Here is a 56,070-nt window from a genome sequence, read left to right on the forward strand (position 1 = left end):
TCGCCCCCTCCACGCCAGCGCCGGAAATCCGCCATGCCGCTCGACCGCCTCGTCCTCCGCCGCCCCGACGACTGGCACGTCCATCTGCGCGACGGGGCCATGCTGAAGGCGGTCCTGCCCTTCACCGCCCGCCAGTTCGGCCGCGCCATCGTCATGCCGAACCTGAAGCCGCCGGTCACCCACGCCGCCGACGCCGTCGCCTACCGCGACCGCATCCTGGCGGCGCTGCCGGACGGCGTGGCCTTCACCCCGCTGATGACCGCCTACCTGACCGACGGCACCGACGCCGAGGATCTGGCGCGCGGCTTCGAGGAGGGGGTGTTCGCCGCCGCCAAGCTCTACCCGGCCAACGCCACCACCAACAGCGCCCATGGAGTCACCGACATCGCCCGCATCGCCCCGGTGCTGGAGCGCATGGCGGAGATCGGCATGCCGATCCTGATCCACGGCGAGGTGACCGACCAGAGCGTCGACATCTTCGACCGCGAGGCGGTGTTCATCGACACCATCCTGTCGCCGCTGATGGAGCGTCATCCGACCCTGCGCGTCGTGCTGGAGCATGTGACGACCGCCGACGCGGTAGCCTTCGTCCGCGCCCACGCCGCCAGCGGGCGGATCGGCGCCACCATCACCGCGCACCATCTGCTGATCAACCGCAGCCACATCTTCCAGGGCGGCATCCGCCCGCACCTCTACTGCCTGCCCATCGCCAAGCGCGAGACGCACCGCGTCGCGCTGGTCGAGGCGGCGACCTCCGGCGAGGCGCCCTTCTTCCTCGGCACCGACACCGCGCCGCACACCGTGACGGCGAAGGAGGCGGCCTGCGGCTGCGCCGGCTGCTTCACCGCCGCCAACGCGCTGGAGCTGTACGCCGAGGCGTTCGACGATGCCGGGGCGCTGGACAAGCTGGAAGCCTTCGCCAGCCTGAACGGCCCGCGCTTTTACGGTCTGCCGGCCAATGAGGAGCGGGTGGTGCTGGAGCGCCGTCCGTCGGTGACGCCGGACGTGATCCTGGTCAGCGAGGGCGACGCGGTGCTGCCCTTCCGCAGCGGCGAAACGCTGCGCTGGAGCTTCGCCGGGGTGGTGTGATCCGCGACGCACGCGCCCCCCGACCCTCCCCCGCTGGGCGGGGGAGGGTCGGGGGGCTACCGTCTCCGCCCAAACAGAACTCCGTCAGAACAGGCTCCCCTGCACCGGAACCGGCCGTGGCTTGCGCACCGCCTCCGCCTTCCTCTCCGGCTTCGGCTCGCCGCCGTCCACCGTCGCCGCGACGCGGCCCTCTTCCCCGAACACCAGCGTCACCGGCAGACCCGGCACCGCCTGCTCGGCCCGCGTGATCGGCTGGCCCTCGCGGTCCTGCACCAGGGCGAAGCCGCGCGCCAACACGCCCTTGTAGCTGTAGCTCTCCAGCAACTGTCCGACCGCCGCCAGCTTGGCCCCGCGCTCCTCGACGCTCTTGCCGTAGGCGCGTTCCAGGCGTGGCGTCAGGTCGGCCAGCCGCCGCTCCACCTCGCCGAGCTTCACCCGCGCCGGGGTCAGTGACAACCGACCGGCCACCCGCTCGAAGCGGCCTTCCGCCATCGCCACCGCGTGGCGCAGGGCGCCGTCCAGCGCGCGGGCCTCCGAGGTCAGGCGCTGGCCGGCCTGGGCCAGCTTCTCGCGCGGGTGGCGCAGCTTGGCCGACAGCTCGCCGACCCGCGTCCGCCGCCGCTCGACCAGCGCCGCCGCCGCGAGGTTCAGGCGCTCCGCCCGGTCGTCGAGCCGCTGGGCGTGCCCCTCCAGCAGCGCGCGCGGGTCGCCGAGGCCGCGCGCCAGCCCCTCGACGCGGTTGCGGCGGTCCGCCACCGCGCGGCTGGCGCAGGCCAGCAGCCGGCGCTCGTCGTCGAGGATCTGGGCCAGCAGTTCGGTCCGCACCGGCACCGCCATCTCGGCGGCGGCGGTCGGGGTCGGCGCCCGCAGGTCCGACGCGAAGTCGATCAGCGTCGTGTCGGTCTCGTGCCCGACCGCCGAGATCAGCGGGATGGCGCTGGCCGCCGCGGCGCGGACGACGCTCTCCTCGTTGAAGGCCATCAGGTCCTCCAGCGAGCCGCCGCCGCGCGCGACGATCAGCAGGTCGGGGCGCGGCACCGGCCCGCCCGGCGCGATGCGGTTGAAGCCCTGGATCGCCGCCGTCACCTCGGCCGCCGCGCGCTCGCCCTGGACGGCGACCGGCCACAGCAGGACGTGGCGCGGGAAGCGGTCGTTCAGCCGGTGCAGGATGTCGCGGATGACCGCGCCGGTGGGGGAGGTGACGACGCCGATCACGTCGGGCAGGAAGGGGATCGGCGTCTTGCGCGACGGATCGAACAGGCCTTCCGCTGCGAGGCGGCGCTTGCGCTCCTCCAGCATCTTCAGGAGCGCGCCCTCGCCGGCCAGCTCCATCGATTCGATGATCAGCTGGTACTGCGAGCGGCCGGGGTAGGTGGTCATGCGGCCGTTGACGATGACCTCCAGCCCCTCCTCCGGCTTGACCGCCAGCTTGGCGACGGTGCCGCGCCAGCACACCGCCTCGATGACGGCGGTGTCGTCCTTCAGCCGCATGTAGCAGTGGCCGGAGCTGTGCTTCTTGGGCTGCGAGATCTCGCCGCGCACGCGCACAAAGCCGAACTCGTCCTCGATGCTGCGCTTCAGGCGGCGGGCGAGATCGCCGACGGTGAATTCCGGCAGGTTGGAACCGGGGCGCGGTTCCGGGGCGATCAGCGGGAGGGCGTCGAGGTCGTTGGTCATGGTGCTCTTGAGTTGGGGCGCGGCCATGATACAAGGCGCGATGTCGGCAACAAGCCTTGAAGGGGCGCGTACCATGAAAGTCCTCGTCGTCGGATCCGGCGGCCGCGAGCATGCCCTGTGCCGGGCCATCGCCAACTCCCCGCTGTGCGACGCGCTCTATTGCGCGCCCGGAAACGCCGGCATCGCCGACGTGGCGACGCTGGTGCCGGTCGGTTCGGAGGATGTCGAGGGGCTGGTCCGCTTCGTCCAGGACAACGCCATCGACTTCGTGGTCGTCGGGCCGGAAGGCCCGCTGGTGCTGGGGCTGGTCGACCGGCTGACGGCGCTCGGCGTCAAGGCCTTCGGGCCGAGCGCGGCTGCGGCGGAGCTTGAGGGCTCCAAGGGCTTCATGAAGGACATCCTGGCGAAGTACGGCGTGCCGACCGCCTTCTACGGCCGCTTCACCGACGCCGACGCCGCGAAGGAGTATGTGCGCACGCACGGCGCGCCCATCGTGGTGAAGGCCGATGGGCTGGCCGCCGGCAAGGGCGTCACCGTCGCCCGCACCGAGGCCGAGGCCTTCGCCGCCATCGACGAGGCGCTGGTCGACGGCCGTTTCGGCGCCGCCGGCGCGGAGGTGGTGGTGGAAGAGTTCCTCGACGGCGAGGAGGTCAGCTTCTTCGCGCTGTGCGACGGCGAGAACGCGCTGCCGCTGGCCTCGGCGCAGGATCACAAGGCGGTCGGCGATGGCGACACCGGCCCCAACACCGGCGGCATGGGCGCCTACTCCCCGGCGCCGGTGCTGACGCCGGAACTCCAGGCCCGCGTCATGCGCGAGATCATCGAGCCGACCGTCAAGGGCATGGCGGCGGAGGGCCGTCCCTTCAAGGGCGTTCTGTTCGCCGGCCTGATGATCATGAACACGCCTGACGGCCCGGTGCCGAAGACGCTGGAGTTCAACGTCCGCTTCGGCGACCCGGAATGCCAGACGCTGATGACGCGGCTGAAGTCCGACGCGCTGGCCGCGCTGGTCGCGGCGGCCGACGGGGTGCTCGACGGCATCGACCTGCGCTGGCACGACGGCACCGCGCTGTGCGTGGTGATGGCGGCCGAGGGCTACCCCGGCGATTACAGGAAGAACACGGAAATCCGGGGCCTGGACGCCGCCAACGCGGTGGACTCGGTGACGGTCTACCACGCCGGCACCAAGCGCGCCGAGGACGGCCGGGTACTGTCGGTCGGCGGCCGGGTGCTGGGCGTGACCGCCCTGGCCCCGACGGTGGCCGAGGCGCAGGCGGCGGCCTACCGTGGCGTCGACGCGCTCGACTGGCCTGAAGGCTTCTGCCGCCGCGACATCGGCTGGCGGGCGGTCGGTCGCTGACGCCCCCCAATCACACTGGTTGCCGGCGTTGGGTGCTTACACCTACCGCCGGCTCTTGAAGAAGTCCCGCAGCAGCGCGCCCGCCCGCGTCTCGCCGATGCCGCCATAGACCTCCGGGGCGTGGTGACAGGTCGGCTGCCGGTAGAAGCGCGGGCCGTGGTCGACCGCGCCGCCCTTGGGGTCGTAGGCGCCGAAATAGACGCGGCGCAGGCGGGCAAAGCTGAGCGCCGCCGCGCACAGCGCGCAGGGCTCCAGCGTCACGTACAGGTCGCAGCCGGGCAGGCGGGGCGAGCCGCGCGCGGCGCAGGCCTGGCGCAGGGCCAGAATCTCGGCGTGGGCGGTGGGGTCTGCCAGCTCCTCGGTGCGGTTGCCGGCGCGGCCCAGGATGGCGCCGGTCGCCGGATCGACGACCACCGCGCCGACCGGCACCTCGCCGCGCGCGGCGGCGGCCTCGGCCTCCTGGAAGGCGATGTCCATCGGGGAAGGGCGGAGGCTGCTCATCGGAGGCACCCTGCCCGGCGTCCCGCGTCCGCGTCAAGGCACCGATGGCCGGGCCGCGCTGTTGACGTCGGACGGGCGGGAACCGCCGCCCGACGCCCCGGGAGGACACCATGAAGAACCATGTCTACAAGAAGGTCGAGATCGTCGGCACCGCGGACTCGTCCGTCGACGAGGCCATCCGCAACGGTCTGGAGCGCGCCTGCAAGACCCTGAAGCATGTGGACTGGTTCGAGGTCGGCGAGATTCGCGGCAACGTGCAAGGCGGCGAGATCGCCCAAATCCAGGTGGTCATGAAGGTCGGCTTCCGGCTGGACGACTGATCCCGCCCGAAAGCCCGCACAAAAGGTGACATCCGGGCGCCTGGACATGGTGCGGGCGGTTGCGGGCGGCGCGTTCTGGCCCTATGGTCCGCCGCATGGACACATCCGACACCGACCTGACTTCCGCCGCCGCCCCGGACGGCGGTGAACGCATCGCCAAGCGGCTGGCGCGCGCCGGGCTCTGCTCGCGCCGCGACGCCGAGCGCTGGATCGCCGAGGGCCGCGTCGCGGTCAACGGGCAGACGCTGGAAACCCCGGCCTGCGTCGTGCGCCCTGGCGACGTCGTTCAGGTCGATGGCAAGGTCATTCCCGAACCGGAGCCGGCGCGGCTGTGGCGCTACCACAAGCCCTCGGGGCTGGTGACCTCGGCGCGCGACGAGAAGGGGCGGGCGACGGTCTTCGACCGGCTGCCGCCGGAACTGCCGCGCGTGGTGTCCATCGGCCGCCTCGACCTGACGACCGAGGGGTTGCTGCTGCTGACCAACGACGGCGAACTCGCGCGCTTCCTGGAACTGCCGGCCACCGGCTGGACCCGCCGCTACCGCGTGCGCGTGTTCGGCGAGGTGGACGAGGTACAGCTGGCGGCGCTGGCCAAGGGGCCGACCATCGAGGGCGTCAAGTACGGGCCCATCGAGGCGGTGCTCGACCGCATCCAGGGCCGCAACGCCTGGCTCACGGTCAGCCTGAAGGAAGGCAAGAACCGCGAGATCCGCAAGGTGATGGAAGCGCTGGGGCTCCAGGTCAACCGGCTGATCCGCGTCGCCTACGGCCCGTTCCAGCTCGGCAAGCTGGAGGAAGGCGCCGTCGAGGAGGTGCCGAAGCGCGTCGTCCGCGAGCAGGTCGCCAATTTCTTCGGCGCCGGGGCCGCTCCGGCGGAAACGGCGGAATCGAACACCAAGCTGCGTGCCAAGGCCCGCGCCGAGGCCGCTTCGACTTCGGCGGCCAAGCCGGCGCTTCGCGCCGAAGCCGCTCCGGCGGGTGCCGGCGCGGCCGTCCGCCGCGCGCCGCGCTCCGCGACCAAGCGGATCGAGGCGCAGGCGGCCTGGGGCAAGGAGGACGCCAAGCCGTCGCGCGCCCGTGGCGGCGACGGCGCCAAGCCCGTCCGTGGCAAGACCGACGCGGCCGGACCCGCCGGCGAGCGTCCGGCGCGCGCGCGCAAGACCCTGTCCCTGGGGGATGCGGCGCCCAAGCCGGCGCGTGGCGGCGGCAAGCCGTCGGGCCGCGATCCGCAGGCTGCCAAGGGGCTGTCCAAGCCGGCCGCTGCCTCTTCCAAGCCGGCGAAGGCCCCGCCTCCGTCCCAGCCCAAGCCCAAGCCTGCGTCCGCCGAGGCCCCCGCCGGCCCCAAGAAGCGGGATGGACGGACCGACCGCCAGCGTGTCGATCGCCCGCGCAAGGAGCGTCCCAGCAAGGATCGTCCCGGTGCGGATCGTCGGCGGTAGGCACCGGGGCCGCCGGCTGGTCGCTCCGGACGGCCGCGACACGCGGCCGACCACCGACCGCACGCGCGAGTCGCTGTTCAACATCCTGACCCACGCCGACTGGGCGCCCGATATTGAGGGAGCCGTCGTGCTGGATGCCTTCTGCGGCACCGGCGCGCTCGGGCTGGAGGCACTGTCGCGCGGGGCGGCCCGTTGCAGTTTTCTCGACAGCGGCCGCGCCGCGCTCGATGCGGTGCGCGCGAATGTGGCGGCGCTGGGCGAGGCCGAAGTCGCCACCGTCCTGCGCGCCGACGCCACCCGCCCGCCCGCCGGGCAGCCCTGCGCCCTGGCTTTTCTCGATCCGCCCTACGCCAAGGGGCTGGCGCCGGTCGCGCTCGCCGCCCTGTCGCGGGCCGGCTGGTTGGCCAATGGCGCGCTCGCCGTCGTCGAGGTGGGGGAGGGCGACCCGATGCCCGCCCCGGACGGCTTCACCCTGCTGGACGAGCGGCGCTACGGCGACACCCGCATCCTGTTCCTGACCCACGCCGTGCGGGGCTGACGGGCGTTCCTGCTCGGCCCGCCGGCGAAACCCGCCAGTTCCATTTTTCGATGCGAGAGTCCGCGTCCGGCCCGCCGGCATGACGATGCGGCCCGTCATATGCATCAACGGCATGCCCGATGTTTTTCCATCATGCGGAAAGCCGAATCCAATAGTTGAGTTCCAAAACAATCAGCGGCAAACATTGTGTGTCGCCGAGGTGGTTCAAACACTGTCGCGGCGGCTTCATTCTATCTCCTTTGAATGCACACCCTCGACTGAGGGGGCCGTGCAGGTACCGGCACGGCTTCTTTTTCAAGAATGTGCGTCAAGGCAGGGATGAGGAACGGATGAATAGTCCGGACCGAACCCCGTCGGGATGTGGGTGAAGACGGATTACTTCAAGGTTCGTTGGTTGCATTCCGTTACCCTGGCTTTAGGGCGTCTTTTTCGGCCTTTTTCTGGTATACCAGATTTTATACTCGGTATTCAGAATAACCAGCGTACGGACGGCCCGATGCTGCCGAAGAACTTCAGACAACCGACGGAACGGAATCGTCAGCAAGAACGCATCCGTCCCGCCAACGCAACCGCGACCGGCCGGCAGCGAGCCCCCAAGACGGGGCGGCACCCGGACCGGCAATGGATCAGTTTCGGGAGGTACGATGGCTCATACGTCAACCCCATCGGCGGCAGAACCGGGGGCGCCGATTTCCGACAGCGTTCGTTGGACCCAGATCGTCATCGGCATCGTCTGCATGGTGGCGGCGGCCAACATCCAGTATGCCTGGACGCTCTTCGTTCCGGAAATCCAGGCGACGCATGGCTGGACGCGCGCGTCGATCCAGACCGCTTTCACCATCTTCGTCGTCGTGCAGACCTGGCTGACGCCGATCGAGGGCTACTTCATCGACCGCTACGGCCCCCGGGTCATCGTCGCCGCCGGCGGCTTCTTCACCGGCCTCTCCTGGATCGTCGACAGCTACGCCAGCACCCTGGCGCTTCTCTACATCGGCTCGGCCATCGGCGGCATCGGCGTCGGCTGCGTCTACGCGACCTGCGTGAACAACGCGCTGAAGTGGTTCCCGGAAAAGCGCGGTCTGGCCGTCGGCCTGACGGCGGGCGGCTACGGTGCCGGCTCGGCGCTGACCATCCTGCCGATCTCCGCGATGATCCACAGCAGCGGCTATCAGTCGGCCTTCTTCTGGTTCGGCCTGCTCCAGGGCGCGATCATCATCGCCGCCGCCTTCTTCCTGCGCATGCCGCAGAAGGAACAGGTCAAGGCCTCGACCAAGGTCGCCCAGACCCGCCGCGACTACACGCTGGGCGAGGCGCTGCGCACCCCGGTCTTCTGGGTGATGTGGGCGATGTTCATCGGCACCGTCACCGGCGGCCTGATGGCGGTGGCCCAGCTGGGCGTCATCGCCCACGACCTGGGCGTCAAGGAGGCTCCGGTCAGCGTGTTCGGCCTGACCATGGCGGCTCTGCCCTTCGCCCTGATGCTCGACCGCGTCATGAACGGCATCTCCCGTCCGCTGTTCGGCTTCATCTCCGACCACATCGGCCGCGAGGCGACCATGTTCGTCGCCTTCACGCTGGAAGGCGTCGGCATCATCATGCTCAGCCGCTACGGCCATGACCCGATGATGTTCCTGATCCTCAGCGGCATGGTCTTCCTGGCCTGGGGCGAAGTCTACAGCCTGTTCAGCGCGACCTCGGCCGACACCTTCGGCACCAAGCACGCCGGCAAGATCTACGGCGTCCTCTACTGCGCCAAGGGCGTCGCCGCCCTGCTGGTCCCGCTCGGCAACCTGCTGATGGAGGCGACCGGCACCTGGGCCACGGTGCTGTACGTCACCGCGACCATGGACCTGACGGCGGCGGCCTGCGCGCTCCTCGTGCTGAAGCCGATGCTCGCCAAGCACCACGCCCGCAACGCCGAGGCGGCCCGCATCGCCGAGGCCCAGGGTGTGCCGCTGTCCGCCGCGCAGCCGGCCGGGAATTACAACGGGTAAGGCAAGCGCCCGGAACCCCGGCAAACCCGATTGCTAACCTTCGTGCCCCCTCCCTCCCGTTCCCCGCCATCCGCGGGGGATGGGCAGGCGGGGGCAGAAGCTATGAAAGGGGCCCTCGTGTCGCTCCGGTTCCGTCCTGTCCGGTCTCATTCGATCCAGAAGGGACGCTCCTCGCCCTTGGCGCTCTGCTGGAAGCGGTCGGAGGAAAAGGCGATGCCCGGCTCCTCCTCGGTCTCGTCCTTCACCGGGGGAATGACGTGGAAGGACGCCTTGCCGCTGGCCAGATAGACGGCGTGGCCGATCATTCCGGTGAGGGCGAGAAAAAGAAACGCCTGCGTCTCGATCATGACCGGTCTCCGTTCGTGCCGTCGTTTATGCTGTGGTGCAACATAGGTGTCTGGTGCACCAAAGGCAAAGATTTTTGTATACCAAGTACAAGGGGCCAGCCATGCGCGAAAGAGGGGGCTGAGGCTCGGCCGTGACGCTTCGCCGCCGCCGTTGTTGATAGGCCGCTGGTGATGGCGGAACACGGATGCCGAGGCGGTCATGATCGGGGATCTCTGGTACAAGAACGCGGTCATCTACAACCTGTCGCTGGCGACCTTCATGGATGCCAACGGCGACGGGATCGGCGATTTCCAGGGGTTGCAGCGGCGGCTGGACTACCTGCACGGGCTGGGCATCACCTGCCTGTGGCTGGGGCCGTTCCAACCCTCGCCGATGAAGGACGACGGCTACGACGTCGCTGATTATTACAGCGTCGATCCCCGCTACGGCACGCTGGGCGATTTCGTCGAGTTCACCCATGGCTGCAAGCAGCGCGGCATCCGCGTGATCATCGACCTCGTGATCAACCACACCTCCGACCAGCATCCCTGGTTCCAGCAGGCGCGCAAGGATCCCGCCAGCCCCTTTCGCGACTGGTACGTCTGGTCCGACAGGAAGCCGGAGAACGCCGACCAGGGCATGGTCTTCCCCGGTGTCCAGAAGACGACCTGGACCCACGACCGCGAGGCGCGCGCCTGGTATTTCCACCGCTTCTACAAGTTCCAGCCCGACCTGAACACCGCCAACCCGCGGGTGCAGGCCGAACTGCTGAAGATCATGGGCTTCTGGATCCAGCTCGGCGTCTCGGGCTTCCGCATGGATGCGGTGCCGTTCATCATCGCCACGAAGGGGGCCGACGTCACCAAGCCGGTCGAGCAGTTCGACATGCTGCGGACCTTCCGCGAATTCGTGCAATGGCGCCGGGGCGACGCCCTGTTGCTGGCCGAGGCGAACATCCTGCCGGAGGACGATCTGGAGTATTTCGGCCATGACGGCGACCGCTGCCACATGATGTTCAATTTCCAGGTCAACCAGCATCTCTTCTACGCGCTGGCCAGCGGCGACGGGGGGCCGCTGATCGACGCGATGCTGGCGACCAAGCCGCGTCCCCACTCCGGCCAATGGGGCAGCTTCCTGCGCAACCACGACGAGCTCGACCTCGGGCGGCTGACCGAGGCGCAGCGCCAGACCGTGTTCGACGCCTTCGGGCCGGACAAGCACATGCAGCTCTACGACCGCGGCATCCGGCGGCGGCTTGCGCCGATGCTGCACGGCGACCGCCGCCGGCTGGAACTGGCCTACAGCCTGATGTTCACGCTGCCCGGCACGCCGGTGATCCGCTACGGCGACGAGATCGGCATGGGCGACGACCTGTCCCTGCCGGAGCGCAACTGCGCCCGCACGCCGATGCAATGGTCGGACGAGCCGCAGGCCGGCTTCACCAAGTCCGACAGGCCGATCATGCCGGTGATCAGCGGCGGCGTCTTCGGCTACGAGCGGGTGAACGCGGCGATGCAGCGGCGCGACCCGGAATCGATGCTGAATTGGACCGAGCGCATTATTCGCATGCGAAAGGAATGCCCGGAAATCGGCTGGGGCGACTTCCGGATCCTGAAGACCGGCCGTCGGGAGGTTCTGGCGCTGCGCTACGACTGGCGCAACAACGGGGTGGTCGTCGTCCACAACCTGTCCGACAAGCCGTGCGAGATCCTGTTGGACGTGGACGGCGAGGGCGAGCGCTCGCGGCTGGTCAACCTGCTGTCGGAGGAGCACAGCCTGCCGGACGACAAGGGCCGTCATCCGATGGTGCTGGAGGCCTACGGCTATCGCTGGTTCCGGGTCGGCGGGCTGGATTACCTGATGAAACGCAGCGAGGGGTAGGGCGCGGTGCCGGCGCCCTCAGGCCGAGACCGGCTTCCCTTCGGCGTCGCTCGCCTCGCTGTTCGGGATTGACGGTTTCGGACGGTGCGCCGAGGCGGAGGCGAGCACGCTGCCGATCACGAAGGCGATGGCGGCGCATTCGATCACGGTCGGCAGACGCTGCTCCCAGAGGAAACCGTAGAGCAAGGCGAACAGGGTTTCGAACAGGATCATCTGGCCGACGAGGGTGAGCGGCAGCAGGCGGCTCATCCTGTTCCACAAGGCGTTGCCGACGATCGAGGCGAGGATCGCCACGCCCGAGGCCACCGCGACGAAGTGCAGCCACTCGCCGCCGTCGTGGCTGTCCCCGCCCATCAGAAGGGGGCCGGCCACGAAGGCCGGAATCGCGAGCAGCAGTGCTTGCGCCCCCGTCACCAAGCCGGTCAGCAGGCTCCAGTCATGCGCGGAGACATGGTGGAGCCGGGCGAGCCAGCGGCTGTTGCTCACGGCGTAGGTGGTCCAGGAGATCAACGCGCCGACCGCGCAGAGCAGTCCCGTTACCTCGGCGACCCGCAACCCGGTTCCGCCGCCGCCCAGCGATTGCCACCCGATGCACAGGATGCCGGCGGCCCCGAGCAGCAGCGACGGGAGAAGCTTGCGGAACGGGACCGCGTCGTGGTCCCGGCTGCCGATGATGGTGACGGCGACCGGCAGGAAGCCGATCACCAGCGAGGTCATCGCCATCCCGCCCAACTGCACGGCGCTGGCGAGAAGGACGTAATAGAGGATGTTGCCGAGCAGGCTCAGCCACGCCAGCGCCCACCATTCCCGCCCGCCGATGGTCCCGGACAGCGTCCGCCAGCGCGGGACGACGAGCAGGGCGGCGAAGAGGCCGTAGGCCAGATAGCGCCCCGCGGCGAGTTGCAGCGGCGTGAATTCCCGCGCCAGTTCCGGAGCGAGGAAGACCAGCCCCCAGAAAGCTCCAGCGGCGACGCCGCACCCGATACCAAGCCAGGTCTTGTTCATTCCAGCCACACAGCCCACTCACACGGCATCGCCTCATTTGCGGAGCGAGGATGCCATGGGACGCGGACGCGGTCTTGTCCCGGACTATCGATTTTTGTGCCTGGACTCCCGGCGCTGGCGCCGGTAGGCCGCCGGGGTCAACCCGGTCGACTGGCGCATCGCCCGCGTCAGCGCGCTTTGGTCGGCGTACCCGGCGCGGTAGGCGATCTCGGCGATCGGATGGTCGGACAGGGCGAGCCATTCGCAGACCCGCTTCAGGCGAAGCGCGGCGAGCCACGCGCGCGGTGTGGTGTCGAGTTCGGCGCGGAAGAGCGCATGCAGGCGGCTGACGCTGACGCCGGCGCGCTCGGCCATCATGCCCGTCGTCCAGTCCAGCCCGGGCTCGGGCTCGATCACGGCGAGCAGCGGCGCCAGTCGGGACGGTGGACGGGCTGGGTCCCGCACAAGGGAATCGAGCAGCAGAGGCAGCCAGAGACGCAGGTTGTCCGCCGACACAGCGCCACCATCGACCAGCAGCCCCATGTAATCGACCAGTTTGCCCGCCGCCGGGGGTAGCGGTACGAAGGGCTGCCGGATCAGCCGGTCGCCGACTTCGGGTTCCAGGATGATGGGATCGAGATCGACGATGAGCGAGCGGTTCGGCTTGTCGCTCATCTGTGAATGAGGCGAGCCGGCTTCGACGAACGCCATCCGGGACGGCCCGAGGCGGTCGCCCTTGCCGGCGATGTCCATCTCCAGGGTTCCGCTCAGGGGCAGGACGAGCTGGGCAAAATCGTGACGGTCGGCGCCTTGATCCGCGCCATAGCTGCGAACATCGATGGAGAGGCGCGGCGTCGTGACCATGCCATGCGTATAACCGATATGGAGCCGGCAAGGCACCCGGTATTGCGGTGATGAGCCCTTCGCCGGGCCGGTTTGGGATTGGCCGTGGAAATCAAGATTCTGGCGGATGGGGTGGGATTCGAACCCACGGTAGGCTTGCGCCTACGCCAGTTTTCAAGACTGGAGCCTTAAACCGCTCGGCCACCCATCCGGTGCGCGTTGAGCCGCAACGCGGAGGACCGAAGTAGCGAATGCGTGGCCTCGGGTCAAGCGTCGCGCGTCCTCACGCTTCACTGGCGGATTGGACGACCCAGAGTGCGCAGCCGCTTCACGGGCCTGGGCGGAGAGGGACTGTCGGAAAAATCGGGCAGGGCAGGGGCTCGGTTGATCGTTTTGCGGATCATCTCCGAGGTCGCCTCCAGATCCTCAAGGACCATTGGAAGCACCCGCCCTTCATACTGCGGGCGGCCCAGCCTCTCGCGGGTCTGGTCGATCACCCGCAACTCCGGCTCGAACAACTCGCGGGCGCCGATGGGAAGCACCTGGTCCTCGCGCATGCTGGCGAAATACCCGCGCGTCGCCCGCGCCATCATGCCCATCAGCAGCAGATCCATCCGCTCGAACTCGGACCGCAGGTCGGACAGCCTGGCGCCGTTGATGCCGCCCAGCCGCTCCTCGGTCAGGGTCAGAAGGGCACGGACCTCCTCCACCTTCCTGCGGAAATCGAGGAAGGACGAGAAACGGTCGTGACCGATGTCGCGCTGCGCGCGGTCGGCGAGACGGACGGCCTCCGCCGCCTGCCGCTCGATCGCCGACAGCAGCTCCTGAATCTCGCTCCGGCTGTAACCGCGTCTCCAGACCATGGCCGTCTTGCCGTTTCCGTGGAAGCGCGTCCGGCGCCGGGGGAAACCGGCAACCGGACGGCCTCATCCTATCCACGGAAACTTTAACGAAATGCCGCGCTGCGGATGATTGCGACACCAATCAGGCGTCGCGCAGTTCCAGCACCACCGGCGTGTGGTCGGACGCCTTCTCGCCGCCGCGCGGGCGGCGGTCGATGATGCAGCCGGCCAGGCGGTCGGCCGCCTGCGGCGAGAGCAGGAAATGGTCGATGCGCAAACCCTGGTCGCGCGGCCAGCAGCCGGCCTGGTAATCCCAGAATGTGTAGGCCCGGTCGTCGTCGTGCAAGGCCCGGTAGGCCTCCGTCAGGCCGAGGTTGATCAGGGCACGGAACTTGGCGCGGGTCTCCGGCTGGAACAGGGCGTCGCCGGCGAAGGCGGCCGGGCTGAAGACGTCGCGCGGCTCGGGGATGACGTTGTAGTCACCGCCCAGGACGAAGGGGATCTCGCGTGCCAGCAGCTCTCGGGCGTGGGCGTTCAGCCGGTCCATCCAGCGCAGTTTGTAGGCGAACTTCTCGCCCGGCACCGGGTTGCCGTTGGGCAGGTAGAGCGAGGCGATGCGCAGCCCGGCCACGGTGGCCTCGACGTAGCGGGCCTGCTCGTCCTCCGGCTCGCCGGGCAGGCGGGTCAGCACATCCTCGGCCGGGGTCTTCGACAGCAGGGCGACGCCGTTGTAGGCCTTCTGCCCGACCGCCTCGACGTGGTAGCCGAGTTCCTCGAAGGCCGCGCGGGGGAAGGCGGCGGTCTCGCATTTGATTTCCTGGAAGAGCACGACGTCCGGGGACGCCGCGCGCAGCCAGTCGGTGATCAGCGGAAGGCGGGCCTTCGCCGAGTTGACGTTCCAGGTGGCGATCTTCACGAAAATTCCGTCCGGTAGGCGGCGCCGGTCAGGCGGCGAAGGAGTTGCCGCAGCCGCAGGACGCGGTGGCGTTGGGGTTCTTGATCTGGAAGGCGGCGCCCATCAGGTCCTCGACGTAATCCAGCGTCGATCCGGCCAGCAGATCGAGCGAGGCGTCGTCGGTGACGACCTTCGTCCCGTCCTTCTCGAAGATGAAATCATCCTCGTTGGCGGTGTCGTCGAAGCCGAAGCCGTACTGGAAGCCGGAGCAGCCGCCGCCCGACACGGTCAGGCGCAGCATCAGGGCCGGGTTGCCCTCGTTGGCGACCAGGAAGGCGACGCGCTTGGCGGCGCTCTCGCTGACGGTCAGGACGCGGTCGCCGGTCTGTGGGGCGGTCTCGACGGGAATCGCGGTGTCGGGCATGGCGGTCGCCTCTGGTGCGATGCGGGAAGTTCCCAGGAATGTAGGGTGAATCCGGGGCCGCGTCAAAGTTCGGCCCCATCCGGTCACGTCATAGCACGCCTTCGCCGTTGCACCCGCGCCCCCCCATGGGTAGTGTCCGCCCCATGATGGCGGACTTTTCCCAGGAACGGCCGGCGCCCTACGCCTGCGACCCGGCGGACACGCGCGGACGGCTGGTGGCCGAGCCGGAAAGCCCGACGCGCTCGTGCTTCCAGCGCGACCGCGACCGCATCGTCCATTCCGGCGGCTTCCGGAAACTGAAATACAAGACGCAGGTCTTCGTCTACCACGAGGGCGACTATTACCGGACCCGGCTGACCCACAGCCTGGAGGTCGCGCAGATCGCCCGTTCCATCAGCCGCACGCTGGGCCTCAACGAGGATCTGGCGGAGGCGGTGGCGCTCGCCCACGACCTCGGCCACACGCCCTTCGGGCATGCCGGGGAGGAGGCGCTGAACGCCTGCATGGAGCCGCACGGCGGCTTCGCCCACAACGACCAGACCCTGCGCATCCTGACCCGGCTGGAGCGCCGCTACGCCGAGTTCGACGGGCTGAACCTGACCTGGGAGACGCTGGAGGGCGTGGTCAAGCACAACGGCCCGCTGCTGCCCATGCTGCCCGGCCGCCGCCTGCCGACCACCATCGCCGATTTCGGCGAGACGTGGGATCTGGAGCTGCACACCAACCCCGGTGCCGAGGCGCAGGTCGCGGCGCTGGCCGACGACATCGCCTACAACAACCATGACATCGACGACGGCCTGCGCGCCGGCCTGTTCACCGTGGACGAGGTGGCGGAACTGCCGCTGGTCGGCCCGGTGATCCGGCAGGTCTGCCAGCAGTACCCGAACCTGGAGCGCTCCCGCCTGATCCACGAGACGGTGCGGCGCATGATCAACGCCATGGTCGGCGATCTGCTGGCCGAGACCCGCCGCCGCCTCGCCGAGCACCGGCCGGGCAGCGCCGCCGAACTGCGCGCCCTGCCGCTGCCGATGGTCAGCTTCAGCCCGGCCATGTGGGAGGCGCATGGACCGGTCCGCGCCTTCCTGCGCCAGCGCATGTACCGCCACTTCCGCGTCAACCGCGAGATGAGCAAGTGCAAGCGGGTGGTGAAGGCGCTGTTCGACCTGTTCATGGCCGAACCCAACACCCTGCCGCCGGAATGGCAGCGCGACATCGCGCGGCACGGCGGCGACGCCGACCTTGCGGTGCGGGCGCGCCATGTGGCCGACTACATCGCCGGCATGACCGACCGCTTCGCGCTGGCCGAGTATGGCCGACTTTTCGACATGGATGCCAAGACCTAAGACGATGAATATTTTCAAGGCTTTCGAGAACGATATTCGCACGCTGCTGGATGAGCTGGCCGCCGAGGGCGCGATCCCCGCCGGTCTGGACAGCGGCCGTCTGACGGTGGAGCCGCCGCGCGAGGCGGCCCATGGCGACCTGTCGACCAACGCCGCCATGATCCTCGCCAAGCCGGCGAGGATGGCGCCGCGCGCGCTCGCCGAACTGCTGGTCGCCAAGCTGAGGGCGCGGCCCGACGTCGCCTCGGTCGAGATCGCCGGGCCGGGCTTCGTCAATCTGCGGCTGACTCCGGACGTCTGGCGCGACCGCGTCCGCGACGTGCTCAACGCCGGCACCGCTTACGGCGACAGCACGCTCGGCAAGGGCGAGCCGGTGAATGTCGAGTATGTCTCGGCCAACCCGACCGGCCCGCTGCACGCGGCGCACGGGCGCGGCGCCGTGTTCGGCGACGCGCTGGCGGCGCTGTTGGAGAAGGCCGGCTACGCGGTCACCCGCGAATATTACATCAACGACGCCGGCGCCCAGGTCGACGTGCTGGGCCGCTCGACCTACCTGCGCTACCGCGAGGCGCTGGGCGAGGACATCGGCACCATCCCGGCCGGCCTCTACCCCGGCGAATATCTGAAGGAGGTCGGCGCCGGTCTGGCCGACCGCGACGGCAACAAATGGGTCGGCAAGGACGAGTCCGAATGGCTGCCGGCCTGCCGCGACTTCGCCATCGGGATGATCATGGGCTGGATCCGCGAGGATCTCGGCGTGCTCGGCGTCACCATGGACGTCTACAGCAGCGAGCGCGCGCTGGTGAACGCCGGCGCGGTGGACATCGCGCTGAAGGCGCTGGAGGAGCGTGGCCTGATCTACACCGGCGTGCTGGAGCCGCCGAAGGGCAAGAAGCCCGACGATTGGGAGCCGCGCCCGCAGACCCTGTTCAAGTCCACCGACTTCGGCGACGACGTCGACCGGCCGCTGAAGAAGTCGGACGGATCCTTCACCTACTTCTCGAACGACATCGCCTATCATTTCGACAAGTACCGCCGGGGTGCGGCGAACCTGATCGACGTCTGGGGCGCCGACCATGGCGGCTACGTCAAGCGCATGCAGTCGGCGACCACCGCGGTGACCGAGGGCAAGGCCTCGCTCGACGTCAAACTCTGCCAGCTCGTCCACCTGATGCAGAACGGCGAGCCGGTGAAGATGTCGAAGCGGGCCGGCACCTTCGTCACGCTGCGCGACGTGATCGAACAGGTCGGCAGGGACGTCGTCCGCTTCATCATGCTGACCCGGCGCAACGACCAGACGCTGGATTTCGACTTCGCCAAGGTGACCGAGCAGTCCAAGGACAACCCGGTTTTCTACGTGCAGTACGCCCACGCGCGCTGCCGCTCGGTGCTGCGCCATGCGGCGACCGCGCTGCCGCATGTCGACCAGAACCCGGCGGCGCTCGCCGCCGCCGCCAATCTCGCCCGGCTCGACGCCGAGGAGGAGATGATTCTGGCCAAGCGGATGGCGACTTGGCCGCGCCTGGTCGAATCCGCCGCCGAGGCGCACGAGCCGCACCGCATCGCCTTCTATCTCTACGACCTCGCCAGCGAGTTCCACGCGCTGTGGAACCGCGGCCGCGACGACGCCTCGCTGCGCTTCCTGATCGAGGGCGACGAGGAGGTCACGGTGGCCCGGCTGGCGCTGATCGCCGCCGTGTCGACGGTGATCGCGTCGGGCCTGAAGGTGATGGGCGTCGAGCCGGTGGAGGAACTGCGTTCATGAGGGCCGGTTCATGAGGTATGAGGGCGACGTGAACTACGCCTCCAACCCCTACGGCGCCCCGCCGCCGCGTCAGGGTCCGGGCAAGCGCGGCCTGTTCGCGCTGGGCTTCGCCGTGGTCGGCATCGTCGCCTTCGCCGGCACCATCATCGTGAGCTACCGGGGCGGCGACCACGCGTCGTCGGACGGTCCACCGCTGTTGACCGCCGACGCGACGCCCGCCAAGTCGCGGCCCGAGCAGCCGGGCGGCATGGAGGTGCCGCACCAGGACAAGCTGGTCTATGAACGGCTGCACGACCGCGCCAGCGGCAATCATCCCACCGTCGAACGGCTGCTGCCGCCGCCCGAGGTGCCGTTGCCGCGCCCGGTGGTGACACCGGCGATGCCGGCGCCGGCGCCCCTGCCGAACGCCCCGACGGTGGCGCAGGTGCCGCCCCCGCCGCCGGGCGCGACCTCGACGGTTCCGCGCGACGCGATGGACGCGACGGCCATGTCGGCTGCGCCGGTCCAGGCTCCGGCGGCGCCGGCCGCCGCGTCAACCGCGAGGCAGGCCCCACCGTCGGTCGCGAAGCCGCCGGCCGCTCAGCCGGCCGTTGCCCAGCCTGTCGCTCCGCCCGCCGCCAAGCCGGCCAATCCGGTTCCGCAGACGGCGGCCCTGCCGCCGCCCAAGGCGGCGACACCGCCGGCTCCGATCAACGCGGCCAAGCCGGCGCCGGCTTCAGTCCCTGCCGCCGCCCAACCGCCGGCCCAGCCCGCGAAACCGGCGCCCGCCGTTGCCGGCGGCTCCGGATCCTGGCGGATCCAGCTCGCCTCGGTGCGCAGCGAGGCCGAGGCGGCGGCGGAGTGGAAGCGAATCTCCGGGCGGTACGCCGAAGCGCTCGGCGGGTTGTCCATGCAGGTCGCCAAGGTCGATCTCGGCGAGAAGGGCATCTTCTACCGTGTCCAGGGAGCGGGCGCCGACGAGGCCCGCGCGAAATCCATCTGCGCCCAGCTTCGCGCGCAAAACACGGGGTGTGTGGTTGTCCGTCCCTGATTCCACCGCCGCGACGAGCGGGGCGGCGACGCCCCACCCGCCGCGCGCGGTCGTCTTCGGCTGCGCCGGGCCGCTGCTCGCCCCCGCCGAGGCCGCCTTCTTTCGCGACGCCGACCCGCTCGGCTTCATCCTGTTCCGCCGCAACTGCGAGACTCCCGAACAGGTCGCCGCGCTGGTCGCCGACCTGCGGGCCAGTGTCGGCCGTCCCGACGCTCCGGTGCTGATCGACCAGGAGGGCGGGCGGGTTGCCCGCATGCGCCCGCCGCATTGGGCCGCCCACCCGCCGATGGGGGTGTTCGGGGCGCTCGCCGACCGTGACCGGGTCGCCGGCCGCGAGGCGGCCTGGATCAACGGCCGGCTGCTCGCCCACATGCTGGCCGAGGTCGGGGTGACGGTGGATTGCGCGCCGGTCTGCGACGTTCCGGTCGAGGGGGCCCACGACATCATCGGCGACCGCGCCTTCTCCCGCGACCCGGCGCTGGTGTCGGAGCTGGCGCGGGCAACGGCGGACGGGCTGCTGGCCGGCGGGGTGCTGCCGGTCATCAAGCACATCCCTGGCCACGGCCGGGCCTTCGCCGACAGCCACGCCGAGCTTCCGGTCGTCGACGCCCCGCGCGCGGCGCTGGAGGCGACCGATTTCGCACCCTTCCGCGCGCTCGCCGACCTGCCGCTGGGCATGGTCGCCCATGTCGTGCTGAAGGCGATCGACCCGGACGCCCCGGCCAGCACCTCGGCCAAGGTGGTGCGCGAGGTGGTGCGCGGCCCGTCGATCGGCTTCGACGGTCTGCTGTTCAGCGACGATCTGTCGATGAACGCGCTCGACGGCGGTGTCGCGGAGCGCGCCCGCTCGGTGCTGGCGGCCGGCATGGACATCGTGCTCCATTGCAACGGCGATCTGGCGGAGATGCGGGCGGTGGCCGCCGCCGTCCCGCCGATGAACGACGCGGCGCTGGAGCGCTGGGCGCGGGCGCGGGCAATGGCCGGCCGGCCGCAGCCAGCCGACCCGCGGGAATTGGCGGCGCGGCTGGCCGCGCTGCTCGGCCCGCTGGCGGCCTGACGAGAGGGAACGGCGATGGAGGAATGGATCTTCCGCGTGACGGCCGTGGCCCTTCCGGCCATCATCGCCATTACGCTGCACGAGGCGGCGCATGGATTCGTCGCATGGCGGCTCGGCGACGACACGGCCTACCGGCTGGGGCGCGTCACCTTCAACCCGCTGCGCCACATCGACCCGTTCGGGACGGTGCTGCTGCCGGCGCTGATGTACTTCACCACCGGATTCGTCTTCGGCTGGGCCAAGCCGGTGCCGGTCAATTTCGGCCGGCTCCATCACCCGCGCCGCGACATGGTGTGGGTGGCGCTCGCCGGGCCGGGCACCAACTTCCTGCTGGCGGTCGTCTCGGCGGTGCTGTGGGGGCTGGTCGATCCGCAGAACGGCATCGTCGAGGCGTGGCTGCGCGCGGCGTCCGAGGTGTCGATCCTCGTCAACGTCATCCTGATGGTGTTCAACCTGATCCCGCTGCCGCCGCTCGACGGCGGCCGGGTCGCGGTCGGCGTGCTGCCCAACGCGCTCGCCTTTCCGCTGGCCCGGCTGGAGCGGTTCGGCATGCTGATCCTGCTCGGCGCCTTCTTCCTGCTGCCGATGCTGGGACGCGAGTTCGGCTACGACCTCAACGTGATGACCTGGGTGCTCGGTCCGCCGGTGGACGCGGTGATCGAGTTCATCCAGATTCTGACCGGCAACGGATAGGGCGGGGCGCATGGTCACCGACCGTGGGGCGGCGGAGGCGGCGGATCCCATCGCCGCCTCCGACCAGCTCATGCTGGTCCTCGATGGCTTCGAGGGGCCGCTCGACATGCTGCTGGCGCTGGGGCGCGAGCAGAAGGTCGACCTCACCCGCATCTCGATCCTGGAGCTGGCCGACCAGTATCTGGCCTTCGTCGCCGAGGCTCGGAAGGTCCGGCTGGAGCTGGCCGCCGACTATCTGGTGATGGCGGCGTGGCTGGCCTACCTGAAATCCCGCCTGCTGCTGCCGGCGCTGGAGGACGAGGAGCCGTCCGGTGAGGACATGGCGGCGGCGCTCGCCTTCCAGCTCCAGCGGCTGGAGGCGATGAAGGAGGTTGCCGCCACGCTGTTCGCCCGCCACCGCCTGGGCCGCGACGTCTTCGCCCGCGGCGCTCCGGAGGACATCGACATCCGCCGCAAGTCGGTCTACGAGGTCACGCTCTACGACCTGCTGCGCGCCTATGGCGAGCACCGCAAGCGGCAGGAGGGCGGGGTCCTGCACATCGCCCCGATCCGCCTCTACTCGATGGAGGACGCCGTCCGCCGGCTCTCCGGCCTGCTCGGCCACATGCCGGACTGGGCCACCCTGGCGAGCTTCCTGCCCGGTGAGGAGGGCGGCCCGCTGCTGACCCGTTCCGCCATGGCGGCGCATTTCGCGGCGACCCTGGAGCTTGCCAAGGCCGGCCGGGTCGAGTTGCGGCAGGACGGCGCCTTCACCCCCCTCTATGTCCGCAGCGCCCGCCACGACCGTGATGGCGACGCCGGCGGCGAATGACCTGAGACGATGATCAAGGAAGTTACCAACCCCGAGGAGGTCGAGGCCCGCATCGGCAAGCTTCGCCTGCTCGAAGCCCTGCTCTTCGCCTCCGCCGATCCGCTCGACGAGGAGACGCTGGCGGCCCGCGTCGGTCCCGACGTGCCCGCCCTGCTGGAGGAGTTGCGCGCCCATTACGCGCCGCGCGGCGTCAACCTCGCGCGCACCGGGGCCGGTTGGTCCTTCCGGACCGCGGCCGATCTGGCGCCCCTGCTGCGCCAGGAGGAGGAGGTCTCCAAGAAGCTGTCCCGCGCCGCCATCGAGACGCTGGCCATCGTCGCCTACCACCAGCCGGTGACCCGCGCCGAGATCGAGGCGATCCGCGGCGTCACGACCAGCAAGGGCACGCTCGACATCCTGATGGAGCACGGCTGGATCCGCCCCGGCCGCCGCCGCGAGACGCCGGGCCGCCCGCTGACCTGGGTGACGACCGACCATTTCCTCGACCATTTCGGACTGGAGACGCTGCGCGACCTGCCGAGCGTCGAGGATCTGCGCGCCGCTGGCCTGCTCGATTCGCGGCCGGTGCTGCTGGGCCTGGGCGGGTTGGCCGACGACGCTCCGGCCGCGCCCGCGCCGGCCGACGAGGATTGACGCGCGTCCGTTCCGGTGAAGCCTTCGTAATCAAAAGGTTCCGCCGGCCGGCAGGCGTTGCGACGGAATGTCCTTTCTGCCATAGTGCCGGCCCGTCGCATGTTCGACCAATCGGGATACCGCGTCATGGGCAGTTTCAGCATCTGGCATTGGGTCATCGTTCTTCTCATCGTGCTGCTCCTGTTCGGCGCGGGGAAGCTTCCCAAGGTGATGGGCGATCTCGCCAAGGGCGTGAAGTCGTTCAAGGCCGGCCTGAAGGAGGAGGACGAGGCGTCCGATCCCGCCGCGACCGCCAAGGTCATCCCGAACCAGCCGGCCAACACGGTCGACCACGCGGCCAAGAAGGACGAGGCGGTTCGCGGCTGAGCGGGGGTGCCGACCGGCACCTCCCGGCCCCTATCGTCTCGGTGAAGCCGGAATACCATGTTCGATATTGCCTGGTCCGAACTGCTGCTGATCGCGGTCGTGGCTCTCATCTTCATCGGGCCGAAGGATTTGCCGAAGGCGATCTACACCTTCGGCAAATGGGTGCGGAAGGCGCGCGGTGTGGCGCGCGAGTTCCAGACCCACATCGACGACATGATGCGCGAGACCGAGTTGGACGAGCTTCGCCGCGAAGCTCTGAAGACCCGCGACATGAACATCAAGAAGATGATGGAGGACACCATCGACCCCAAGGGCGAGGTGTCCAAGGCCTTCGACGTCGGCTTGGCCGGCCATCCGGGCAGCCCGCCCGAAGCGGAGGCCAAGCCGGACCCCGGCGTAGCCTCCGCCGCCGATCCGGCGCCCCCGGCCGAACCGGCCGCCGCGCCGCCAGCCCCGGTCCCGGCAATCGAGACGGGCGCCCAGCCGACGCTCGAACCATCCGACAAGCCGGCGTCCGCGCCGGTTCCCGTTCCGGCGGCTTCCCACCCGACGGACAAGCAGGCGTAAAGACGATCCCATGACCGGCGACACGCAGGACGACCTCGAAGACAGCAAGATGCCGCTGATCGATCACCTGATCGAGCTGCGCAACCGGTTGATGTGGGCCATCGGCGCGATCCTGATCGCGTTCCTGCTGTGCTACGCCGTCTCCGACAGGATCTACAATTTCCTGGTCCAGCCGCTGGCCGACATCCTGGCCGGGCAGGGCCGGCGGATGATCTACACCGGCCTGACCGAGGCCTTCTTCACCTATGTGAAGGTGGCCTTCTGGGCCGGCTGCTTCATCTCCTTCCCGATCGTCGCCAGCCAGATCTGGATGTTCGTCGCCCCCGGCCTCTACAAGCACGAGCGCCGGGCCTTCCTGCCCTTCCTCGCCGCCACCCCGGTGCTGTTCCTGACCGGCGCGGCGATGGTCTATTACTTCATCTTCCCGATGGCGTGGCGCTTCTTCCTCGGCTTCGAGTTCCACCCGGACGGCGCCGCCGCCGCCCTGCCCATCGAGTTCGAGGCGCGCGTCGGCGAATATCTGCATCTGGTGATGTCGCTGATCTTCGCCTTCGGCATCGCCTTCCAGTTGCCGGTGCTGCTGACCCTGCTGATCCGTGCCGGGCTGATCACGACGGAGATGCTGGCCTCCAAGCGCCGCTACGCCATCGTCTTCGCCTTCGTGATCGCCGCCGTGCTGACCCCGCCGGACGTCATCAGCCAGGTCAGCCTCGCGATTCCGCTGCTGGCGCTCTATGAGATCTCGATCCTCATCGGCCGCCGCATGGAAAAGAAGAAGGCCGCCGCCGAAGCGGAATGATTTGGGGTGGACCGACGGGCGGGCGCTTGACCTTCCGTCCCTCCGGGCAAGAGTCCGTCCCTCTTGTGGACAGCCTTCCAAACTCGCGCTAAAAGCACGGTTCGGCTGGAAGAGCCGCGCCGTGTTTCCGGAGTCCCGACCGTATGCAGACCGCCAACGACATTCGCCGCACGTTCCTGGACTATTTCGCCAAGCAGGGCCATCAGATCGTGGAGTCGTCGCCGCTGGTGCCGCGCAACGATCCGACGCTGATGTTCACCAACGCCGGCATGGTGCAGTTCAAGAACGTCTTCACCGGGGCGGAGCAGCGGCCGTACAAGCGGGCGACCACCTCGCAGAAATGCGTGCGCGCGGGCGGCAAGCACAACGACCTCGACAATGTCGGCTACACGGCGCGCCACCACACCTTCTTCGAGATGTTGGGGAACTTCTCCTTCGGCGATTACTTCAAGGACGACGCCATCGCGTTCGCCTGGAACCTGATCACCAGGGAATACGGGCTTCCCGCCGACAAGCTGCTGGTGACGGTCCACAGCAGCGACGAGGACGCCGCCGCCATCTGGCGCAAGGTCGCCGGCCTGTCGGACGACCGCATCATCCGCATCCCGACCGACGACAATTTCTGGCGCATGGGCGACACCGGCCCCTGCGGCCCCTGTTCCGAGATCTTCTTCGACCATGGCCCGTCGATCGCCGGCGGCCCGCCGGGCAGCGCCGACCAGGACGGCGACCGCTTCATCGAGATCTGGAATCTCGTCTTCATGCAGTACGAGCAGCTCGGGCCGGACAATCTGGTTCCGCTGCCCAAGCCGTCGATCGACACCGGCATGGGGCTGGAGCGTCTGGCCGCCGTCCTGCAAGGCAAGCACGACAATTACGACATCGACCTGATGCGCGCCCTGATCGTCGCGTCGGCCGAGGCGACCAAGACCGACGCCGACGGCGCCCACGCCGTATCGCACCGGGTGATCGCCGACCATCTGCGGTCCTCCTCCTTCCTGATCGCCGACGGCGTGCTGCCGTCCAACGAGGGCCGCGGCTACGTGCTGCGCCGCATCATGCGCCGCGCCATGCGCCACGCCCACATGATCGGCGCGCGCGAGCCGCTGATGCACCGTCTGGTTCCGGCGCTGACCCAGCAGATGGGCGACGCCTATCCCGAGCTGAACCGCGCCCGCGCCCTGATCGTCGAGACCCTCAAGCTGGAGGAGACCCGCTTCAAGCAGACGCTGGAGCGCGGGCTGCGCCTGCTGGAGGACGAGGTCGGCCACCTGGGCGAGGGCCAGCCGCTGGCCGGCGAGGTCGCCTTCAAGCTGTACGACACCTACGGTTTCCCGCTCGACCTGACGCAGGACGTGCTGCGCGGGCAGGGGCGGGCGGTCGACGAGGCCGGATTCAAGGCGTCGATGGACGAGCAGCGCCGCAAGGCGCGCGAATCCTGGGCCGGCTCGGGCGAGGTCGGCACCGAGAAGCTGTGGTACGAGATCAAGGACGAACTGGGCGCCACCGAGTTCTTCGGCTACGACACCGAGGTCGCCGAGGGCAAGGTGACGGCCATCGTCAAGGGCGACGCCCGCGTCGACAGCGCGGCTGCCGGCGACGAGATCCTCGTCGTCGTCAACCAGACGCCCTTCTACGGCGAATCGGGCGGTCAGGCCGGCGACACCGGCGTGATCTTCTCCGCCGAGGGCACCGAGTTCGCCGTCTCCGACACCCAGAAGAAGCTGGGCGCCGTCTGGGCGCACGCCGGCACCGTCACCAAGGGCACGCTCAAGGTCGGTGACGTGGTGGAACTGCGGGTGAATTCGGAGCGCCGCTCGGCGATCCGCGCCAACCATTCGGCCACCCACCTGCTGCACGAGGCGCTGCGCAACCGGCTGGGCGACCACGTCACCCAGAAGGGGTCGCTGGTGGCGCCGGAGCGTCTGCGCTTCGACATCAGCCAGCCGACCGGCCTGAGCGCGGCCGATATCGCGGTGGTCGAGGACGAGGTGAACCGCCGCATTCTCGCCAACAGCGAGGTGATCACCCGCCTGATGTCCCCCGACGAGGCCCGCGCCCAGGGCGCCATGGCGCTGTTCGGCGAGAAGTACGGCGACGAGGTCCGCGTCGTCTCGATGGGCGGCCCGCACGGTGAACTCGACCGCGACTATTCGATCGAGCTGTGCGGCGGCACCCATGTGCGGCGCACCGGCGACATCGGCCTGTTCAAGATCGTCTCGGAAGGCGCCGTCGCCGCCGGTGTCCGCCGCATCGAGGCGCTGACCGGCACCGGCGCCAAGGCGTGGCTGACCGGACGCGACCAGCTGCTGGCGGAAGCGGCTTCGGCCCTCAAGGTCAAGCCCGACGAGGTTCCGGCGCGTGTCGCCGCCCTGGTCGAGGAACGCCGCAAGATGGAGCGCGAGCTGGCCGAACTGCGCCGTCAGGTGGCGATGGGCGGCGGCGCCAAGGCCGAGGGCGGCGGTGAGGCCAAGGACGTTGCCGGCGTCAAGCTGCTCGCCCGCGTGGTCGAGGGCCTGCCGGCCAAGGATCTCAAGCCGATGGCCGACGAGCTGAAGAAGCAGGTCGGCTCTGGCGTCGTCGTGCTGATCGCCGGCAACGAGGGCAAGGCCTCCATCGTCATCGGCGTCACCGAGGATCTTACCGCGAGCCTCAGCGCCGTCGATCTGGTCCGCGCCGGTGCCGAGGCGCTGGGCGGAAAGGGCGGCGGCGGCCGGCCCGACATGGCGCAGGCCGGCGGCCCCGACGTGTCGCTGGCCCCGGCGGCGATCGAGGCGGTCGAGAAAGCCATCGCCGCCAAGAAGGCGTCCTGATCGAACCACGGCCCCCGCGCTGACGCCGGGGGCCGTTTTCACGTCCGGATGCTTCGTGGTCTCAACAATGGACCATCCCGCCTTTCCATTCGCCGTTACCGAATGGAGCGCCGTTTCCGTCACCGAGCGTTTCGGCGAGACCGGCGCCACCCTGTTCATCGTGGATCGAGGACCAAGCACCATGCGCTTCACCGGAACCGACAGCTACGTCGCCACCGAGGATCTGATGGTGGCGGTTAACGCCGCGGTGGCGCTGGAGCGCCCGCTGCTGGTCAAGGGCGAGCCCGGCACCGGCAAGACCGTGCTGGCGGTGGAGATCGCGCGCGCGCTGAACCGGCCGCTGCTCTCCTGGCACGTCAAGTCGACGACCAAGGCGCAGCAGGGGCTCTACGAATACGACGCGGTCAGCCGCCTGCGCGACAGCCAGCTCGGCGAGGCCAAGGTCCACGACATTTCCAACTACATCGTGCGCGGCAAGCTGTGGGAGGCCTTCGAGGCGCCGGTGCCGCCGGTCCTGCTGATCGACGAGATCGACAAGGCCGACATCGAGTTCCCCAACGACCTGCTGCTGGAACTCGACCGCATGGAGTTCCACGTCTACGAGACGCGCCAGACCATCAAGGCGGCCAAGCGGCCCATCGTCATCATCACCTCGAACAACGAGAAGGAATTGCCGGACGCCTTCCTGCGCCGCTGCTTCTTCCACTACATCCGCTTCCCCGACCGGGCGACGATGGAACAGATCGTCGAGGTGCATTACCCCGGCCTGAAGGCGGCGCTGCTGCGCGAGGCCTTGAACCTGTTCTATGACCTGCGCGAGGTGCCCGGGCTGAAGAAGAAGCCCTCGACCTCGGAGCTGCTCGACTGGATCAAGCTGCTGATGGTCGAGGACATCGACCCGGAAACCCTGCGGGCCAAGGATGCGCGCAAGCTGATTCCGCCGCTGTGCGGCGCCCTGCTTAAGAACGAGCAGGACGTCCACATGCTGGAGCGGCTGGCTTTCCTGGCCAAGCGCGGGGATCGCTGATTCGCGGATGACGAGAAAAATAGTCAAGATTCGTCACGTTCTGTTTTTCATCATCTTTCAACGAGCTCTCATCGGGACGTGACTCCGTTGATCGTACAACTAATATCGCCTGGACGCTTGGGATTCTCCCGCGTCGCCAACCGGCCAGGGAGTTGTGACGATGCATCGATGGGTGAAGGAAACGGCGCTGGGGGTCGGCATCCTGGCCGCTCTCGCGATACCGGCGGCGGCGGCCGCGGCGCCCGCCTGCGCGATCCCGGCCGGCGGCCCGTCGGTCACGCTTCCCGTGGTGACGCCGAACGGGCAGGCGGTCGAGGCCGACCCGGTCCGGAACGCCTACCGGGTCAACATCTCCGTGGGCGGCATGGCGGCGCACACGGTCGAGGTCGACACCGGCTCCACCGGCATCGTCGTTCCCTGGACGGCGGTTCCACCCGACCTGTGGAAGGCCGCAGCCGGCAACCCCACCCATATTCTTTACACCAGCGACAACGAGTATCTGCACGGCCGGACCATTCAGGCGACCGTTGCGCTCGGCGTGCCGAAGCCGCCGGCCGGGGTGGCTGCGGCGCAGCCCTATCCCACTACCGGCACCATCGATCTGATGGCCGCCGATTGCGTCTGCAAGCTGGATTCGACCGACTCGGGCGGCGGCACGGCGCAGCCTCGCCCGGCCGGCGGCGGATCGGCGTGCGGCGACCTGAACGGAACGCGGTCCGATCCCCAGGTCAACAACTCTCCGTTGTTGAACAGTTGCGTGCCGGTCGATGACGGCATGGGCATGATGGGGGTCGGCTACGCGCGCGGCGGCCGGTCGTCGAGCATGAACAGCTTCCTTCGCCTCGCCGCGATGGACGGCGGCGCGATGCATCCCGGCTACATCATCACCCAGTCCAACATCCAGCTGGGCCTGACCGGCACCAACACGACGGGCTTCGCCTTCACGCAGCTGACGCCGTCCGCGATGCCGGCCCCGTCCAGCCATGTGAAGGAATGGAACGAACCGCCGGTCACCATCGCCTTCCAGGCTGGGGAGCCGAAACCGGCGCCGCTGACCGGCAGCCTTCTGCTCGACACCGGCATCGCCGACATGCTGCTGACGGTCCCGACCGCGCAGCGCCCCGGCGGCCTCGTCGTTCCGGGATCGAGCCTCGGCCAGAAGCCGCCGGTCATCGGGGACGTGGTTCCGGCGGGCACCCCCTTCACCGTGACCGTCACCAACGCCGACCACGCGCCGATCCTCAGCTACCAGGCCACGATGGGCGGCGCCCCTCCGAGCCCGACCTATGGAAGCTGGCGCGGCGCCACGGCGACCGCGAACGCCTTCAACCTCGGCCGGCACGCGTTGGCGGCGGCGAACTACGCCTACGACGCCCAGTGCGGTCGGTTGGGTTTCCAGCAGGTCGCAGCGAAGAAGTGACCTTCGGCGGCGGCGGGGGCTTGACCCGCGCCGCCACCCCGGTTATCCCATGAGCATGACCCACGCACATCTCATGCGAATGCGAATTACCGGCCCGGCGCTCTGAAGCGCCGGTTGTTTGCCGCTCGCGTTCGTTGATTGTGTGGAGTGTGTGGCGTGTCGCTGCACGGTGCGGTTCCCGGAAACCTCGATCCGGTTCTCATACTGACTGACGCTTCGATCCGTGGGACCACGATTCCGCGCTGCGGAATCGTGCCTGGCGAGCGAATGCGGGGCTCGGCGCGAATTATCTCCCCGGTCCGCTGAGGCGGTCCGGGTCACGCCCGACATTTCCCGACCGTTCGTTCCCAAGGAATCCCCCGATGCACACCGCGCATGCCGATGCCGCGCGCACGCTTTCCGTCTGCGCCTCATCCGAAGACCGTCTTCCCGCCTGGCTGCCGCTGAGCGCCGTCACCGACGCGGCGGAGCGTCTGGCCGGCCACATCGTCCGCACGCCGCTGCTGCATGCCCCGGCGCTTGGCCGCGACCTCTGGCTGAAGGCAGAAACCTTCCAGGCCACCGGCGCCTTCAAGGAGCGTGGCGCCTTGAACCGCCTGCTGCGCCTGACCGTTCCCGAGAGGGCCGGGGGGGTGATCGCCATGTCGGCCGGCAACCACGCGCAGGGCGTGGCGCTGCACGCGCGGCGCCTTGGCGTCAAGGCGACCATCGTGATGCCGGAGACGGCGCCGCGCTGCAAGGTGGAGCGGACGGCGGCGCTTGGCGCCGAGGTGCTGCTGCACGGCACCACGGTGGGCGACGCCAAGGGCAGGGCTCTGGAACTGGCGGCCGAGCGGCGCCTGACCTTCCTCCACCCCTACGACGATCCCGACGTGATCGCCGGGCAGGGCACCGTCGGGCTGGAGGTTCTCGCCGACCGGCCGGACGTCGAGACGCTGGTGGTGCCGGTCGGCGGCGGCGGGCTGCTCGCCGGAATCGCGGCTTCGGCCAAGGCGCTGAAGCCGTCTGTGCGGGTGGTCGGCGTGCGGCTGGCCCGGCGCGGCGGCCCGACGCTGGCCGACGGCATCAACGTCCACGCGCTGGGCAAGCTGCCGCTGGAAATCGTCGCCACGCTGGTCGACGATCTGGTCGAGGTCGAGGAGGGTGAGATCGCGGCGGCGATGCGCGCCCTCCACGGTTCCTTCGGCGTGGTGGCCGAGGGGGCGGGAGCGGCGGCGGTGGCCGCCTGCCTGTGCGGCCGGCTCGGCCGGACCGGGCGCACGGTGGCGGTGCTATCCGGCCGCAACGTCGACGGCGACACGCTGGCCCGGACCCTGGCGGCGGCGTAGGATCGGCGGATGGTGCCGAACAGCCGGGGGCGGGAGCATGACGGGAACAGAGGGGTTGGCGTCCACGGTCCGGGCGATGCGCCCCTTCGTGCCCGCCAGGGACTTCGGTGAAAGCCAGCGCTTCTATGCGTCTCTCGGATTCCAGGCGCGTCCGCTCGGGGACGGGCTGGCCGAACTGCGGTTGGGGCAGGGGGCCTTCTCGTTCCTGCTCCAGGATTTCTACGTCAAGGAGTTCGCGGAAAACCTGATGATGCATCTCCTGGTCGAGGACATCGACCGCTGGTGGCGTCACATCGAATCCCTGGCGCTTGGCGAGCGGTTCGGGGTCATTCCTCCGCGGCCGCCCAAGACGGAGGAGTGGGGGATGCGTGTGGTCTATCTCTGGGATCCGGCGGGTGTGCTTTGGCACATCGCGGCGGACGCGTGATTCCGGAATCCGGTACCAAAGGGCCAGCCGGAACGTCGCTGCCGGAACGTCGCTGCCGGGACGTCGTTGCGGCGGATTTCCTAACTCTTCATTGCACCGCAGCAAAGCATGGAAGCTATGATGCGGATGATCTATATTGGGAAGCGCATGTAAAAAATCCCCGAAGGCGCCGAGAGGTGATTGATATGGCGGATGATTTCTCCCACACCATTTCGTCATCCCCTGCGTCGGTAATTTACGAACGCCCGAAGGCCGCTCACAGTTTCTTTGATAACCTGCAAGGGCAACTGTTCGGCGTCGTCATGACGTCCTTCGGTATTGCCATTCTGCATGCCGCCGGCTTGATCACCGGGCAGGCGGCCGGGCTGGCCTTTGTGATTTCCTACGCGACAGGCATAAATTTTGGAATTCTGTTCTTCCTGGTCAATCTGCCCTTCTATTTTCTTGCCCTGGCGCGGATCGGGGTGCGCTTCACCGTCAGCTCCCTGATTGCCGTCACCGGCATCTCGCTGCTGTCGAGCTTCCTGCCCAGCGTCATGAGTTTCAGCAGCATCGATCCCTACGCCGCCGCGGTGCTGGCCGGCTTCTGCGTCGGGATCGGCGTGATCGGCCTGTTCCGCCACGGGGCAAGCGGCGGCGGGGTCGGCATCCTTGCCTACTACGTGCAGGAGAAGACGGGCTTCCGCGCCGGGTGGCTGCAAGCCCTGTTCGATGTGGCGGTCTTCTCGGCCGCCGCCTTCGTGGTGGATCTCCAGGCGCTGGCGGCCTCGGCCCTCGGGGCGGCGGTGCTGAACGCCTTCGTGTCGTTCAACCACCGCGCCGACTGGTACGTGGCGCGCTAGGCGTGCCCCGGAAAGGGGCGGGTCACTCCCGCCCGAGCACCCGATCCACCACCGTGTCGGCCCATTCGCGGGAGCGGAAGCTGGCCTTGGCCTCGACCGGGTCGTAGACCCGCTCCACCCAGTCCCAGAAGGCGATCGGCCGCTTCTCGTTGTAGGCGGCGTAGAGATCGAAGAAATAGTCCAGGATCCCGGTCTTCGCCTGCTTGAAGTGGCCGTACTTCCAGGAAAGCTGCTTCATCGCCTCGGGCAGCGGCTGCTGCTCGTGGACGAACATGAACAGGGTGGACATGAAGCCGGCGCGGTCGGCGCCCGACTTGCAATGCATCAGCGCCGGATACTGCATGGTGCGGAACAGTTCGCGCGCCTTCAGAAGGGTTTCCTTCTTCGGCATGTCGCGGGAGTTCACCGGAAAGTCGACCAGTTCAAGCCCGTGCAGTTTGCAGGCTTCCGCCTCCAGGATGTAGGAGGCGCAGTCGCGCCCGCCGCGCAGGTTCAGGATGGTGCGCACACCGTTGCGCGCCGCCGCGGCGATGTGCGAGGGCGAGGGCTGGCTCGCCCGGTACATGTTGGGCGAGATGCGGTAGGTGTTCGAATAGATCAGCCGGAAGCAGGCGTGGTCGATGAACACGCTTTCGAAATGGCCGAGCCCCCGCTGCCAGGGGGAGGCCATGCGGCCCCGCCCACGCTTGATGCCGTCCGCGAGCGCCGTGGTGATGCGGCGCAGAAACCATTTTTTGGCCAACGGGAACCCTTCCGGATGCTACGGGCGCCAACATAGGCGGGCGGCGGGCGGCGTCAAGCGGCCTCGCCGGTGAAGCGGCCCTGCAAACGCCGGTAGATGCCGTAGCGGGCGCCCAGCGCCAGCACGATCTCCATGTACAGGTTGATCAGGCCGTTGGCGTAGAAGGCCGGACAGCCGGTGTAATGGCGCTCTCCCGCCATGGCGGTCGGCTCGATCAGGTCGGGGTTCAGCAGGATGACGTTCTGGTCCTCGTCGTAGACGAAGGCGCTCTGGTCGGGATCCAGCGGGTGGATGGCCTGATGGTCGTCGGCCTCGATCCGCCCGGCGGCCATGAACTGGCACAGCATGCCGAGGCTGCCCATCGCCAGCGGCAGGATCTGCTTCAGGCTGCGGCGCGCCAGATCCTCGTAGTCGGCGGCGCTGAGGCCCGGGCGCAGCAGCGGCGCCGATTCCAGCAGGTTCCAGCAGACGTGCAGGGCGGTGTGGCTGCCGGTCTTGGTGATCGACACCATGTCGTAGCCGGACGGCGAATGCAGCACGGAGCTTTCCAGCGCCTGGGCCAGCAGGTAGGAGGCGGCGGCCATCTCGCTGATGGTGCCCTCGGCACGGCAGCGGTCCTCCTCGACCATCACCTTGACCGCCCACTCCTTGATGATGGCGTCGAGCAGATGGCAGATGGAATCGCGCAGGAAGCCGACCAGACGGTCGGGATCGGCCGCGTCCAGCGCGGCCGGGTCGGTGACGTCCAGCCCATGCGGCGAATCCGGCGGGTTGGGCAGGATCACATGGCCGTCGTCGTCCAGCGGCATGCGGGCGACGATGTGGTCGCGCAGGTCGCCGTACAGCATCGCCAGCAGCGTGTTGATGACGACCTTCTCGTAATCCTCCTTGCGGGTGTCGGCGTGGACCGGGCAATGGCCGCCGAGCGCCTGCAACTCCTCGCCGAACAGATAGTTCGGGTCCTCGGCGATGCGGTGGAGCAGGGGGGCGAGGTTGATCCGCGTCATCCCCGCCTCCTCGTGCGCGGCGAGGTAGGCGAGGGCGAAATTGTTGGCGCGGGCCATGGGCTCAAGCCTCCTGCAAACGGTCGTAGGCGTGGTAGTCGAGCGCCAGCCCGGCGGCGATGTCGAGGTACAGCTTGATCAGCCCGGTCGTGTAGAAGGCCGGACAGCCGGTGTAGTAGCGCTCGCCGGGCTTGGCGAAGGTCACGATGGGGGCGCCGTTCAGGCGGATCAGCCCGGCATCGTCCAGCACGAAGGCGGTCTGGTTCGCGGGCAGCCGGTGCACGGCGAGCCCGTCATGCGGCTCGATCCCGCTTTCCTCCATGTAATGCACCAGCATGCCGAGGCTGGCCATGGAGAGCGGCAGGATCTGCTTCAGGCTGCGGCGGACGAGGTCGTCGTAGAAGGCGGCGTCGCGTCCCGGCACCAGCAACGGCGCGGCCTCGACCAGCGCCCAGCAGATGTGGATCGCGGTGTGGCTGCCGGTCTTGGTGATCGACAGCATGTCGTAGCCGGCGCGCTGGTAGAGGGAGGACTCCTCCAGCGCCGTGCGCAGCACGAAGGTCGCCGCCGCGTCGAGGGAGATCTCGCCCGAGCCCAGCGAGCGGTAATGCTCCTCCTCCTTCAGCAGTTCGACGACCCAGCCGCTGATCAGACCGTCGAGCAGGTGGCAGGTGGCGTCGCGCAGAACCGAGCAGAAGACGTCGGGCGCCGCCGCCGCCATGGCGTCGCGGTCCGCCGGATCGAGCCCGTGGGGCGAGCGCGGCGGGATCGGCAGCATCAGCTGCCCGGACTCGTTCAGCGGCATCTTCAGCGCGATGTGGTCGCGCAGGCGGTTGAACAGGAAGGCCAGCAGCGTGTTGACGAGGATCTTGTCGGCGTCGTCCTGCGGCAGGGCGGGGGCGCCGCCGTCCTCCCCCTTGTGGAAGGGGCATTGTCCGGCCCCCTGCTTCAATTCCTGGCCGAACAGATAGGCGGGGTCGGACTGGATGCGCTGGAGGATGTGCGCGACCGACACCCGCGTCAGCCCGCCTTCGCCGTGGGCCGCGTTGAAGGTTTGGGCGAAATCGTTCGAGCGGGACTGCGGAGGCTGGGACATCGGCACGTCTTCATCGCGGAGAGAAATGGGGCAGCGCCCGTACCCTAAGGTCAAAGCGCCGCTCCACGCAACGGAGCCCCGCCGGAACCGCCGGAAAGTGCCGAATTTGTCGCGTTGCCGGATGAAGATCCCGCCTTCGGCACCCGGAAAGGCTCCATGGCCGCTGCCGCAAGGCCCCTGTGTGGAAACGGCGTTTGCGGAAACGGGGAATTCCGGCTTTTCCTTCCGTGCAGACAGATTTTGGGGGATGCCTTGCCTGACCGTTCGACGCCTGACCGTTTGCCCCTGCCGCGCGCCGTCCTCTACGACTGGGACAACACGCTGGTGGACAATTGGGGCACCGTGCGCTCGGCCCTGAATCACGCGCTGGTTTCCTTCGATCTGGCCCCGTGGAGCGAGGAGGAGGCGCGAATCCGCATCAAGCAGTCGCTGCGCGACAGCTTCCCCCGTATCTTCGGCGAGCGCTGGACCGAGGCCCGCGACCTGTTCTACGCCTATTTCGCCGCGCATCACCTCGACCATCTCCGCCCGCTGCCCGGCGCCGAATCGCTGCTGCGGAGCTTCGCCGAGCGCGGCGTCTACCAGGCGGTGGTGTCGAACAAGAACGGGAAGTTCCTGCGCGCCGAGGCGGAGGCGCTGGGCTGGACCGGCTATTTCGGCCGGCTGGTCGGCGCCCAGGACGCCGCCTTCGACAAGCCGCACGGCGCGCCGGTGCTGATGGCGCTGGAGCCGGCGGGACTGCCGCCCGGCCCGGACGTCTGGTTTTTGGGCGACGCCGACATCGACATGGAATGCGCCCATGGCGCGGGGCTGGTTCCGGTGCTAATAGGGCTTGGCGAGGGAAGCGGTTTCGAACGGTTTCCGCCCGCCCACCGTCACGCCGATTGCGAAGCCTTGTGTGGCTTGGTTGGCGGCGGTGGTGATACCATATCCGTCCAGTCGGGTGTTTGAGACGGTGTCGAGACACACCAAACCGACGGCTTGAACGGGGAGCGGACCGCCTGTCGCAAGGGGTCCCAAGAACATTGAAGAAGGGGGCATATAAATGTCTGAAAAAAGCCAGAACGTCCAGGACGTGTTTCTCAATCACGTCCGCAAGAACAAGACTCCCGTTACCGTCTTTCTCGTGAATGGCGTGAAACTTCAGGGCATCATCACTTGGTTCGACAACTTCTCGGTTCTGCTGCGGCGCGACGCGCATTCGCAGCTGGTCTACAAGCACGCAATTTCGACGGTCATGCCGGCGCATCCCATTCAACTGTTCGAGCCGCCCAAGGAAGGTGAAAGCGTCTGATCCCTTGACCAATGGCGAAGGCTCGGCACCGCTGGGTGCCAGCCGGGCCATCGTGGTCCACCCCGTCCTCCGCCAAGAGGCGGACGGGGCCATCCGTCCTCCCGAATCCCGTCTGGAGGAAGCGGTCGGTCTTGCCCTGGCGATCGAGCTGGACGTCGTCCACGCCGAATGCGCCAAGGTCAACCGCCCGCAACCCTCGACCCTGCTCGGCTCCGGCACCGTGGAGCATCTGGCGGAGCTGGTGGAGGAGCACGAGGCGAGCCTCGTCATCCTCGACCACGCCCTGTCCCCGGTGCAGCAGCGCAACCTGGAAAAGGCGCTGAAGGCCAAGGTCATCGACCGGACCGGCTTGATTCTGGAGATCTTCGGCGCCCGCGCCCGCACGCGGGAAGGCATGCTCCAGGTCGAGCTGGCCTCGCTGACCTACCAGAAATCCCGGCTGGTCCGCTCCTGGACCCACTTGGAACGCCAGCGCGGCGGCTTCGGCTTCCTTGGCGGTCCCGGCGAATCGCAGCTTGAGATGGATCGCCGCCTGATCGGCGACCGCATCATCAAGATCAAGAAGGAGCTGGAGGAGGTGCGGCGCACCCGCGGCCTGCACCGCAAGGCGCGCGCCAAGGTGCCCTACCCGGTGGTGGCGCTGGTCGGCTACACCAACGCCGGCAAGTCCACCCTGTTCAACCGGCTGGCCAACGCCGACGTCTTCGCCAAGGATCTGCTGTTCGCCACGCTGGATCCGACCATGCGGCAGGTGACGCTGCCGTCGGGGCGCAAGGTGATCCTGTCGGACACGGTGGGCTTCATCTCCGACCTGCCGCACGGCCTCGTCGCCGCCTTCCGCGCCACGCTGGAGGAGGTCGACGCCGCCGACATCATCCTGCATGTCCGCGACATCGCCCACATCGACAGCGACGCGCAGCGGGCGGACGTGCACGCGGTGCTGGCCGACATGGAGATCGACCCGGACAGCGACGACCGCGTGATCGAGGTGTTCAACAAGATCGACGCGCTCGACGCCGACAGCCGGGCGGCGGTGCTGGCCCAGACCGCCCGCAACCCGCGCGCCGTGGCGGTGTCGGCCATCACCGGCGAGGGGTTCGACGCGCTCGACCGGCTGCTGGACGAACGGATGAACGTCCACCGGCAGGTCGTCGACCTGACGGTGGCGCTCGGCGACGGGGCGGCGCTCGCCTGGCTCTACGCCAAGGGCGAGGTGCTGGACCGCCGCGACGACGAGGAGCAGGCGCATCTCCACGTCTCGCTCGATCCCGCCGATCTGGCGCGGTTCGAAAAGAGGTTCCAGCCGTCTCAGCAGTGACCCTGTTGCGATTCTGGTGCTCACCGAAAGAGAAGGGGTGCGACGGGGGCTATGACCCGTTGCATCCCACTCCGGTCTTAAGACGAATGCGGCGTGGTGATTTCTTCCGTTGCCAACAATTATAGCAACGGAGCGTGGTCGCTCCCAGGAGGAGGACTGCCAATGCGGTTGCAAACCGACCCGTCGTGCTTTTCGATCACGGCTTTCCTCGCCGATCAGGTGAGCTTGGTGGCGCGAAAGGAGAGGCTTCCGCCGGGAGCGGCGCTGCTTCGTCTCCAGGAATGGTCGCGCACGCCGGAAGGCCGGAAGCGGCTGCTGCGCCTCGTTGCGGAGGCCGCCGCCCTCGAAACCCATCCCCACGAGGCCGCCAAGATCGACGCGATCCGCGACGAGCTGGCGGCGCGCGGCTATGACGGGCGCGACGATGGCCATGGCGGCTATGACAACGGACGGCATCACCGGGCCGCCGCCTGACTTGCCGCGTGACGGGCGGGGGGACCGCGCGCCATAATGGCGCGTTCTCCACCAGCCCGGTTCCTTCGTGCGTGCTCGCTTCGCCTTTCTGCCGCTGATGCTCGCGCTGGCGGGTGGTCCCGTCGCGGCCCAGCAGCCACCGGGCGGACCGCCTCCGCCGCTGCCGCCGGGCTATGTCGAGGAACCGGAGGAGCCGCCCGAGGATCCGCTGCCGCCGCCGCCGATGGAGTTCCCCATCGTCCCGCCGGAGCCGGTCGTCGTGGCGCCCGACGCGGTCGATCTGCTGAAGGCCTGCAAGGAAGCCGCCTTCACCGATTGCTTCCGTATGTGGCAGCCGCCCCCGCCCGAACCGGAACCGGTGCTGGCGTTTCCCGTTCCGCCGCCGTTGTCCGGTCCCGGCGCACCGCCTCCGCCGGGTGCGGGCGCACCGCCACCACCACCCTTGCCACCACCGCACGATCCGGCGAAGGCCGCCGCCGCGGCGGCTGCCGACAAGGCGACCTTCGACGCGCTGGCCAAGGCGTTGAAGGACAGCGGCCTGGACGGCAAGGTGCTGCTGACCAACCCCTCGGCCGCCGGCCCGACCCTGCAACGCGATTCGACGCCGACGTCCAAACCAATTCCGACGAGAGCCAAGCCGTGACACGCTTCGCCCAACCCGACATCGACCGGGTGTCCGACTTGATCCGTTCCGTCGCCAAGGCGGAGATCCTGCCCTGGTTCCGCAATCTCGCCGCCGACGGCATCCGCCAGAAGACCGGTCCGATGGATCTGGTGACGCTGGCCGACGAGGCCGCGGAACGGGCGCTGACCCCGGCGCTCGCCGACCTGCTGCCCGGCAGCCGCGTGATCGGCGAGGAGGCGGCGTCGGAGAATCCGCGCGTCCTCGATCGTCTCCAGGGAGACGACCCGGTGTGGATCATCGATCCGGTGGACGGCACGTTGAACTTCGCCGAGGGACGCCCGCTCTTCGCGGTGATCGTCGCGCTGGCGCAGAAGGGCGAGACCATCGCCGGCTGGATCCACGACCCCATCGACGGCCGCATGGCGATGGCGGTGAAGGGGGAGGGCGCATGGCTCGACGGGCGCCGGGCGCGGGTGGCCGACGCGGTGCCGCTGCCCGACATGGTGGGTGCCCTGTCCACCCGCTTCTGCGGCGAGGCGATGGCCGCGCAACTGGAGGAACGCAGCGCCGGGCTGGGCGAGCGGGTGTGCCTGTCGAGCGCCGCGCAGGAGTATCTGCGGCTGCTGGAGGGGCGGGCGCATTACTCGCTCTATCACCGGCTGATGCCGTGGGACCATGCGGCGGGCGTGCTGCTGCACGCCGAGGCCGGCGGTCACGCGGCGCTGGTTGGCGGGGCTGCGGATGGCGTGCCCTACCGGCCGACCGCGTTGAACGGCAGCTTGCTGCTGGCGCCCGACGCGGAGAGCTGGCGGGCGTTGCATGGGCGGCTGTTTGGGTGAAGAGGGCCGGGTGGGCCAGCGGCGCTCGCCCCCCAATCCCGCTTACCGCTGCACGAGCCCCCGCAGCCGGTACAGTTCCTCCAGCGCGGCGCGTGGGGTGAGGCTGTCCGGGTCGATGGCGAGCAGCGCTTCCTCCACCGGAGAAGGACCGGCCGGGGCGGCCGGCGCCGGCTCGGCAGCCGGAGCCGGCGCACGTTTCAGGGCGGCGCTGAACAGCGGCAGATCCTCGGCCAAGCGGTGGATCGCCGCGTTCTGGTCGCCCGATTCCAGCAGCTTCAGCACCGCCTCCGCCCGCCCGACCACCGCCGGCGGCAGGCCGGCCAGCTTGGCGACGTGGATGCCGTAGCTGCGGTCGGCCGAACCCGCCGTCACCTCGTGCAGGAACACCACGTCGCCCTGCCATTCCTTGATGCGCATGGTGTGGCAGGACAGCGCCGGCAGCTTGGCCGCCAGCATGGTCAGCTCGTGGTAATGTGTGGCGAACAGCGCGCGGCAGCGGTTGACGTCGTGCAGGTTCTCCACGCAGGCCCAGGCGATCGACAGGCCGTCGAAGGTCGCCGTGCCGCGCCCGATCTCGTCGAGGATCACCAGCGCGCGCGGGCCGGACTGGTTGAGGATGGCGGCGGTCTCGACCATCTCGACCATGAAGGTGGAACGGCCGCGCGCCAGATCGTCGGCGGCGCCGACGCGGCTGTAGAGCCGGTCCACCGACCCGATGTGGGCGTGGTCGGCCGGCACGAAGCTTCCCATCTGGGCCAGCACGGCGATCAGCGCGTTCTGCCGCAGGAAGGTGGACTTGCCGGCCATGTTCGGGCCGGTCAGCAGCCACAGCCGGTTGTCGGTCGCCAGATCGCAGTCGTTGGCGACGAAGGGGCCGCTGTTGGCGGCGTCCAGCATCGCCTCGACCACCGGGTGGCGCCCGCCGCGGATGTCGAAGGCCAGCGAGCCGTCGACCAGCGGGCGGGAGTAGCGCCGCTCCATCGCCAGCTCGGCCAGAGAGGTGGCGACGTCGAGCGCTGCCAGCGCGTGGGCGGCCTGGGCGATGGCGTCGGCGCGGCTCGTCACCTCCTCGACCAGATCGGCGAACAGCTCCAGCTCGACCGCCAGCGCCTTCTCGGCGGCTTCCGAGATGCGGCGCTCCAGGTCCGACAGCTCGACCGTGCCGAAGCGTACGGCGTTGGCCATGGTCTGGCGGTGCATGAAGACCTCGCGCCCCTTGTCCGACATCAGCTTGTCGGCGTGGGCGGCCGTGACCTCGATGTGATAGCCCAGCACGTTGTTGTGCTTGATCTTCAGCGCCGGCACTCCGGCGATCCCGGCGTATTTCGCCTGGAGGCCGGCGATCAGCCGGCGGCTCTCGTCGCGCAGCGTCACCAGCTCGTCGAGCGCGTAGGAATAACCCGGGGCGATGAAGCCTCCGTCGCGGGCCAGCAGCGGCAGCTCCGCCGCCAGCGCCTGGCCGAGCTGGCCGACCAGCTCCGTGTGCTCGCCCAGCCGCTTGTCGACCACGCCCAGCCCGTCCGGCAGCGGCCCGATGTCGCTCAGCAGATGCCGCACCGCGCCGGACTGGAGAAGCCCGTCGCGCACCGCCGCCAGGTCGCGCGGGCCGCCGCGCCCCAGCGTCAGCCGCGACAGCGCGCGCTCCAGGTCGGGGCAGCGCTTCAGCGTGTCGCGCAGCTCGCCGCGCAGCCGCTCCTCGTTCAGCACGAACTCGACCATGTCGAGCCGCTTGGCGATGGCGGCCGGGTCGGTCAGCGGCGCCGACAGGTGGGCGGCCAGCAGGCGGGCGCCGGCCCCGGTCACCGTGCGGTCGATGGTGGCGAGCAGGCTGCCGCGCCGCTCGCCGTTCATGGTGCGGGTCAGCTCCAGGTTGCGGCGGGTCGAGGCGTCGATCTCCATCACCGCGCCCGGCCCGACCCGGCGCGGCAGCGACAGGCGGGGAACCCGGCCCTTCTGCGTCAGCTCGACATAGCCGACCAGCGCGCCGGCGGCGGCCACCTCGGCGCGGGTGAAGGTCCCGAAGGCGTCGAGCGTGCCGACCCCGTAGAGCGCCAGCAGGCGCTGCCGGCCGTTCTCGCTGTCGAATCGCGGGGTGGGCTGGATGGTCAGGCGGGACTTCCACTCGCCCCACAGCTCGAACAGGTCGGGCTGCTGGCCGAGCTTCTCGGAAATCAGCACCTCCTGCGGGTCGAGCCGTCCGAGCGCCGCTCCCAGTCCCGCGCGCTCGACCGGCTGCACCACCAGCTCGCCGGTCGACATCTCCAGCCAGGCGAGCCCGACCCCGCCGGCCGTCTCCGCCACCGCCGCCAGCCAGTTGGAGGAGCGCGAATCGAGCAGGCTGTCCTCGGTCAGCGTGCCGGGGGTGACGATGCGGATGACGCCGCGCTTGACCACCGATTTGGCGCCGCGCTTCTTCGCCTCCGACGGGTCCTCCATCTGTTCGCAGATGGCGACGCGGAAGCCCAGGCGGATCAGGCGCAGCAGATAGTTCTCGTGGCTGTGGACCGGGACGCCGCACATCGGGATGTCCTCGCCCAGATGCTGGCCGCGCTTGGTCAGCGCGATGTCCAGCGCCGCCGCCGCGTTGACCGCGTCGTCGAAGAACATCTCGTAGAAATCGCCCATCCGGTAGAACAGCAGGCAGTCGGCGTGCGCCCGCTTGATCTCCAGATACTGCGCCATCATCGGCGTGGCGTCGGGCGGGATGACGATGGCGGCGGCTGCGGCTGCGGCTGCGGCTGCGGGGGCGGCGGTGTCGGACACGGGAACGTTCAACCGTCTTGGTCGGAGGGAAAGGCGGGGCGGCGGGGGTGGGGGCAACCCTATCACGGCGCATGCATACCGGGCCATGTCCTGGTCGAACAACCCGGAGGCGCTCCCGCCGCAGGGATTGCGACACCCTCGCCATTGACGGGTGCCGTGGCGCAGACGTTCAATGGAGCGTCAACGAACGGAAGCGACCGGGAGACGTCCACCATGACGCAGACGACCGAACAGAGCGCCACCCGCGAGGTGCGGGAGGTCGTTGCCCTCTTCACCGATCGTGCCGGCTTCGATCGCGCGGTGGCGGCCTTGCTGGAGGCGGGGTTCGACCGCTCCGACCTGTCGGTGCTGGCGAGCCACACCTCGCTCGACGCCGCCGATCCCAAGGCGGCCAAGCCGAAGGACGAGGCGCTGACCGGGCTGGTGGGCGAGCTGAAATACGCCTTCCCGCTGACCACCGCCGGCCTGATCGCCATCGTCGGCGGCCCCATCGAGGCGGCCTTCGCGGCGTTGGTCGCCGCCGGTCTGGGCGGGGTGGCGATCAAGGATTATCTGGACGAACTGACCAGCCACCCCAAACCCGACGAGTTCTCCCGCGCGCTGGAGGCCGGCGGCGTCATCCTGTGGGTGATGGTCGGCGCCCCGGAGGACGAACTGCGCGCCAGCGCCATCCTGGAGCGCGAGGGCGGCGGCAACGTCCATCTCTCGACCCGCGAGGCGTGAGGGAAACCCGCTCGGCGCGTCAGGCGGTCAGGTCGACCGCCGCGCCGCGCTGGGCGTCCTTGCCGGCCAGCCGGCGCTTCAGCTCCTCGGCGATCTCCTTTTCGATCGCCGAGCGCTTCTCCGGGTCCATGGCGGCCAGATCCTCCTCGCTCACCTTGTGCCGGGCGAGCAGTTCTTCCCGGATGCGTTGGGCCGGGGTCTTCTGCGCCTCCTTGATGAAGGCGTCGGCTGCGCTGACCTTGGTCGGCTCCAGCGCGCCGGTGGAATCGCCGCTCTTCACCGAAGAGGTGGAGCCGGAGCGGAACTGGCCGTAGACGCTGGCCAGATAGCCGGAAATCTGCATGACGGTTTCTCTCGACCGATGGGACGGGAGACGGCCACGCAAGTTTCATGCAAACCGAAGGATGCTTTCTTTTCAACCGTTTGAAACGAGCCGTCGGGGGCAGGGGCTGCCGGGCGGCAGAATTGGCCGGGCGGTTCCTTCCGCCTTCAGGCCGCCTGGACGCGCATGGCCTCCGCCTGATCGACCGGGCGCAGCCCCCACGCCTTGAACTCCGCCTGGACGATCGAGGCCCAGCCCATGCGGACGACCACCAGCTTGAAGCGGTCGGCGATGTCGCGGCTGGCGACGAGATCGTTCACCTGCCACAACAGGCTGTTGTCCACCGCCCTGGGATGCAGGGCCGCCACCCGGCTCAGCCGGGCCGCCAGGGTGGCCGGGGAATGACGGCCCTCGCCGCGCTCGGCCTGCGACAGCGCGTCGCCGAGCGCCGCCAGCTCACGCCGCGCCATGTTCCCCGTGCCGATCATCGCCCGTCTTCCTCCGCTGGACTCCGGATGGATCATGGGCGGTCGGGTGGGAACCCGCAGTGACGGCGGTCACACCCGCGCGGCGGCGTTGCGCGGTCGTGCCCGCGCGGCGGCATTGCGGTTGGCAGCAGGTGCCAAGGCCGCCGTTTGCCGTTATAGTTCGAACGGTTTGTCCAGCCCGGACCACCGCCGTTTCCGGCGACCGCTTCCCGGCCGCCGTTCTGGAAGGTCGCTCCCCAACGATGCTGTCCACCCGCGCCGCGCCTCCCCCCTCCGCCCCGCCCAACACGATCCCCAACAAGCGCGCGATCATCTCGCGCCGCAGGCTGGCCGGCGAGCTCGAGGCGCTGGTCGCCGAGTTCGGCACCGGCGACAAGCTGCGGCCGGCGCTGCTCGCCTGCCTGCGCAAGGCGCTGACCGACGGGCGGCAGGAGGTGCACCGGCGCTTCGAGGCCGGCGGATCGGGCGAGGAGTGCGTGCGGGAGAACTGCTACCTCGCCGACCGTCTGGTCGGCGCGCTGGCCGACTTCACCGTGCTGCACATCTTCCCGACCGCCAACCCGACCTCGGGCGAGGTCTTCGACGTCGCGGCGACCGGCGGCTACGGGCGCGGCGAGTTGGCGCCCTTCTCCGACATCGACCTGCTGTTCCTGCTGCCCTACAAGCGCACGCCGCGCGTCGAGCAGGTCGTCGAATACATGCTCTACATCCTGTGGGATCTGGGGCTGAAGGTCGGCCACGCGGTGCGCAGCGTCGACGACTGCATCCGCCAGTCCAAGGCCGACGTCACCATCCGCACGGCGATCCTGGAATCCCGCTATCTGTGGGGGCCGGGCAAGCTGTTCGCCGAACTGCGCAAGCGTTACGACAAGGAGGTCGTCGCCGGCACCGGCCCGGAGTTCGTCGAGGCCAAGCTGGCCGAGCGCGACAACCGCCACCTGAAGATGGGCGACAGCCGCTATGTGCTGGAACCCAACCTGAAGGATGGCAAGGGCGGCCTGCGCGATCTCCAGACCCTGTTCTGGATCGCCAAGTACCTCTACCGGGTCGAGGGGGTGGACGAGCTGGTCGGCAAGAAGGTGCTGACGCCGGAGGAGGCGCAGCGCTTCGCCAAGGCGCAGAACTTCCTGTGGACCGCGCGCTGTCACCTGCATTACCTGACCGGCCGCCTGGAAGACCGGCTGACCTTCGACGTGCAGACCTCGATCGGCGCCGCCATGGGCTACACCGACCATGCCGGTACCAAGGGCGTCGAGCGCTTCATGAAGCATTACTTCCTGGTCGCCAAGGACGTCGGCGACCTGACGCGCATCTTCTGCGCGGCGCTGGAGGCCGAATCGAAGCGCCCGCCCAAGTTCAACCTGCTGCGGCTGGCCTCGGTCGCCCGCCGCAAGGACGTCGACGGCTTCATCGTCGACGGCGAGAGGCTGAACGCGCGGGACGAGCGCCAGTTCAAGGAAAAGCCGATCGACATGATCCGGCTGTTCCACACCGCGCAGATCAACGACATCGACATCCACCCGGCGGCGCTGCGCTCCATCACCCGCTCGCTGACCGCGATCGGGCCGAAGCTGCGCACAGACCCCGAGGCCAACCGGCTGTTCATCGACATACTGACCGGACCAAAGGATCCGGAGATCACCCTGCGCCGCATGAACGAGGCCGGGGTGATGGCCCGCTTCATCCCCGACTTCGGCCGGGTGGTGGCGCAGATGCAGTACGACATGTACCACGTCTACACGGTGGACGAGCACACGCTGTTCGCTCTGGGCATCCTGCACAAGATCGCCGCCGGCGATCTTGTCGATGAACTGCCGCTGTCGTCGGAGGTCATCCACAAGGTCGTGTCGAAGCGGGCGCTCTACGTCGCCGTGCTGCTGCACGACATCGCCAAGGGGCGCGGCGGTGACCATTCGGTGTTGGGCGCGCGCGTGGCGGAGAAGCTGTGCCCGCGCCTCGGCCTGACGGCCGAGGAGACGGAGACGGTGGCGTGGCTGGTGCGCTGGCACCTCGCCATGTCCTACACCGCCTTCAAGCGCGACCTGGAGGACGACAAGACCGTCCGCGACTTCGTGGCGCTGGTCCAGTCGCCGGAGCGGCTGCGGCTGCTGCTGGTGCTGACGGTCGCCGACATCCGCGCGGTCGGACCGCAGCGTTGGAACAACTGGAAGGCCACGCTGCTGCGCGAGCTCTACAACCGTTCCGAGGAGCTGATGTCCGGCGGCATGACGGTGGAGGGGCGCGGGCGCCGCATCCAGTCGGCCCAGGCCGGGCTGCGGCTGGAACTGACCGATTTCGACGACGCGGCCTTCGAACAGCACAAATCCCTGGGCTACCCCGCCTATTGGCTGGCCTTCGACGCCGGAACGCTGGCCCATCACGCCCGCATCGTGCGCGAGGCCGAACGCGACGGCCGCGACCTCACCGTCGACACCCGCATCGACCGCGCGCGCGCGATCACCGAGGTGACGATCTACGCCACCGACCATCACGGGCTGTTCTCCCGTCTGGCCGGCGCCTTCGCCGCCTCGGGCGCGGACATCGTCGACGCGCGCATCTTCACCATGACCAACGGGATGGCGCTCGACGTCTTCACGGTGCAGGACGCGGCGGCCGGCGGCGCCTTCGAGAGCCGCGACAAGCTCGCCAAGCTGTCGGTGATGATCGAGAAGGTCCTGTCCGGCCAGTTGAAGCCGTTGCAGGATTTGGCGACGCGCCGGACTCCGCACTCCAGCCGCACGCGGGTCTTCCATGTGCCGCCGCGCGTGCTGATCGACAACAACGCCTCGACCACCCACACGGTCATCGAGGTGAACGGGCGCGACCGGCCGGGGTTGCTGTACGACCTGACCCGCGCCCTGTCGAATCTGACGCTCCAGATCTCGTCGGCGAAGATCTCGACCTTCGGCGAGAAGGCCATCGACGTCTTCTATGTGAAGGACGTCTTCGGCCTGAAGGTCACCCACGAGACCAAGCTGGCCAAGATCAAGGAGCGCCTGCTGCACGCCCTGGCCGATCCGGCCGGCGACGCGACCCCCGCCCCGGCTCCGGTCAAGCGGACGGTGCGGAGCAAGGCGGCGGAATAGGGCCGGGGGCTCGTGTTCTTCCGCGAGAAAACCCGCCGTTCTCCGCCGGGGGCGAGGGGCTGTCCGTTTCGGCGAGGCGGCGCTCAGTAGTCCTGCGCGCCGTGCTTCAACCGCACCAGCTTGCCGGACAGCAGCGACAGCAGAAGCTGCACGACCACCTCATGCACGATCAGCGTGTGGTGGTTGCCGCTCTCCTGCATCTCGCGGCGCAGGGCCTCGCGCACGGCCGGCACGCCGGTGACGTCGATCAGCACATCCAACCGCTCGCCCAGCCGGGCCAGTTCCATGAAGTCGGTGGTGGTCGGAACGCCGCGCTCGCGGGCCAGCGTGACGCCCGGCGCCTCGCGGTCGAGGTCGGCGACGCCCAGAAGCTCGACGAACGGGGCGTCCAGCAGCTTGTGCAGCAGGGGGGTGCCGGTCTCGCCGGCGCCGATGACGGCGACGCGGAACAGATCGGTGGACATGGGGCGCGTTCCTTCCTGGGGTGGAAAATCCTGGCCCGGCCTCCGGGGCCGTGGCGGGCAAGAAAAAAGCGGGAAGCCGAAGCTTCCCGCTCGAACCCTAGCCGAGCCGGCGTCCGGTTTGACCCGGACGCGGCGTCGCACCCCAAGATCGGGCTCCGAATCCGGAGCCCCGCTCCAGGGATCAGCTCCAGGCGGCCATCTTCTTCTCGAGATTGTCCGACAGCTTGTCGAGGAACTGCTTGGTGGTCAGCCACGGCTGCTGCGGACCGATGAGGATCGCCAGATCCTTGGTCATGTAGCCGGACTCGACGGTCTCGACGCAGACACGCTCCAGCGTCTCGGCGAACTTGACGACGTCCGGGGTGTCGTCGAACTTGCCGCGGTAGGCCAGACCCTGGGTCCAGGCGTAGATCGACGCGATCGGGTTGGTCGAGGTCTCCTTGCCCTTCTGGTGCTCGCGGTAGTGGCGGGTCACCGTGCCGTGGGCGGCCTCGGCCTCGACGGTCTTGCCGTCCGGCGTCACCAGCACCGAGGTCATCAGGCCGAGCGAGCCGAAGCCCTGCGCCACCACGTCCGACTCCACGTCGCCGTCGTAGTTCTTGCAGGCCCAGACGAAGCCGCCTTCCCACTTCAGGGCCGAGGCGACCATGTCGTCGATCAGGCGGTGCTCGTAGACGATGCCCTTGGCCTTGAACTGCTCGGCGTAGGTCTCGTCGAAGATCTTCTGGAAGATGTCCTTGAAGCGCCCGTCATAGGCCTTCAGGATCGTGTTCTTGGTCGACAGATAGACCGAGTAGCCGCGCTCCAGGCCGTACATGAAGCTGGAATGGGCGAAGCCCTCGATCGACTCGTCGAGGTTGTACATGCCCATCGCCACGCCGGCGCCGGGGAAGTCGTAGACCTCGTGCTCGATCTTCTCGCCACCCTCGGCCGCTTCCCACTTGATGGTCAGCTTGCCCGGGCCGGGGACGACGAAGTCGGTCGCCTTGTACTGGTCGCCGAAGGCGTGGCGGCCGATGATGATCGGCTTGGTCCAGCCCGGCACGTAGCGCGGAACGTTGGAGCAGACGATCGGCTCGCGGAACACGGTGCCGCCCAGGATGTTGCGGATGGTGCCGTTCGGCGACTTCCACATCTTCTTGAGGTTGAACTCCGTCACCCGCGCCTCGTCCGGGGTGATGGTCGCGCACTTGACGCCGACGCCATACTTCTTGATCGCGTTGGCCGACTCGACGGTCACCTTGTCGTCGGTCGCATCGCGGTTCTCGACGCTCAGGTCGTAGTATTTCAGGTCGATGTCGAGATAGGGCAGGATCAGCTTGTCTTTGATGAACTGCCAGATGATGCGCGTCATCTCGTCGCCGTCGAGTTCGACGACCGGGTTGGCGACCTTGATCTTGGACATGGGTGCGAGATCTCCCCGAACGGGTAAGGGCGTTGTCGTTTCCTGGATGCCGGGCGCGCTGTCCAGCGAGCGCTTGTTGCCGGGCGACCGCAGGCGCGGTCGCCCGATACCCCGGGCGGACTGAATCGCGGTTATATAGCACTGCCCCGGTCAGGAAAGGAAGGCACGGCGGACAGCCGGTCATCATTGTCGCACGGGCATGGCAAGGAGCTTGCCGGTCCGGCGTGGATCAGGCCGCCGATTCCGCCGGCCGGGCGCTGCGGGCGGGTGTCATGGCCTGGGCTCCGGTTTGGGCTTCCGTCCGGGCGAGATCACGCTCGGCGTCGACCATGTAGTCGCGCACCAGCGGCACCGCTCCCAGCGAGCGGGCCAGTTGGATCTGGAACACCATGTGGCCCTGGGTGCGGAAGCTCAGCTCGGCGCCGGCCAGGTAGAACTCCCACATCCGGCAGAAGCGCTCGTCGTAGAGCGCACGGGCCTCCTCGCGGCGGGCCTCGAAGCGGCTGCGCCAGCGGTGCAGCGTCTCCGCGTAATGCAGGCGCAGGATCTCCACGTCGGTCGAAAGGAGGCCGGACGCTTCGATGGCCGGCAGGACCTCCGACAGGGCAGGGGAATAGCCGCCGGGAAAGATGTACTTGCGGATCCAGGGGTTGGTCGAGCCGGGGCCGTCGAGACGGCCGATGGCGTGGAGCAGGGCGGCCCCGTCCACGGTCAGCAGCGACCGCACCGCTTCGAAGAAGGTGCGGTAATGCGGCACGCCGACATGCTCGAACATGCCGACCGAGACGATCCGGTCGAAGCGTTCGGTGCCGCTGGCCGCCAGTTCGCGGTAGTCGCGCAGCTCGAAGGTCACGCGGTCGGACAGGCCGGCCGCCGCGGCGCGCTCGCGGGCGACGGCGAGCTGTTCGGAGGACAGCGTGATGCCGGTGACCCGCGCCCCGGTCATCCGCGCCAGATACAGCGCCATGCCGCCCCAGCCGCAGCCGATGTCGAGCACGCGCATGCCGGGCACCAGAAGCAGCTTGGCGGCGATGTGACGCTTCTTGGCCTCCTGCGCCTCGTCCAGCGTCAGGCCGGGCTGCGGGAAGTAGGCGCAGGAGTATTGCATGTCGCGGTCGAGGAACAGCTCGTAGAACCGGCGCGACAGGTCGTAATGGTGCTCGACGTTGCGGCGGGAGCGCCGCGCCGGGTTGTGCTGCTGGAGAAGCCGCAGGGCGGGCGACAGCGTCTCCAGCACGCGGCCCAGCGCGCCCTGCACGCTGCTGTCGGTCATCAGCAGCGCCAGCAGGTCGTAAATCGATCCACCATCCACCGAGAGGCGGCCGTCCATGTAGGCCTCGCCCAGGCGCAGGCGTGGATTCAGCAGCAGGTCGCGCTCGACCCGGCGGTCGTGCAGCCGCAGGGTGAGGGCGGGAACCCCGGCGCCGATTCGTCGGCGCCGCCCGTCGGCGGTGACGAGGTCGAGTGCTCCGTCGCCGATGGCGGCGGCAAGAAGGCGGACAAGCAGCATGCCGAACTCCTCGCGCGTGATCCTCAACAAGAATGACGCGCGCGGAAGGGTGCGACAATCCGCCGATGGGTCAGGCCTGCTCACCCAATCGGGCGAGCACCGATCGGAGCATCCGTTCGGGCGCGAAACACGAAAAACCGCCCGATCCCGGCGTGGGATGGGCGGTTTTCGGACGAGCGGCGCGCGGCCTCCCCGGCCATCGAGCCGGGGAGGCCGCCGAATAGGCGATCAGGCCTCTTCGTCTTCCGTCGCGGTCTCCTGGACGTAGGACTCTTCCTCGTCCTCGTCGCGCAGGTCGGCGGCGGTGACCATGCCACCGCGCTGGGCCTGCAACTCCGACTCTTCCTGCGAGCGGGCGACGTTGACCGTGACGCTGATCGTGACTTCCGGATGCAGGACGACACGGACCTTGAACAGGCCGAGCGTCTTGATCGGGGTGTCGATCACGATCTGCTTGCGGTCGGTCTTGTAGCCGGCCGCGTCCAGCGCGTCGGCGATGTCGCGGTTGTTGACGGAGCCGTACAGCACGCCGGTCTCGGCGGCCTGACGGATCACGACGACCGTGACGCCGTCCATCTTGGTCGCGACCTCCTGGGCGTCCTTGCGGCGCTCCAGGTTCACGGCCTCGAGGTGGGCCTTCTGCTTCTCGAAGACCGCCATGTTCGCCTTGGTGGCGCGCATGGCCTTCTTCTGCGGCAGCAGATAGTTGCGGGCGAAGCCCGGCTTGACGTTGACGACCTGGCCCATCTGGCCGAGCTTCTCAACCCGCTCCAGCAGAATAACTTCCATCACTCGTCCTCCTGACCGGGGGCGGCGCGGGTAAACCGGCGTCGCAGCCCGATCCATTGCTCGATCATGCCCAGGCCGACCAAAAGCAGGATCGGCCACCCGAAGAGAAACAGCACGAGGTAGAACCCGACGAGGATCGGCGTGCGCGCCGACCGGCTTCGGGCCACCACATGAACCACCGAAAGCCCGGCAAAGGCGAACGGCACCGCCAGGATCAGCGCGAGGTTGACCGCCAGGAAGCCGAAGCTGTCCGGCAGCACGCTCGCCCCCAGCACCGCCGCGAGGAAGGCGGGGACCAGCCAGCGCGGCAGTTCCAGCTCGGCCAGGCGCATGGGCGGTCGCTTGTTGCGGCCGAACCGCATCAGCGCGCCCTGCGCGAGCGCCGCATTGACGATCGTCATGGTCACCCACGAGATCGCCACCAGCCCCGGTAGGGCGGCCGCCATCCAGATCTCCTCCGGATCCGGGGCCGTCTGGCCCTGCGCGCGGAACAGGGGCTCGGCCACGCGGGCCAGCGTCCGGCGCACCACGCCTTCCAGCCCTCCGGGCTGGTCGAACGTGAGGATCACGGCGGCGAGGATGGCCGCCACGCCCATCCCGACCAAGCCCATCAGGACCCGGCCGGGCGGATACCATTCCAGGGTTCCGTCGCCGGACGTCCGCGCCAGCAGCGACTGCCGCACCACCAGGATGGCCGGAGCGGCTCCGGTCACCAGATAGGCGAGCGACACCAGCGTGCTGCCCGACGTACCGGCCATCACCGCGGCCGCCCCCACCAGACCGGCGAGGAGAACCGCCGACGTCCCCAACCACAGCCCCGCGAGGAACAGGGGCAGGGGAGCCAGATAGCCCAGGATCAGCGTCCCGAACCCGCCGAACGTGACCGACAGGTAGAAGAACGCGCTGACCAGACCGCCACCGGCGGCGATAACCAGCGGAGCGGCCAGACCGGCGGCCATGGGAACCCTTTCGACCTTTGCCTAAAACTCTCGATCCGGTCCGGGCTTACTTCACGATGTACGGAAGCAGGGCCAGGAAACGGGCGCGCTTGATGGCGCGGGCCAGTTCACGCTGCTTCTTCGTCGAGACCGCGGTGATGCGGCTCGGGACGATCTTGCCACGCTCCGAGATGAAGCGGGACAGCAGCTTGACGTCCTTGTAGTCGATCGCCGGAGCGTTCGCGCCGGAGAACGGGCAGGTCTTGCGGCGGCGGAAGAAGGGGCGGCGGGCGCCGCCACCGGTGCGGGCCGGAGCGCCCGTGGTCTGCTTGTCGCTCATTACGCGGTCTCCCCTTCACCAGCGGCAACATTCTCCTGACGGCGCGGCGGACGCGGGCCGCGGTCGTCGAAGCGGCGGGGACCACGGTCGCCACGCTCTCCGCGCTCGCTGCGCTCGTTCCGGCTCTGCATCATCGCCGACGGGTTGGCATCGAGTTCGTCGACGCGCACGGTCATGTAGCGCAGGACGTCCTCGTTGATGCTCATGTTCCGCTCCATCTCGGCGACGGCGGCGGCCGGCGAATCGAGATTGAACAGGGTGTAGTGACCCTTGCGGTTCTTCTTGATCTTGTAGGTCAGGGTCTTCAGACCCCAGTACTCGGTCTTCGCGACCGTGCCGCCGTTGTCGCGGATGATCTGGGCGAAGGTCTCACCGAGCTGCTCGGCCTGGGCGGCCGAGATGTCCTGGCGTGCGATCAGCACGCACTCGTAAAGTGCCATTGCACTCCCCATGGCTGTTCATGGTCCGGCGCTGCGCCGCCACCCCCTATGGATGGGGTCAGCCGCCCGGGCCTAGCCGGCGGCAAGCCGTCGGCAAGGAGTTATGAAGCGGCGCAGTATGCACGGGGCGGCCTCGCTGTCCAGCGGAAATCCAGGGAAAATTCAGGCGGCCCCGCAGTTTCCGCCGCCGCCCGCCGGGTGCTCCGGAAAGCGGCCCCTCCCCGTCGAGCTTACGCCCGCCGGCCGGGCCGCGCCAATAATGGGAAGTTCCCGGCACATTCAGCCAAAAGAGCGAACAAGGGCCGCAGGGGCCGCGTTCCCGCCACTGTCCCAGGGCCGCGCGGCAACGTCGCGGGGCCGGACGACCCAGCCACAAGGCACCGGACGGCAAGCGACGGCCGCTTTCCTCACTTCGGCTCGCACGGGGATACCAATGCGCAGAGACACCCTGCCTTATCATGTCGTGGAGTTGCGCGGGCTCGCCTGCATCCTTCTGGTCGCCTATCACGTCGTCGGGGTGCCCGGCACCGGCATGCAGGTTGAGGACGGATCCCTCTACCGCTACGCGACGAGCAGCTTCGAGCTGATCCGCATGCCGCTCTTCACCTTCCTGTCGGGGCTGGTCTATGCCCTGCGGCCGGCGGCGGGCGGGGCGCTCCCGTCCTTCTTCGCCAAGAAGCTGCGGCGCCTGGGCTTTCCGTTCCTGGTCGTCTCCACCCTCTTCTACCTCGTGCAGACGCACGCGCCGGGGGCCAACGGCAGCTTCGCGCCGAACGCGATGTGGGAGATCTACGTCTATTCCTATGCCCATTTCTGGTATCTGCAATCGCTCTTCCTGATCTTCGCCTTCGTGGCGCTGCTCGACGCGGCGCGGCTGATCGACCGGCCCGTTCCCTTCGCGGCGGCCCTCGGTCTGGCGATGATCGGCTGCCAGACGATCCACACCGAATCGAATCCCTTCTCGATCAACGAGACCTTTGTCCTGCTGCCGCACTTTCTGCTCGGCGTCGCGGTGACCCGTTTCCGCGACCGGCTGCCGCGCCGCGCGCTCCTGGGGACGGCCGGCGGCGCCTTGCTGCTCGGGCTGGCGCTGCACCAGGCGTCGCTGCTGGGGGCGATCCATCATTATTTCGGCTGGAACAGCGCGGTGGCGCTGCTGTGCGGCATGGGCGGCGCTGTGACCCTGCTGCACGCCATGCCCTCCAGCGCGGTGTTCCGGACCGTCGGCAAATCCTCCTACGCCATCTATCTGCACCACGCCTTCTTCACCGCCGGCGCGCGGGTGCTGCTGCACAAGCTCGGCTATGGCGATGCCGCGGTGTTCGGGGTGGCGCTGCTCGCCGGGCTCGCCGGGCCGATGATGCTGGAAGCGGCGGCGCAACTGCGGCCCTGGACCCGCGTCGCCCTGGTCGGCAAGGCTTGAGCCGGCTTTCCTGGCGGATTCGGCGTTCTTCATAGAAAGGGCGTGAACAGCGCAAGATTCGGAAAGCCTCTCGTCATGAACAGCCGCGTCGAAGCTGGCTGTTCATGGGCGTTTTGCCTGGATCAAGCGCATTTTATCGACCCTTGGCGGGTTCGGTCGTCGCGCGTCGCTTGACTTGCCCAAAAGGGAGGGTATGACTGTCGCGCATTCCATGGCGCCGCCGCGAGGGGCGGGGCGCCTTCCATCCAGGGTTCCATACGACACATGACCAGGGCGTTCGTCTTTCCGGGGCAGGGCAGCCAAGCCGTCGGCATGGGCCGCGAACTCGCCGAAGCGTTCGAAGTCGCGCGCCACACCTTCGAAGAGGTGGACGACGCGCTGAACCAGCGGCTGTCGCGCCTGATGGTCGAAGGCCCCGAGGCCGACCTGACCCTGACCGAGAACGCCCAGCCCGCCCTGATGGCGGTCAGCGTCGCGGTGATGCGGGTGTTGCAGAGCGAGGGCGGGATCGATCTCGCCAAGCACGCCGCCTTCGTCGCCGGTCATTCGCTGGGCGAGTATTCGGCGCTCTGCGCCGCCGGCGCCTTCACGCTGGCCGACACCGCGCGCCTGCTGAAGCTGCGCGGGCAGGCCATGCAGAAGGCCGTTCCGGTCGGCAAGGGCGCCATGGCGGCCCTTCTGGGCGCCGAACTGGAGCAGGCGCAGGCCATCGCCGCCGACTCCGTCGACAGCGCGCTCGGCGAGGTGTGTTCCGTCGCCAACGACAATTCCGTCGGCCAGGTGGTGATCTCCGGCAGCGCCGAGGCCATCGACCGCGCCATCGCGCTGGCCGCCGAGCGGGGGCTGAAGCGCTCCGTCCGCCTGCCGGTCTCCGCCCCCTTCCACTGCGCGCTGATGCAGCCGGCCGCCGACGCGATGGCCGAGGCGCTGGCGTCCGTCACCATCGCGGCGCCGGTCGTGCCGGTGGTCGCCAACGTGACCGCATCAGCCGTCTCCGATCCCAACGTGATCCGCCGCCTGCTGGTCGAGCAGGTCACCGGCATGGTCCGCTGGCGCGAATGCGTCCTGGCCATGAAGGAGCAGGGCGTGTCGACTCTGGTCGAGGTCGGGTCGGGCAAGGTGCTGGCCGGGCTGACCAAGCGAATCGACAAGGAACTCTCCGCCACGTCGGTCGGCACCCCGGCGGACGTCGAGTCGTTCCTCAAGACCCTGTGAGGATTCCCACCATGTTCGATCTGACCGGCAAGTCGGCCCTCGTCACCGGCGCATCGGGCGGCATCGGCGCGTCCATCGCCCGCGCGCTGCACGCCCAGGGCGCCGCCGTCGCGCTGTCCGGCACCCGCACCGCCCCGCTGGAGGCGCTGGCCGCCGAACTGGGCGAGCGCGCCTTCGTGGTCCCCGGCAACCTGTCCGAGGCCGCCGCCACCGAGCAGCTCTTCAAGGACGCCGAGGCGGCGCTGGGCAAGGTGGACATCCTGGTCAACAACGCCGGGCTGACCCGCGACCAGATCGCCATGCGGATGAAGGATGAGGACTGGCAGGCCGTCCTCGACGTGAACCTGACGGCCGCCTTCCGCCTGTCGCGCGCCTCCATGCGCGGCATGATGAAGCGCCGCTGGGGCCGCATCGTCAACATCACCTCCGTGGTCGGCGTCACCGGCAACCCGGGGCAGGCCAACTACGCCGCGTCGAAGGCTGGCCTGATCGGCATGTCGAAGGCCCTTGCCGCCGAGCTGGCCTCGCGCAACATCACGGTCAACTGCGTCGCGCCGGGGTTCATCACCACGGCGATGACCGACGCCCTGAACGACGAGCAGAAGCAGAAGCTGCTCCCCGCCATCCCGGCCGGCCGCATGGGCGAGCCGGGGGAGATCGCCGCCGGGGTCGTGTACCTCGCGAGCGAAGAGGCCGCCTACGTCACTGGCCAGACGCTGCATGTCAACGGCGGCATG

Annotated in this window: 55 protein-coding genes and 1 tRNA gene (1 of these 56 only partly in view); 34 read left to right on the top strand and 22 right to left on the bottom strand. The window is 68.9% G+C overall.

The window, feature by feature from the left end:
* The first annotated feature begins 33 nt into the window (after positions 1 to 33).
* Complete coding sequence (gene pyrC / locus JN22_RS24985) at positions 34 to 1,089, top strand: dihydroorotase (RefSeq protein WP_085556465.1); 1,056 nt, start codon at positions 34 to 36, stop codon at positions 1,087 to 1,089.
* 84 nt (positions 1,090 to 1,173) lie between these two features.
* On the opposite strand, the gene xseA is transcribed toward pyrC, so the two are convergent.
* The gene (gene xseA, locus JN22_RS24990) at positions 1,174 to 2,766 is read right to left on the bottom strand and encodes an exodeoxyribonuclease VII large subunit (RefSeq protein WP_085557339.1); all 1,593 of its coding nucleotides are present in this window, start codon (positions 2,764 to 2,766) and stop codon (positions 1,174 to 1,176) included.
* 73 nt (positions 2,767 to 2,839) lie between these two features.
* Between xseA and purD the strand changes: the two genes are divergently transcribed.
* Positions 2,840 to 4,126, top strand: a complete 1,287-nt coding sequence (gene purD, locus JN22_RS24995; RefSeq protein ID WP_085556466.1) for a phosphoribosylamine--glycine ligase — start codon at positions 2,840 to 2,842, stop codon at positions 4,124 to 4,126.
* 42 nt (positions 4,127 to 4,168) lie between these two features.
* On the opposite strand, the gene JN22_RS25000 is transcribed toward purD, so the two are convergent.
* Entirely contained in the window at positions 4,169 to 4,603 is a 435-nt protein-coding gene (locus tag JN22_RS25000) for a nucleoside deaminase (protein ID WP_211099703.1), read from the bottom strand.
* 134 nt (positions 4,604 to 4,737) lie between these two features.
* Between JN22_RS25000 and JN22_RS25005 the strand changes: the two genes are divergently transcribed.
* The 4 genes from JN22_RS25005 to oxlT all read left to right on the top strand — a co-directional run bounded on the left by JN22_RS25005 (position 4,738) and on the right by oxlT (position 8,918).
* Positions 4,738 to 4,947, top strand: a complete 210-nt coding sequence (locus JN22_RS25005) for a dodecin (RefSeq protein WP_085556468.1) — start codon at positions 4,738 to 4,740, stop codon at positions 4,945 to 4,947.
* 95 nt (positions 4,948 to 5,042) lie between these two features.
* The gene (locus JN22_RS25010) at positions 5,043 to 6,386 is read left to right on the top strand and encodes a pseudouridine synthase (RefSeq protein WP_085557340.1); all 1,344 of its coding nucleotides are present in this window, start codon (positions 5,043 to 5,045) and stop codon (positions 6,384 to 6,386) included.
* Positions 6,367 to 6,924, top strand: coding sequence for a 16S rRNA (guanine(966)-N(2))-methyltransferase RsmD (rsmD, locus tag JN22_RS25015; RefSeq protein ID WP_085556469.1), 558 nt, complete (start codon positions 6,367 to 6,369; stop codon positions 6,922 to 6,924). Before JN22_RS25010 ends, rsmD begins: the two co-directional genes overlap by 20 nt.
* A 644-nt stretch (positions 6,925 to 7,568) precedes the next feature.
* The gene (oxlT, locus tag JN22_RS25020) at positions 7,569 to 8,918 is read left to right on the top strand and encodes an oxalate/formate MFS antiporter (RefSeq protein WP_085556470.1); all 1,350 of its coding nucleotides are present in this window, start codon (positions 7,569 to 7,571) and stop codon (positions 8,916 to 8,918) included.
* A gap of 146 nt (positions 8,919 to 9,064) precedes the next feature.
* Here oxlT and JN22_RS25025 read toward each other — a convergent pair whose 3' ends face one another.
* Positions 9,065 to 9,265, bottom strand: coding sequence for a hypothetical protein (locus JN22_RS25025; protein ID WP_085556471.1), 201 nt, complete (start codon positions 9,263 to 9,265; stop codon positions 9,065 to 9,067).
* 199 nt (positions 9,266 to 9,464) lie between these two features.
* Between JN22_RS25025 and JN22_RS25030 the strand changes: the two genes are divergently transcribed.
* A complete protein-coding gene (locus JN22_RS25030) occupies positions 9,465 to 11,126 on the top strand; it encodes an alpha-amylase family protein (protein ID WP_085556472.1) in 1,662 nt (553 codons plus the stop codon).
* Between the two features lie 18 nt (positions 11,127 to 11,144).
* On the opposite strand, the gene JN22_RS25035 is transcribed toward JN22_RS25030, so the two are convergent.
* The 6 genes from JN22_RS25035 to erpA form a co-directional block, all read right to left on the bottom strand.
* Entirely contained in the window at positions 11,145 to 12,131 is a 987-nt protein-coding gene (locus JN22_RS25035; protein WP_085556473.1) for a DMT family transporter, read from the bottom strand.
* An 84-nt stretch (positions 12,132 to 12,215) separates the two neighbouring features.
* Complete coding sequence (locus JN22_RS25040; protein WP_085556474.1) at positions 12,216 to 12,974, bottom strand: AraC family transcriptional regulator; 759 nt, start codon at positions 12,972 to 12,974, stop codon at positions 12,216 to 12,218.
* Positions 12,975 to 13,074: 100 nt separating this feature from the next.
* Positions 13,075 to 13,164, bottom strand: a tRNA-Ser gene (locus JN22_RS25045).
* Between the two features lie 79 nt (positions 13,165 to 13,243).
* A complete protein-coding gene (locus JN22_RS25050; protein WP_085556475.1) occupies positions 13,244 to 13,816 on the bottom strand; it encodes a hypothetical protein in 573 nt (190 codons plus the stop codon).
* 121 nt (positions 13,817 to 13,937) lie between these two features.
* Positions 13,938 to 14,711, bottom strand: coding sequence for an exodeoxyribonuclease III (locus tag JN22_RS25055; protein WP_085556476.1), 774 nt, complete (start codon positions 14,709 to 14,711; stop codon positions 13,938 to 13,940).
* Between the two features lie 28 nt (positions 14,712 to 14,739).
* On the bottom strand, positions 14,740 to 15,114 hold the full coding sequence (erpA, locus tag JN22_RS25060) for an iron-sulfur cluster insertion protein ErpA (protein WP_085556477.1): 375 nt from the start codon (positions 15,112 to 15,114) through the stop codon (positions 14,740 to 14,742).
* A gap of 143 nt (positions 15,115 to 15,257) precedes the next feature.
* On the opposite strand from erpA, the gene JN22_RS25065 reads away from it, so the two are divergent.
* The 16 genes from JN22_RS25065 to JN22_RS25140 all read left to right on the top strand — a co-directional run bounded on the left by JN22_RS25065 (position 15,258) and on the right by JN22_RS25140 (position 32,035).
* On the top strand, positions 15,258 to 16,457 hold the full coding sequence (locus JN22_RS25065) for a deoxyguanosinetriphosphate triphosphohydrolase (RefSeq protein WP_085556478.1): 1,200 nt from the start codon (positions 15,258 to 15,260) through the stop codon (positions 16,455 to 16,457).
* 4 nt (positions 16,458 to 16,461) lie between these two features.
* The gene (gene argS, locus JN22_RS25070) at positions 16,462 to 18,222 is read left to right on the top strand and encodes an arginine--tRNA ligase (RefSeq protein WP_085556479.1); all 1,761 of its coding nucleotides are present in this window, start codon (positions 16,462 to 16,464) and stop codon (positions 18,220 to 18,222) included.
* A gap of 10 nt (positions 18,223 to 18,232) precedes the next feature.
* Positions 18,233 to 19,252 (top strand): SPOR domain-containing protein, encoded by a 1,020-nt coding sequence (locus JN22_RS35020; protein ID WP_085556480.1) that lies wholly within the window; start codon positions 18,233 to 18,235, stop codon positions 19,250 to 19,252.
* A complete protein-coding gene (gene nagZ / locus JN22_RS25080; protein WP_085556481.1) occupies positions 19,239 to 20,309 on the top strand; it encodes a beta-N-acetylhexosaminidase in 1,071 nt (356 codons plus the stop codon). Before JN22_RS35020 ends, nagZ begins: the two co-directional genes overlap by 14 nt.
* A 15-nt stretch (positions 20,310 to 20,324) precedes the next feature.
* Positions 20,325 to 21,002, top strand: a complete 678-nt coding sequence (locus JN22_RS25085) for a site-2 protease family protein (protein ID WP_085556482.1) — start codon at positions 20,325 to 20,327, stop codon at positions 21,000 to 21,002.
* 10 nt (positions 21,003 to 21,012) lie between these two features.
* Entirely contained in the window at positions 21,013 to 21,813 is an 801-nt protein-coding gene (locus JN22_RS25090) for a segregation and condensation protein A (protein ID WP_085556483.1), read from the top strand.
* 9 nt (positions 21,814 to 21,822) lie between these two features.
* Complete coding sequence (scpB, locus tag JN22_RS25095; protein ID WP_085556484.1) at positions 21,823 to 22,446, top strand: SMC-Scp complex subunit ScpB; 624 nt, start codon at positions 21,823 to 21,825, stop codon at positions 22,444 to 22,446.
* Between the two features lie 126 nt (positions 22,447 to 22,572).
* Entirely contained in the window at positions 22,573 to 22,812 is a 240-nt protein-coding gene (locus tag JN22_RS25100; protein WP_085557341.1) for a twin-arginine translocase TatA/TatE family subunit, read from the top strand.
* A 57-nt stretch (positions 22,813 to 22,869) separates the two neighbouring features.
* Positions 22,870 to 23,379 carry a Sec-independent protein translocase protein TatB gene (gene tatB, locus JN22_RS25105; protein ID WP_085556485.1) on the top strand — a complete coding sequence of 170 codons (510 nt, stop codon included), beginning with the start codon at positions 22,870 to 22,872 and terminating at the stop codon, positions 23,377 to 23,379.
* A gap of 10 nt (positions 23,380 to 23,389) precedes the next feature.
* Complete coding sequence (gene tatC, locus JN22_RS25110; protein ID WP_085556486.1) at positions 23,390 to 24,178, top strand: twin-arginine translocase subunit TatC; 789 nt, start codon at positions 23,390 to 23,392, stop codon at positions 24,176 to 24,178.
* A gap of 143 nt (positions 24,179 to 24,321) precedes the next feature.
* Complete coding sequence (gene alaS, locus JN22_RS25115; protein ID WP_085556487.1) at positions 24,322 to 26,991, top strand: alanine--tRNA ligase; 2,670 nt, start codon at positions 24,322 to 24,324, stop codon at positions 26,989 to 26,991.
* Positions 26,992 to 27,172: 181 nt separating this feature from the next.
* Positions 27,173 to 28,018, top strand: a complete 846-nt coding sequence (locus JN22_RS25120) for an AAA family ATPase (protein ID WP_085557342.1) — start codon at positions 27,173 to 27,175, stop codon at positions 28,016 to 28,018.
* Between the two features lie 160 nt (positions 28,019 to 28,178).
* Positions 28,179 to 29,438: a hypothetical protein gene (locus tag JN22_RS25125; RefSeq protein WP_143268409.1), complete on the top strand. Its 1,260-nt coding sequence runs from the start codon at positions 28,179 to 28,181 to the stop codon at positions 29,436 to 29,438.
* Positions 29,439 to 29,800: 362 nt separating this feature from the next.
* On the top strand, positions 29,801 to 30,766 hold the full coding sequence (locus JN22_RS25130; protein ID WP_085556489.1) for a threonine ammonia-lyase: 966 nt from the start codon (positions 29,801 to 29,803) through the stop codon (positions 30,764 to 30,766).
* Positions 30,767 to 30,821: 55 nt separating this feature from the next.
* A complete protein-coding gene (locus JN22_RS25135; RefSeq protein WP_211099685.1) occupies positions 30,822 to 31,193 on the top strand; it encodes a VOC family protein in 372 nt (123 codons plus the stop codon).
* 185 nt (positions 31,194 to 31,378) lie between these two features.
* A complete protein-coding gene (locus tag JN22_RS25140; RefSeq protein WP_223677877.1) occupies positions 31,379 to 32,035 on the top strand; it encodes a YitT family protein in 657 nt (218 codons plus the stop codon).
* Positions 32,036 to 32,057: 22 nt separating this feature from the next.
* Here the strand turns inward: JN22_RS25140 and JN22_RS25145 are convergent, their stop codons facing one another.
* Genes JN22_RS25145 through JN22_RS25155 form a run of 3 tightly spaced genes read right to left on the bottom strand, consistent with a single transcriptional unit; the run spans position 32,058 to position 34,877 of the window.
* Positions 32,058 to 32,777, bottom strand: coding sequence for a fused DSP-PTPase phosphatase/NAD kinase-like protein (locus JN22_RS25145; RefSeq protein ID WP_085556492.1), 720 nt, complete (start codon positions 32,775 to 32,777; stop codon positions 32,058 to 32,060).
* A gap of 53 nt (positions 32,778 to 32,830) precedes the next feature.
* Positions 32,831 to 33,841: a hypothetical protein gene (locus tag JN22_RS25150; RefSeq protein ID WP_085556493.1), complete on the bottom strand. Its 1,011-nt coding sequence runs from the start codon at positions 33,839 to 33,841 to the stop codon at positions 32,831 to 32,833.
* A 4-nt stretch (positions 33,842 to 33,845) separates the two neighbouring features.
* Entirely contained in the window at positions 33,846 to 34,877 is a 1,032-nt protein-coding gene (locus JN22_RS25155) for a hypothetical protein (RefSeq protein ID WP_085556494.1), read from the bottom strand.
* A 252-nt stretch (positions 34,878 to 35,129) separates the two neighbouring features.
* Here JN22_RS25155 and JN22_RS25160 point away from each other — a divergent pair, with 252 nt between their 5' ends.
* From JN22_RS25160 to JN22_RS25185, 6 genes are all read left to right on the top strand, one after another.
* Positions 35,130 to 35,828, top strand: coding sequence for an HAD family hydrolase (locus JN22_RS25160; RefSeq protein WP_223677878.1), 699 nt, complete (start codon positions 35,130 to 35,132; stop codon positions 35,826 to 35,828).
* Positions 35,829 to 35,922: 94 nt separating this feature from the next.
* On the top strand, positions 35,923 to 36,171 hold the full coding sequence (gene hfq, locus JN22_RS25165) for an RNA chaperone Hfq (protein WP_012974114.1): 249 nt from the start codon (positions 35,923 to 35,925) through the stop codon (positions 36,169 to 36,171).
* Positions 36,172 to 36,223: 52 nt separating this feature from the next.
* On the top strand, positions 36,224 to 37,489 hold the full coding sequence (gene hflX, locus JN22_RS25170) for a GTPase HflX (RefSeq protein ID WP_179166273.1): 1,266 nt from the start codon (positions 36,224 to 36,226) through the stop codon (positions 37,487 to 37,489).
* Positions 37,490 to 37,651: 162 nt separating this feature from the next.
* Positions 37,652 to 37,963, top strand: a complete 312-nt coding sequence (locus JN22_RS25175) for a hypothetical protein (RefSeq protein WP_085556496.1) — start codon at positions 37,652 to 37,654, stop codon at positions 37,961 to 37,963.
* A gap of 67 nt (positions 37,964 to 38,030) precedes the next feature.
* Entirely contained in the window at positions 38,031 to 38,606 is a 576-nt protein-coding gene (locus JN22_RS25180) for a hypothetical protein (protein ID WP_085556497.1), read from the top strand.
* Positions 38,603 to 39,427, top strand: a complete 825-nt coding sequence (locus JN22_RS25185; protein WP_085556498.1) for an inositol monophosphatase family protein — start codon at positions 38,603 to 38,605, stop codon at positions 39,425 to 39,427. The genes JN22_RS25180 and JN22_RS25185 overlap by 4 nt, the downstream gene beginning before the upstream one ends.
* 42 nt (positions 39,428 to 39,469) lie before the next feature.
* Here JN22_RS25185 and mutS read toward each other — a convergent pair whose 3' ends face one another.
* Positions 39,470 to 42,112 carry a DNA mismatch repair protein MutS gene (gene mutS, locus JN22_RS25190; RefSeq protein WP_223677954.1) on the bottom strand — a complete coding sequence of 881 codons (2,643 nt, stop codon included), beginning with the start codon at positions 42,110 to 42,112 and terminating at the stop codon, positions 39,470 to 39,472.
* Between the two features lie 291 nt (positions 42,113 to 42,403).
* On the opposite strand from mutS, the gene JN22_RS25195 reads away from it, so the two are divergent.
* Positions 42,404 to 42,913 (top strand): hypothetical protein, encoded by a 510-nt coding sequence (locus JN22_RS25195; protein ID WP_085556499.1) that lies wholly within the window; start codon positions 42,404 to 42,406, stop codon positions 42,911 to 42,913.
* A gap of 19 nt (positions 42,914 to 42,932) precedes the next feature.
* Here the strand turns inward: JN22_RS25195 and JN22_RS25200 are convergent, their stop codons facing one another.
* Together JN22_RS25200 and JN22_RS25205 are read right to left on the bottom strand one after the other, a co-directional pair.
* Positions 42,933 to 43,256 (bottom strand): hypothetical protein, encoded by a 324-nt coding sequence (locus JN22_RS25200; protein WP_085556500.1) that lies wholly within the window; start codon positions 43,254 to 43,256, stop codon positions 42,933 to 42,935.
* 146 nt (positions 43,257 to 43,402) lie between these two features.
* Entirely contained in the window at positions 43,403 to 43,723 is a 321-nt protein-coding gene (locus JN22_RS25205) for a hypothetical protein (RefSeq protein ID WP_143268411.1), read from the bottom strand.
* A gap of 242 nt (positions 43,724 to 43,965) precedes the next feature.
* Here JN22_RS25205 and JN22_RS25210 point away from each other — a divergent pair, with 242 nt between their 5' ends.
* A complete protein-coding gene (locus JN22_RS25210) occupies positions 43,966 to 46,809 on the top strand; it encodes a [protein-PII] uridylyltransferase (RefSeq protein ID WP_085556502.1) in 2,844 nt (947 codons plus the stop codon).
* Between the two features lie 83 nt (positions 46,810 to 46,892).
* On the opposite strand, the gene JN22_RS25215 is transcribed toward JN22_RS25210, so the two are convergent.
* The 7 genes from JN22_RS25215 to rpsF all read right to left on the bottom strand — a co-directional run bounded on the left by JN22_RS25215 (position 46,893) and on the right by rpsF (position 52,695).
* A complete protein-coding gene (locus JN22_RS25215) occupies positions 46,893 to 47,273 on the bottom strand; it encodes an oxidoreductase (RefSeq protein ID WP_085556503.1) in 381 nt (126 codons plus the stop codon).
* A 181-nt stretch (positions 47,274 to 47,454) separates the two neighbouring features.
* Entirely contained in the window at positions 47,455 to 48,678 is a 1,224-nt protein-coding gene (locus JN22_RS25220) for an NADP-dependent isocitrate dehydrogenase (RefSeq protein WP_085556504.1), read from the bottom strand.
* Between the two features lie 229 nt (positions 48,679 to 48,907).
* The gene (locus JN22_RS25225) at positions 48,908 to 50,188 is read right to left on the bottom strand and encodes an SAM-dependent methyltransferase (RefSeq protein WP_085556505.1); all 1,281 of its coding nucleotides are present in this window, start codon (positions 50,186 to 50,188) and stop codon (positions 48,908 to 48,910) included.
* A 228-nt stretch (positions 50,189 to 50,416) separates the two neighbouring features.
* Positions 50,417 to 50,977, bottom strand: a complete 561-nt coding sequence (gene rplI / locus JN22_RS25230; RefSeq protein ID WP_085556506.1) for a 50S ribosomal protein L9 — start codon at positions 50,975 to 50,977, stop codon at positions 50,417 to 50,419.
* Positions 50,977 to 51,936, bottom strand: a complete 960-nt coding sequence (locus JN22_RS25235) for a DUF2232 domain-containing protein (protein WP_085556507.1) — start codon at positions 51,934 to 51,936, stop codon at positions 50,977 to 50,979. The genes rplI and JN22_RS25235 overlap by 1 nt, the downstream gene beginning before the upstream one ends.
* A 46-nt stretch (positions 51,937 to 51,982) precedes the next feature.
* On the bottom strand, positions 51,983 to 52,255 hold the full coding sequence (rpsR, locus tag JN22_RS25240) for a 30S ribosomal protein S18 (RefSeq protein ID WP_085556508.1): 273 nt from the start codon (positions 52,253 to 52,255) through the stop codon (positions 51,983 to 51,985).
* Positions 52,255 to 52,695 (bottom strand): 30S ribosomal protein S6, encoded by a 441-nt coding sequence (gene rpsF / locus JN22_RS25245; protein WP_085556509.1) that lies wholly within the window; start codon positions 52,693 to 52,695, stop codon positions 52,255 to 52,257. The genes rpsR and rpsF overlap by 1 nt, the downstream gene beginning before the upstream one ends.
* A 433-nt stretch (positions 52,696 to 53,128) precedes the next feature.
* Between rpsF and JN22_RS25250 the strand changes: the two genes are divergently transcribed.
* The 3 genes from JN22_RS25250 to fabG form a co-directional block, all read left to right on the top strand.
* Positions 53,129 to 54,118, top strand: coding sequence for an acyltransferase family protein (locus JN22_RS25250; protein WP_085556510.1), 990 nt, complete (start codon positions 53,129 to 53,131; stop codon positions 54,116 to 54,118).
* A gap of 264 nt (positions 54,119 to 54,382) precedes the next feature.
* Positions 54,383 to 55,333 (top strand): ACP S-malonyltransferase, encoded by a 951-nt coding sequence (fabD, locus tag JN22_RS25255; protein WP_085556511.1) that lies wholly within the window; start codon positions 54,383 to 54,385, stop codon positions 55,331 to 55,333.
* Positions 55,334 to 55,344: 11 nt separating this feature from the next.
* Positions 55,345 to 56,070, top strand: partial view of a 3-oxoacyl-[acyl-carrier-protein] reductase gene (gene fabG / locus JN22_RS25260; RefSeq protein WP_085556512.1) — the 5' portion only. Its footprint extends 12 nt past the window's final position; the window shows 726 of its 738 coding nt (coding positions 1–726); it begins with the start codon at positions 55,345 to 55,347; its stop codon lies off the right edge, out of view.

It is taken from the genome of Azospirillum agricola (assembly GCF_020005195.1).
GTDB lineage: Bacteria > Pseudomonadota > Alphaproteobacteria > Azospirillales > Azospirillaceae > Azospirillum > Azospirillum agricola.

Bases quoted from the DNA above. Each gene is read 5' to 3' on its own strand.
- JN22_RS25120 (WP_085557342.1), top strand. From the start codon at position 27,173: ATGCGCTTCACCGGAACCGACAGCTACGTCGCCACCGAGGATCTGATG.
- JN22_RS25050 (WP_085556475.1), bottom strand. From the start codon at position 13,816: ATGGTCTGGAGACGCGGTTACAGCCGGAGCGAGATTCAGGAGCTGCTG.
- JN22_RS25150 (WP_085556493.1), bottom strand. From the start codon at position 33,841: ATGGCCCGCGCCAACAATTTCGCCCTCGCCTACCTCGCCGCGCACGAG.
- argS (WP_085556479.1), top strand. From the start codon at position 16,462: ATGAATATTTTCAAGGCTTTCGAGAACGATATTCGCACGCTGCTGGAT.
- JN22_RS25025 (WP_085556471.1), bottom strand. From the start codon at position 9,265: ATGATCGAGACGCAGGCGTTTCTTTTTCTCGCCCTCACCGGAATGATC.
- oxlT (WP_085556470.1), top strand. From the start codon at position 7,569: ATGGCTCATACGTCAACCCCATCGGCGGCAGAACCGGGGGCGCCGATT.
- JN22_RS25220 (WP_085556504.1), bottom strand. From the start codon at position 48,678: ATGTCCAAGATCAAGGTCGCCAACCCGGTCGTCGAACTCGACGGCGAC.
- JN22_RS25235 (WP_085556507.1), bottom strand. From the start codon at position 51,936: ATGGCCGCCGGTCTGGCCGCTCCGCTGGTTATCGCCGCCGGTGGCGGT.
- JN22_RS25030 (WP_085556472.1), top strand. From the start codon at position 9,465: ATGATCGGGGATCTCTGGTACAAGAACGCGGTCATCTACAACCTGTCG.
- JN22_RS25195 (WP_085556499.1), top strand. From the start codon at position 42,404: ATGACGCAGACGACCGAACAGAGCGCCACCCGCGAGGTGCGGGAGGTC.
- JN22_RS25100 (WP_085557341.1), top strand. From the start codon at position 22,573: ATGGGCAGTTTCAGCATCTGGCATTGGGTCATCGTTCTTCTCATCGTG.
- rplI (WP_085556506.1), bottom strand. From the start codon at position 50,977: ATGGAAGTTATTCTGCTGGAGCGGGTTGAGAAGCTCGGCCAGATGGGC.
- JN22_RS25130 (WP_085556489.1), top strand. From the start codon at position 29,801: ATGCACACCGCGCATGCCGATGCCGCGCGCACGCTTTCCGTCTGCGCC.
- JN22_RS25040 (WP_085556474.1), bottom strand. From the start codon at position 12,974: ATGGTCACGACGCCGCGCCTCTCCATCGATGTTCGCAGCTATGGCGCG.
- xseA (WP_085557339.1), bottom strand. From the start codon at position 2,766: ATGACCAACGACCTCGACGCCCTCCCGCTGATCGCCCCGGAACCGCGC.
- alaS (WP_085556487.1), top strand. From the start codon at position 24,322: ATGCAGACCGCCAACGACATTCGCCGCACGTTCCTGGACTATTTCGCC.
- JN22_RS25200 (WP_085556500.1), bottom strand. From the start codon at position 43,256: ATGCAGATTTCCGGCTATCTGGCCAGCGTCTACGGCCAGTTCCGCTCC.
- JN22_RS25175 (WP_085556496.1), top strand. From the start codon at position 37,652: ATGCGGTTGCAAACCGACCCGTCGTGCTTTTCGATCACGGCTTTCCTC.
- scpB (WP_085556484.1), top strand. From the start codon at position 21,823: ATGATCAAGGAAGTTACCAACCCCGAGGAGGTCGAGGCCCGCATCGGC.
- purD (WP_085556466.1), top strand. From the start codon at position 2,840: ATGAAAGTCCTCGTCGTCGGATCCGGCGGCCGCGAGCATGCCCTGTGC.
- JN22_RS25090 (WP_085556483.1), top strand. From the start codon at position 21,013: ATGGTCACCGACCGTGGGGCGGCGGAGGCGGCGGATCCCATCGCCGCC.
- JN22_RS25010 (WP_085557340.1), top strand. From the start codon at position 5,043: ATGGACACATCCGACACCGACCTGACTTCCGCCGCCGCCCCGGACGGC.
- JN22_RS25140 (WP_223677877.1), top strand. From the start codon at position 31,379: ATGGCGGATGATTTCTCCCACACCATTTCGTCATCCCCTGCGTCGGTA.
- JN22_RS25125 (WP_143268409.1), top strand. From the start codon at position 28,179: ATGCATCGATGGGTGAAGGAAACGGCGCTGGGGGTCGGCATCCTGGCC.
- JN22_RS25065 (WP_085556478.1), top strand. From the start codon at position 15,258: ATGATGGCGGACTTTTCCCAGGAACGGCCGGCGCCCTACGCCTGCGAC.
- JN22_RS25210 (WP_085556502.1), top strand. From the start codon at position 43,966: ATGCTGTCCACCCGCGCCGCGCCTCCCCCCTCCGCCCCGCCCAACACG.
- JN22_RS25250 (WP_085556510.1), top strand. From the start codon at position 53,129: ATGCGCAGAGACACCCTGCCTTATCATGTCGTGGAGTTGCGCGGGCTC.
- mutS (WP_223677954.1), bottom strand. From the start codon at position 42,112: ATGATGGCGCAGTATCTGGAGATCAAGCGGGCGCACGCCGACTGCCTG.
- JN22_RS25005 (WP_085556468.1), top strand. From the start codon at position 4,738: ATGAAGAACCATGTCTACAAGAAGGTCGAGATCGTCGGCACCGCGGAC.
- JN22_RS25155 (WP_085556494.1), bottom strand. From the start codon at position 34,877: ATGTCCCAGCCTCCGCAGTCCCGCTCGAACGATTTCGCCCAAACCTTC.
- hfq (WP_012974114.1), top strand. From the start codon at position 35,923: ATGTCTGAAAAAAGCCAGAACGTCCAGGACGTGTTTCTCAATCACGTC.
- JN22_RS25225 (WP_085556505.1), bottom strand. From the start codon at position 50,188: ATGCTGCTTGTCCGCCTTCTTGCCGCCGCCATCGGCGACGGAGCACTC.
- JN22_RS25000 (WP_211099703.1), bottom strand. From the start codon at position 4,603: ATGGACATCGCCTTCCAGGAGGCCGAGGCCGCCGCCGCGCGCGGCGAG.
- erpA (WP_085556477.1), bottom strand. From the start codon at position 15,114: ATGCCCGACACCGCGATTCCCGTCGAGACCGCCCCACAGACCGGCGAC.
- rpsF (WP_085556509.1), bottom strand. From the start codon at position 52,695: ATGGCACTTTACGAGTGCGTGCTGATCGCACGCCAGGACATCTCGGCC.
- JN22_RS25205 (WP_143268411.1), bottom strand. From the start codon at position 43,723: ATGATCGGCACGGGGAACATGGCGCGGCGTGAGCTGGCGGCGCTCGGC.
- pyrC (WP_085556465.1), top strand. From the start codon at position 34: ATGCCGCTCGACCGCCTCGTCCTCCGCCGCCCCGACGACTGGCACGTC.
- JN22_RS25085 (WP_085556482.1), top strand. From the start codon at position 20,325: ATGGAGGAATGGATCTTCCGCGTGACGGCCGTGGCCCTTCCGGCCATC.
- JN22_RS25035 (WP_085556473.1), bottom strand. From the start codon at position 12,131: ATGAACAAGACCTGGCTTGGTATCGGGTGCGGCGTCGCCGCTGGAGCT.
- JN22_RS25215 (WP_085556503.1), bottom strand. From the start codon at position 47,273: ATGTCCACCGATCTGTTCCGCGTCGCCGTCATCGGCGCCGGCGAGACC.
- rpsR (WP_085556508.1), bottom strand. From the start codon at position 52,255: ATGAGCGACAAGCAGACCACGGGCGCTCCGGCCCGCACCGGTGGCGGC.
- JN22_RS35020 (WP_085556480.1), top strand. From the start codon at position 18,233: ATGAGGTATGAGGGCGACGTGAACTACGCCTCCAACCCCTACGGCGCC.
- tatC (WP_085556486.1), top strand. From the start codon at position 23,390: ATGACCGGCGACACGCAGGACGACCTCGAAGACAGCAAGATGCCGCTG.
- tatB (WP_085556485.1), top strand. From the start codon at position 22,870: ATGTTCGATATTGCCTGGTCCGAACTGCTGCTGATCGCGGTCGTGGCT.
- fabD (WP_085556511.1), top strand. From the start codon at position 54,383: ATGACCAGGGCGTTCGTCTTTCCGGGGCAGGGCAGCCAAGCCGTCGGC.